Source organism: Ectobacillus sp. JY-23, from assembly GCF_023022965.1.
Lineage (GTDB): Bacteria > Bacillota > Bacilli > Bacillales > Bacillaceae_G > Ectobacillus.
In genome coordinates this window covers 2299058-2356728 of the sequence record NZ_CP095462.1, presented here as the reverse complement: position 1 = coordinate 2356728, position 57671 = coordinate 2299058, and the positions used below count along the sequence as shown (strand labels likewise).

Annotated in this window: 56 protein-coding genes, 1 pseudogene and 1 riboswitch (2 of these 58 running past the window's edge); of the genes and pseudogenes, 32 read left to right on the top strand and 25 right to left on the bottom strand. The window is 42.4% G+C overall.

Annotated elements, in window-relative coordinates:
* On the bottom strand, positions 1-488 hold the start of the coding sequence (locus MUG87_RS12145) for a bifunctional diguanylate cyclase/phosphodiesterase (RefSeq protein ID WP_247082481.1). Its footprint begins 2056 nt before the window's first position; only the first 488 of its 2544 coding nucleotides appear in the window; the start codon lies at positions 486-488; its stop codon lies beyond the left edge, outside the window.
* Positions 489-961: 473 nt separating this feature from the next.
* On the opposite strand from MUG87_RS12145, the gene MUG87_RS12140 reads away from it, so the two are divergent.
* The gene (locus MUG87_RS12140; protein ID WP_247082479.1) at positions 962-2041 is read left to right on the top strand and encodes an alpha/beta fold hydrolase; all 1080 of its coding nucleotides are present in this window, start codon (positions 962-964) and stop codon (positions 2039-2041) included.
* 33 nt (positions 2042-2074) lie between these two features.
* On the opposite strand, the gene pdxK is transcribed toward MUG87_RS12140, so the two are convergent.
* Positions 2075-2896, bottom strand: coding sequence for a pyridoxine/pyridoxal/pyridoxamine kinase (pdxK, locus tag MUG87_RS12135; RefSeq protein ID WP_247082477.1), 822 nt, complete (start codon positions 2894-2896; stop codon positions 2075-2077).
* Between the two features lie 187 nt (positions 2897-3083).
* On the opposite strand from pdxK, the gene MUG87_RS12130 reads away from it, so the two are divergent.
* The gene (locus tag MUG87_RS12130) at positions 3084-3203 is read left to right on the top strand and encodes a YjcZ family sporulation protein (protein WP_247082475.1); all 120 of its coding nucleotides are present in this window, start codon (positions 3084-3086) and stop codon (positions 3201-3203) included.
* Between the two features lie 317 nt (positions 3204-3520).
* Positions 3521-4756: a S8 family peptidase gene (locus MUG87_RS12125; protein WP_247082473.1), complete on the top strand. Its 1236-nt coding sequence runs from the start codon at positions 3521-3523 to the stop codon at positions 4754-4756.
* 32 nt (positions 4757-4788) lie between these two features.
* Here the strand turns inward: MUG87_RS12125 and MUG87_RS12120 are convergent, their stop codons facing one another.
* A complete protein-coding gene (locus MUG87_RS12120; protein WP_247082471.1) occupies positions 4789-5559 on the bottom strand; it encodes a DUF6944 family repetitive protein in 771 nt (256 codons plus the stop codon).
* Between the two features lie 237 nt (positions 5560-5796).
* A riboswitch (SAM riboswitch) is annotated at positions 5797-5899 on the top strand.
* 265 nt (positions 5900-6164) lie between these two features.
* Between MUG87_RS12120 and MUG87_RS12115 the strand changes: the two genes are divergently transcribed.
* The 8 genes from MUG87_RS12115 (at position 6165) to MUG87_RS12080 (ending at position 14672) form a co-directional block, all read left to right on the top strand.
* A complete protein-coding gene (locus tag MUG87_RS12115) occupies positions 6165-7466 on the top strand; it encodes a bifunctional O-acetylhomoserine aminocarboxypropyltransferase/cysteine synthase (RefSeq protein WP_247082469.1) in 1302 nt (433 codons plus the stop codon).
* Positions 7447-8352, top strand: a complete 906-nt coding sequence (gene metA / locus MUG87_RS12110) for a homoserine O-acetyltransferase MetA (protein WP_247082467.1) — start codon at positions 7447-7449, stop codon at positions 8350-8352. The genes MUG87_RS12115 and metA overlap by 20 nt, the downstream gene beginning before the upstream one ends.
* Before the next feature lie 198 nt (positions 8353-8550).
* Positions 8551-9846 carry a homoserine dehydrogenase gene (locus MUG87_RS12105; RefSeq protein WP_247082465.1) on the top strand — a complete coding sequence of 432 codons (1296 nt, stop codon included), beginning with the start codon at positions 8551-8553 and terminating at the stop codon, positions 9844-9846.
* The gene (thrC, locus tag MUG87_RS12100; RefSeq protein WP_247082463.1) at positions 9843-10904 is read left to right on the top strand and encodes a threonine synthase; all 1062 of its coding nucleotides are present in this window, start codon (positions 9843-9845) and stop codon (positions 10902-10904) included. The genes MUG87_RS12105 and thrC overlap by 4 nt, the downstream gene beginning before the upstream one ends.
* Positions 10901-11824, top strand: a complete 924-nt coding sequence (gene thrB, locus MUG87_RS12095; RefSeq protein ID WP_247082461.1) for a homoserine kinase — start codon at positions 10901-10903, stop codon at positions 11822-11824. Before thrC ends, thrB begins: the two co-directional genes overlap by 4 nt.
* Positions 11825-11963: 139 nt before the next feature.
* Positions 11964-12773, top strand: a complete 810-nt coding sequence (locus MUG87_RS12090; RefSeq protein ID WP_247087676.1) for an SGNH/GDSL hydrolase family protein — start codon at positions 11964-11966, stop codon at positions 12771-12773.
* A complete protein-coding gene (locus MUG87_RS12085; RefSeq protein WP_247082459.1) occupies positions 12770-13687 on the top strand; it encodes an ABC transporter ATP-binding protein in 918 nt (305 codons plus the stop codon). The genes MUG87_RS12090 and MUG87_RS12085 overlap by 4 nt, the downstream gene beginning before the upstream one ends.
* Positions 13680-14672: an ABC transporter permease gene (locus MUG87_RS12080; RefSeq protein WP_247082457.1), complete on the top strand. Its 993-nt coding sequence runs from the start codon at positions 13680-13682 to the stop codon at positions 14670-14672. Before MUG87_RS12085 ends, MUG87_RS12080 begins: the two co-directional genes overlap by 8 nt.
* Before the next feature lie 71 nt (positions 14673-14743).
* On the opposite strand, the gene MUG87_RS12075 is transcribed toward MUG87_RS12080, so the two are convergent.
* Complete coding sequence (locus MUG87_RS12075) at positions 14744-15529, bottom strand: hypothetical protein (protein ID WP_247082455.1); 786 nt, start codon at positions 15527-15529, stop codon at positions 14744-14746.
* A 167-nt stretch (positions 15530-15696) separates the two neighbouring features.
* Positions 15697-16929: an NADH:flavin oxidoreductase/NADH oxidase family protein gene (locus MUG87_RS12070; protein WP_281503649.1), complete on the bottom strand. Its 1233-nt coding sequence runs from the start codon at positions 16927-16929 to the stop codon at positions 15697-15699.
* Between the two features lie 103 nt (positions 16930-17032).
* Between MUG87_RS12070 and MUG87_RS12065 the strand changes: the two genes are divergently transcribed.
* On the top strand, positions 17033-17695 hold the full coding sequence (locus MUG87_RS12065; RefSeq protein ID WP_247082453.1) for a uracil-DNA glycosylase: 663 nt from the start codon (positions 17033-17035) through the stop codon (positions 17693-17695).
* Positions 17696-17720: 25 nt separating this feature from the next.
* Here the strand turns inward: MUG87_RS12065 and MUG87_RS12060 are convergent, their stop codons facing one another.
* The gene (locus tag MUG87_RS12060; protein ID WP_247082451.1) at positions 17721-18539 is read right to left on the bottom strand and encodes a Cof-type HAD-IIB family hydrolase; all 819 of its coding nucleotides are present in this window, start codon (positions 18537-18539) and stop codon (positions 17721-17723) included.
* 84 nt (positions 18540-18623) lie between these two features.
* Complete coding sequence (locus tag MUG87_RS12055; protein WP_124564167.1) at positions 18624-19889, bottom strand: purine/pyrimidine permease; 1266 nt, start codon at positions 19887-19889, stop codon at positions 18624-18626.
* Positions 19890-19982: 93 nt separating this feature from the next.
* Between MUG87_RS12055 and MUG87_RS12050 the strand changes: the two genes are divergently transcribed.
* From MUG87_RS12050 to MUG87_RS12040, 3 genes are read left to right on the top strand one after another with little or no spacing between them, the layout of a single operon-like run.
* On the top strand, positions 19983-20966 hold the full coding sequence (locus tag MUG87_RS12050) for a potassium channel family protein (protein WP_247082449.1): 984 nt from the start codon (positions 19983-19985) through the stop codon (positions 20964-20966).
* Positions 20967-20971: 5 nt separating this feature from the next.
* Positions 20972-21229: a YwdI family protein gene (locus tag MUG87_RS12045; RefSeq protein WP_124564165.1), complete on the top strand. Its 258-nt coding sequence runs from the start codon at positions 20972-20974 to the stop codon at positions 21227-21229.
* Positions 21230-21250: 21 nt separating this feature from the next.
* The gene (locus MUG87_RS12040; RefSeq protein ID WP_124564164.1) at positions 21251-21622 is read left to right on the top strand and encodes a DUF423 domain-containing protein; all 372 of its coding nucleotides are present in this window, start codon (positions 21251-21253) and stop codon (positions 21620-21622) included.
* A 176-nt stretch (positions 21623-21798) separates the two neighbouring features.
* Here MUG87_RS12040 and gerQ read toward each other — a convergent pair whose 3' ends face one another.
* The 3 genes from gerQ to hemQ all read right to left on the bottom strand — a co-directional run bounded on the left by gerQ (position 21799) and on the right by hemQ (position 23578).
* Positions 21799-22200, bottom strand: a complete 402-nt coding sequence (gerQ, locus tag MUG87_RS12035; protein ID WP_247082447.1) for a spore coat protein GerQ — start codon at positions 22198-22200, stop codon at positions 21799-21801.
* Positions 22201-22215: 15 nt separating this feature from the next.
* Positions 22216-22644 (bottom strand): cell wall hydrolase, encoded by a 429-nt coding sequence (locus tag MUG87_RS12030; RefSeq protein ID WP_247082445.1) that lies wholly within the window; start codon positions 22642-22644, stop codon positions 22216-22218.
* A 190-nt stretch (positions 22645-22834) separates the two neighbouring features.
* Complete coding sequence (hemQ, locus tag MUG87_RS12025; protein WP_247082443.1) at positions 22835-23578, bottom strand: hydrogen peroxide-dependent heme synthase; 744 nt, start codon at positions 23576-23578, stop codon at positions 22835-22837.
* Between the two features lie 214 nt (positions 23579-23792).
* Between hemQ and pta the strand changes: the two genes are divergently transcribed.
* A complete protein-coding gene (gene pta, locus MUG87_RS12020; RefSeq protein WP_247082441.1) occupies positions 23793-24764 on the top strand; it encodes a phosphate acetyltransferase in 972 nt (323 codons plus the stop codon).
* A gap of 37 nt (positions 24765-24801) precedes the next feature.
* Here the strand turns inward: pta and MUG87_RS12015 are convergent, their stop codons facing one another.
* The 5 genes from MUG87_RS12015 to MUG87_RS11995 form a co-directional block, all read right to left on the bottom strand.
* Positions 24802-25635, bottom strand: a complete 834-nt coding sequence (locus MUG87_RS12015) for an octanoyl-[GcvH]:protein N-octanoyltransferase (RefSeq protein ID WP_247082439.1) — start codon at positions 25633-25635, stop codon at positions 24802-24804.
* A 109-nt stretch (positions 25636-25744) separates the two neighbouring features.
* On the bottom strand, positions 25745-26038 hold the full coding sequence (locus MUG87_RS12010) for a putative quinol monooxygenase (RefSeq protein ID WP_247082437.1): 294 nt from the start codon (positions 26036-26038) through the stop codon (positions 25745-25747).
* A 26-nt stretch (positions 26039-26064) separates the two neighbouring features.
* Positions 26065-26703, bottom strand: coding sequence for a nitroreductase family protein (locus MUG87_RS12005; protein ID WP_247082435.1), 639 nt, complete (start codon positions 26701-26703; stop codon positions 26065-26067).
* Between the two features lie 16 nt (positions 26704-26719).
* Positions 26720-27160: a MarR family winged helix-turn-helix transcriptional regulator gene (locus tag MUG87_RS12000; protein WP_247082433.1), complete on the bottom strand. Its 441-nt coding sequence runs from the start codon at positions 27158-27160 to the stop codon at positions 26720-26722.
* A gap of 249 nt (positions 27161-27409) precedes the next feature.
* On the bottom strand, positions 27410-28078 hold the full coding sequence (locus MUG87_RS11995; protein WP_247082430.1) for an RsfA family transcriptional regulator: 669 nt from the start codon (positions 28076-28078) through the stop codon (positions 27410-27412).
* Between the two features lie 555 nt (positions 28079-28633).
* Here MUG87_RS11995 and MUG87_RS11990 point away from each other — a divergent pair.
* Positions 28634-28858: a YuzB family protein gene (locus MUG87_RS11990; RefSeq protein ID WP_247082428.1), complete on the top strand. Its 225-nt coding sequence runs from the start codon at positions 28634-28636 to the stop codon at positions 28856-28858.
* A gap of 75 nt (positions 28859-28933) precedes the next feature.
* Positions 28934-30241, top strand: coding sequence for an HD domain-containing protein (locus MUG87_RS11985; RefSeq protein WP_247082426.1), 1308 nt, complete (start codon positions 28934-28936; stop codon positions 30239-30241).
* Positions 30242-30265: 24 nt separating this feature from the next.
* Here MUG87_RS11985 and MUG87_RS11980 read toward each other — a convergent pair whose 3' ends face one another.
* Complete coding sequence (locus tag MUG87_RS11980; RefSeq protein WP_247082424.1) at positions 30266-30646, bottom strand: 2-hydroxymuconate tautomerase; 381 nt, start codon at positions 30644-30646, stop codon at positions 30266-30268.
* Between MUG87_RS11980 and MUG87_RS11975 the strand changes: the two genes are divergently transcribed.
* On the top strand, positions 30569-31237 hold the full coding sequence (locus MUG87_RS11975) for a site-2 protease family protein (RefSeq protein WP_247082422.1): 669 nt from the start codon (positions 30569-30571) through the stop codon (positions 31235-31237). The genes MUG87_RS11980 and MUG87_RS11975 overlap by 78 nt on opposite strands.
* 15 nt (positions 31238-31252) lie before the next feature.
* The gene (locus MUG87_RS11970) at positions 31253-31762 is read left to right on the top strand and encodes a YwhD family protein (RefSeq protein ID WP_247082420.1); all 510 of its coding nucleotides are present in this window, start codon (positions 31253-31255) and stop codon (positions 31760-31762) included.
* A gap of 217 nt (positions 31763-31979) precedes the next feature.
* Here the strand turns inward: MUG87_RS11970 and MUG87_RS11965 are convergent.
* Together MUG87_RS11965 and MUG87_RS11960 are read right to left on the bottom strand one after the other, a co-directional pair.
* Positions 31980-33941: pseudogene (locus MUG87_RS11965) on the bottom strand (transglycosylase domain-containing protein); the annotation flags it as partial.
* Between the two features lie 229 nt (positions 33942-34170).
* A complete protein-coding gene (locus MUG87_RS11960; protein ID WP_247082419.1) occupies positions 34171-34902 on the bottom strand; it encodes a glycerophosphodiester phosphodiesterase in 732 nt (243 codons plus the stop codon).
* 415 nt (positions 34903-35317) lie between these two features.
* Between MUG87_RS11960 and MUG87_RS11955 the strand changes: the two genes are divergently transcribed.
* Complete coding sequence (locus MUG87_RS11955; RefSeq protein WP_247082418.1) at positions 35318-35725, top strand: carbohydrate ABC transporter permease; 408 nt, start codon at positions 35318-35320, stop codon at positions 35723-35725.
* On the top strand, positions 35698-36519 hold the full coding sequence (locus MUG87_RS11950; protein WP_247082417.1) for an extracellular solute-binding protein: 822 nt from the start codon (positions 35698-35700) through the stop codon (positions 36517-36519). Before MUG87_RS11955 ends, MUG87_RS11950 begins: the two co-directional genes overlap by 28 nt.
* A gap of 284 nt (positions 36520-36803) precedes the next feature.
* Here the strand turns inward: MUG87_RS11950 and MUG87_RS11945 are convergent, their stop codons facing one another.
* The 3 genes from MUG87_RS11945 to MUG87_RS11935 form a co-directional block, all read right to left on the bottom strand.
* Entirely contained in the window at positions 36804-38003 is a 1200-nt protein-coding gene (locus MUG87_RS11945) for a Ger(x)C family spore germination protein (RefSeq protein ID WP_247082416.1), read from the bottom strand.
* Positions 38000-39100, bottom strand: coding sequence for a GerAB/ArcD/ProY family transporter (locus MUG87_RS11940; RefSeq protein WP_247082415.1), 1101 nt, complete (start codon positions 39098-39100; stop codon positions 38000-38002). Before MUG87_RS11940 ends, MUG87_RS11945 begins: the two co-directional genes overlap by 4 nt.
* A 244-nt stretch (positions 39101-39344) precedes the next feature.
* Positions 39345-40898 carry a spore germination protein gene (locus tag MUG87_RS11935; protein WP_247082414.1) on the bottom strand — a complete coding sequence of 518 codons (1554 nt, stop codon included), beginning with the start codon at positions 40896-40898 and terminating at the stop codon, positions 39345-39347.
* Positions 40899-41132: 234 nt separating this feature from the next.
* Between MUG87_RS11935 and speE the strand changes: the two genes are divergently transcribed.
* The 5 genes from speE to MUG87_RS11910 all read left to right on the top strand — a co-directional run bounded on the left by speE (position 41133) and on the right by MUG87_RS11910 (position 45544).
* Positions 41133-41960, top strand: coding sequence for a spermidine synthase (speE, locus tag MUG87_RS11930; RefSeq protein WP_247087672.1), 828 nt, complete (start codon positions 41133-41135; stop codon positions 41958-41960).
* Positions 41961-42014: 54 nt separating this feature from the next.
* Positions 42015-42896, top strand: coding sequence for an agmatinase (gene speB / locus MUG87_RS11925; RefSeq protein ID WP_247082396.1), 882 nt, complete (start codon positions 42015-42017; stop codon positions 42894-42896).
* A gap of 162 nt (positions 42897-43058) precedes the next feature.
* Positions 43059-43499 carry a YwiB family protein gene (locus MUG87_RS11920; RefSeq protein ID WP_247082394.1) on the top strand — a complete coding sequence of 147 codons (441 nt, stop codon included), beginning with the start codon at positions 43059-43061 and terminating at the stop codon, positions 43497-43499.
* Positions 43496-45166, top strand: coding sequence for an arginine--tRNA ligase (gene argS / locus MUG87_RS11915; protein WP_247082392.1), 1671 nt, complete (start codon positions 43496-43498; stop codon positions 45164-45166). Before MUG87_RS11920 ends, argS begins: the two co-directional genes overlap by 4 nt.
* Positions 45167-45232: 66 nt before the next feature.
* Entirely contained in the window at positions 45233-45544 is a 312-nt protein-coding gene (locus MUG87_RS11910; RefSeq protein WP_247082390.1) for a hypothetical protein, read from the top strand.
* Positions 45545-45636: 92 nt separating this feature from the next.
* On the opposite strand, the gene map is transcribed toward MUG87_RS11910, so the two are convergent.
* From map to cls, 4 genes are all read right to left on the bottom strand, one after another.
* Positions 45637-46380: a type I methionyl aminopeptidase gene (map, locus tag MUG87_RS11905; protein WP_247082388.1), complete on the bottom strand. Its 744-nt coding sequence runs from the start codon at positions 46378-46380 to the stop codon at positions 45637-45639.
* 92 nt (positions 46381-46472) lie between these two features.
* Positions 46473-48422 carry a sensor domain-containing protein gene (locus MUG87_RS11900; RefSeq protein ID WP_247082386.1) on the bottom strand — a complete coding sequence of 650 codons (1950 nt, stop codon included), beginning with the start codon at positions 48420-48422 and terminating at the stop codon, positions 46473-46475.
* 98 nt (positions 48423-48520) lie between these two features.
* Positions 48521-49474 carry a UV DNA damage repair endonuclease UvsE gene (gene uvsE, locus MUG87_RS11895; RefSeq protein WP_247082384.1) on the bottom strand — a complete coding sequence of 318 codons (954 nt, stop codon included), beginning with the start codon at positions 49472-49474 and terminating at the stop codon, positions 48521-48523.
* Positions 49475-49485: 11 nt separating this feature from the next.
* Positions 49486-50679, bottom strand: coding sequence for a cardiolipin synthase (gene cls / locus MUG87_RS11890; RefSeq protein WP_247082382.1), 1194 nt, complete (start codon positions 50677-50679; stop codon positions 49486-49488).
* A gap of 320 nt (positions 50680-50999) precedes the next feature.
* Between cls and MUG87_RS11885 the strand changes: the two genes are divergently transcribed.
* From MUG87_RS11885 to MUG87_RS11865, 5 genes are all read left to right on the top strand, one after another.
* Positions 51000-53081: a heterodisulfide reductase-related iron-sulfur binding cluster gene (locus MUG87_RS11885; protein ID WP_247082380.1), complete on the top strand. Its 2082-nt coding sequence runs from the start codon at positions 51000-51002 to the stop codon at positions 53079-53081.
* Positions 53082-53230: 149 nt separating this feature from the next.
* The gene (locus tag MUG87_RS11880) at positions 53231-54403 is read left to right on the top strand and encodes an acetyl-CoA C-acetyltransferase (protein ID WP_247082378.1); all 1173 of its coding nucleotides are present in this window, start codon (positions 53231-53233) and stop codon (positions 54401-54403) included.
* 170 nt (positions 54404-54573) lie between these two features.
* Positions 54574-55425 carry a 3-hydroxybutyryl-CoA dehydrogenase gene (locus tag MUG87_RS11875; RefSeq protein WP_247082376.1) on the top strand — a complete coding sequence of 284 codons (852 nt, stop codon included), beginning with the start codon at positions 54574-54576 and terminating at the stop codon, positions 55423-55425.
* Between the two features lie 11 nt (positions 55426-55436).
* Positions 55437-56567, top strand: a complete 1131-nt coding sequence (locus MUG87_RS11870; protein WP_247082374.1) for an acyl-CoA dehydrogenase — start codon at positions 55437-55439, stop codon at positions 56565-56567.
* 98 nt (positions 56568-56665) lie between these two features.
* A protein-coding gene (locus tag MUG87_RS11865; RefSeq protein ID WP_247082372.1) for an acyl-CoA dehydrogenase crosses the window boundary here: on the top strand, positions 56666-57671 show its 5' portion. Its footprint extends 134 nt past the window's final position; the window shows 1006 of its 1140 coding nt (coding positions 1-1006); the start codon lies at positions 56666-56668; its stop codon lies beyond the right edge, outside the window.

Here is a 57671-nt window from a genome sequence, read left to right as displayed (position 1 = left end):
AGTAATAAAATAGATCCTATAATATCAGGCTGTATTTGTTCTGCAGTGTAGATAATTTCCTCTAAAATAAGGGTAAGCGGCATTCCTTTTGCAATGAATTCTAAAAGCTTCTGTTGTCCGCTTAATAAATCGTCCGTCTGTCTATGGAATTTGTCGAGGGTCGCGAAAAAGTGCAGGTGTCCCTCGCTATCTTCTATTAATCGAGCGTATTGTTGAATAAGGATGTAATCTTGATGTTTACTTAATATGCGAAATGAAATGTATTCATGAGAGCTACATCTTTGAAAATAGGAAGCAACTGATTCTCTGTCTTCAGAATGTGCAAGAGATAATAAAGAAGATCCTAAAATATCCTGAAGCTCCCAGCCGAGTAGGACAAGACCATCTTCATTTATGTCTAAAATTTCAGTTTTTTTATTCATTGTAAATTGTAATGAAGGTTTAGACGAGTGTCTTTTCAAAGAGGATTGATACTGGTTAGTTCTCATATAATAAACCTCCTATCTTGAAATGATATGAATCCTCTCTTAAAGGTTGCGTGATATAAAAGGTTAATTTCATTTAAAATTCAAAAAACAATATATAACGATTAAGTTTTCGTAATAAATCGAACATATCGATGTTAGTAAAGGTACTTAATTAATAAAATGAAAAAAGAAGGTAGTAGAAATAAAGAAATAATTTCCATGTACTCAAAAAATATACGAAAATAATTATAATATAAAATCTAATTTACTGCCATTTTATTTGATTCGCCTTCTCTTATCAACTTGTATCTCTTGCAGGATACGGCCTCAATTGGGAGGTATGTGTTACGTGAAGGGTGTGTTAAAGCTGAATATGGATTGGACTGGAGACAATTGCTGACTGCCCGAAGAGAGCAAATCCCTGTTGCAGAAATTAAAAAAGAAGGGAATGATGTTTTTTCCTCGTATTGAAATACAAGAGGGGAGATGGGAGCTTGCTAGTAAAGAGGTCAGTTTTTTCGCAAAGTAGCTATCGATTTAATTGTGGAAAAGAAATTCCCATTCAAATCGGTTATGAAACATACGGTACTTTGAATAAACAAAAAGACAATGTAATTCTTGTCTGTCATTATTTTAGTGCGACAAGTCAAGCGATCAGCTGGTGGGGAGACTTAATTGGAGATGATAAAGCAATAGATACGAGCCGTTTTTTTGTAATTTGTACAGAAAATCTATGTAACGTTCAACAAAAAAATCCCAATGTTATTGCAACTGGCCCCGCTTCTATAAATATTGCAACAGGAAAGCCATATGGGATGGATTTTCCAGTATTCACTTTTGCAGACATGGTCAAAATTCAAAAAGAATTGCTTGCTTCTTTAGGTATTCAGAAGCTACATGCGGTGATTGGTCCTTCCGCTGGAGGAATGATTGCACTTCATTGGGCGGTTAAAGAATCGAATATGGTAGAACGCTGTATTGGTGTAATAACAAATGCGCAAAGTCCAATTTTCACATCATGTAATGTGCTACAGCACGCCATTCGTGCAATACAGCTGGATTCGAATTGGAATGGTGGTCAATATTACGGAAAAGCAGAGCCTTTTGAAGGACTTCATCTAGCTGCTCAAATGATGTACACAAATGCGTTTAGTACAAAGTGGTATGAAGATATGTACAAAAGTAGTCGAGAAACGCTACAAGCCCCGCAAGATATGGAGCGAGCGGTGGCGTACGAGATAGAAATCTATGAAAAAGTAAAGGAAAACATCACCTATTGTGATGCAAACCACTGGCTTTATACATCACGTGCTACTATGCTGCAAGATATATCAGCCGGTTTTTCAAATATGCAGGAAGCGCTGGAGCGTATTCAAGCGAAGGTTTTATTAATCTCTTGCTATGAAGATACTCTGCAGCCTGCATATATGAGTGAGGAAACTGTAAAGCAGTTACAGGTGCTTGGAAAGAAAGCTAGCTTTTTTGGATTTCATAGTATATACGGACATATGGGGGGGATTTTGGATACGCATCTTTTTGCAAAGCAAGTGGAGGAATGGCTGGCAGATAGATGAGCCATAGGCAGGAATAAGCAGCCAAATGGCTGCTTACTTTTCTTTTCCGGCGCCAAACTTGCGGTATGCCCCGTGATGTGTTGGTCCAACATATTCATTTAATGTGAAAGAATGGCGGATGGCATCTGTAATAAATGCTTTTGCTGTAGAAATAGCTTCTTTTACAGGAGCACCTTTCGCAATTTCAGCGGCAATTGCTGCTGAGTATGTGCAACCAGCACCATGTGTATTTGATGTCTCTATTTTATCGGATTCTAAAAGATCGAATGTTTCTCCGTCGAATAATAAATCGATGGCCTTTTCTGTTCCTAGCTTACTGCCGCCCTTAATCAGGACATATTTTGCACCTAACGCATGAATCTTTTGCGCCGCTTCCTTCATATCATCTAAGCTATTAATTTTTACGCCGCTCAATTGATATGCTTCAAATAAATTAGGTGTAACAATTAAAGCTTTAGGAACAAGAATATCGCGCAAGGCATCGTTTGTTTCAGGATGAAGCGCCTCATCCGCACCTTTACAAACCATTACCGGGTCAACGACAACGTTGCGAAGATTGTGTTTTTCTAGCTCGTCTGCAACCATTTCAATGATTTCAACAGATCCCAGCATCCCTGTTTTTAATGCATCAACACCGACGCCCTCTATTACAGTCTCTAGTTGTGGTTTTAATGTAGAGGCTGCAATTGGAAATACATTATGTGCCCAACCTTCATGCGGATCCATTGTTACAATTGTCGTTAAAGCTGTCATTCCATATACACCAAGCTCTTGGAATGTTTTCAGATCGGCTTGAATTCCGGCACCACCGCTTGTATCGGAACCAGCAATTGTGAGTGCTTTATGTAATGTCATCTGTTTGTACCCCCATTGATGTTTTTTCTTTATTATAGTCAATGATACACATACTGTAAAACAAAGAGGAACGACATAGGACACATGCTACAACGCCCATTTTATTTCGGACGTGCGCAAAAGCATCGTATAACCATATTATATCTTTGTACACACATCTTAGTAATATATAAGGAGGCACAAAGCTATGTACGGTTACGGTGGTTATGGTGGCTGCGGCTATGGTTATGGCGGCTTTGCTTTAGTGGTTGTATTATTTATCCTTTTGATTATCATTGGTGCAAGTTTCCTTGGTTATGATGGCTAAAAACTATTAGGCCCTTGTGTATACAGGGGTCTTTCTTTATATACGGCTGTGTTAAAGTCCAATGTTGATCATTCGCACTTGTTGATTGGAGTAAAGGATGTGAGACTCCTCCGGGAAAAGCGAGTGAGACCCCGCAGGTGCATAGTGCTGAGGAGACTCCCTGACCGCCCGCGGAAAGCGAACCTACGTAACGGGAATCAACAAAGAAATTTAACAGAACCTTATGTACAAAAAAATCCTCTAGTATCCATGTCAGTTTTCTTTGTTTTACATACCTTGTACTAAAGACATGTTTGATTGAATAAGGGAGGATATTAATGAAAGAGAGCTTTGAATTTGAGGACAAGTTTGATAAGGCACTCCTAAGAGAAATAAGTGAAAATGAAAAAAAAGACGCTACATCGCCTGCAATTATTCCTGTTATTATACAGATTAGCAAGGATTCTTCTGTGAAAAAATTACAAGATTTAATTATGTTAAGGCCTGAAGAAAAAGAAGGGTTAAATATTATTAATCTGAAGTTAATGGCTGCGCAATTATCTATTAAAAGCTTAAGACAATTAGCAAGATTAAAGGATATAGAAAAAATTTACTGCGATTATAAAGTAAGTACGAATTTAAATATAGCCACAGCAGCAGTGGGGGCGAATTTTACTAGAAACACGTTTGGATTGACAGGCTTGAATGTAGGAATTGCAATTGTTGATACGGGTATTTATCCACACCCTGATTTTGTTACGCCTATCAATCGCATTGTCCACTTTAAGGATTTTATTAACGGTGCAACAGCACCATATGATGATAATGGTCATGGTACACATGTCGCGGGCTGTGCCGCTGGAAATGGGTCTATTTCGGGAGGATTATACACGGGGGTTGCTCCAGATGCTTCATTAATTGGAGTAAAGGTATTAGATAGTAGTGGAGGCGGCTCAGCTTCTACCGTTATTGCTGGAATTGATTATGTTATTCAAAATAAAGCACAATTCAATATCAAAATAATGAACCTATCGCTAGGAGGACCACCCACATTAACATACTCCGACGATCCTCTTGCGCGCGCTGCTGCATTGGCTATAGATGCAGGTATTTTTGTTGTAGCTGCTGCAGGAAACAACGGAGCAGCACTTTCAGTTGATACCCCTGGCATTCATCCAAAAGTTGTAACCGTAGGTGCTATTGATGATTTGAATACAGCTAGCATTTCTGATGATGTAAAAGCACCTTACACAAGTAAATCCCCTACAATAGATGGTTTATTAAAACCAGATTTATTTGTGCCAGGCAGTAATATTACGGCTGCTTATTCACCCAATTCTACACTTGGTTTGCAAAATCCAGGGGCTATCGTGGGTGGTACGTATATTACATTATCGGGAACATCCATGGCTACGGGAATTTGCTCTGGAATGGCGGCTTTAATTTTGCAGGCATATCCCCCGTTTTCACCGGAGAAGGTCAAGCTAACGATGCTGCAAAGCTTACAGTCTTTTACTTCTGTACGTGAAGGATATCTATTGATGCAACAAATTTTCAAACTATTGTTATCATGAAAATAGAGAGTATCTCCTATGGAGACACCCTCTTATTCTTCAGACGACTCTTCTTTATCATCTTCCTTTTGTGTATCTTTTATTTCTTTTTTATTCTTTTTATCCACGTCTGATTTCTCACTTACCTCCTGTGTTTCTTCTTGAATTTGACCAACTAGAGATAGGACAGACCCGACGGCTTGCACCCAGCTACCTACGAATATAATTGTTTCATTGCGATCCATTATAAGTAAGCCATTAGGTCCAATCTCTTTTTTTGACTCTTCTTTCGTATCCACCCTCTTCTCCTTGTCAGATGGATCTTCTTTATCAGAAGAAGTTTCTGCTTCTCCCTCTTGATTTTGCTCCTGTTGTTCTTCTCGAAGCTGCCGGATACCCCCAATTGCTTGCAGAGAATTTCCGATTGCTTGCAGTAAGTTTCCTATAATGTTAAAGTTTTGCCCTGCTGCCGTAGGGTCTTCAAATTCATCCCCAAGTGCAGTCAATCCCCCTAGAGCTTGTAGCCAATTTCCAGTTATAATTGCCCTTTGGCCAGCATCTCCGTCCCGATCTAATAGGATACCGGCAACAACAGTTGAATTTCCAGTGGCTTGTATTTCATTGCCTATCTTTTCTAAAGATATGCCATCTTGTCCGTCAGCTTCTAGTGCGTTACCTGTTGCTTGTAGAACATTGCCGTATAGGTCAAGATTACTCTTTAGACCATCGCCTAAAAAAGGAAGCGGTGTACTACCGATAGCCGCGGTGATAGTACCTATGGCAGCTATCGCGGCTCCGAATATTTCTTTAAATTGATTGCTCATAAGCCATGCGTCCATTCTGTTTGTTGTCATCGTATTATATTCAAGATAGGGAATGAGTGATTGTAAAAAATTATTATGTTAAAAAAGTGACCTTAATAAAATAACTTTATGTGATTTACAATATGTGTTTAGAACACGTTGAAAAAGTCTTTGATAATTAAGGTAAATAATTTTAAAAATCAAAAAAATAATTTGACTTTTCTGTGATTTGTATATAAAATCAAGCTAATTTCATACGTCTTATCAAGAATAGGTGGAGGGATCAGGCCCAGTGAAACCTTAGCAACAGCCGGTAACGGAATTGTGCTACATCCTGCAGAATAATGCTGAAAGATAAGAGAAGTATGGTCGAACGTGTAATAGGACTGCTTCTTTTGCCTTTGGGCGAGAGAAGCAGTTTTTTATTTATAGGCTGTGTTAAAGTCTGATGTTTCTAATTGAAACTTGTTGATGAGAGTGAAGGGGTGAGACTAAGAGAGTCAAGGGGAGACATCGCAGGCTCATAGCGCTGAGGAGACTCTTTAACTGTCCGCTGAAAGCGAACCCCTGCGGAAATCAACAACAAACTTGAACAGAGCTATTTTATATCAGAGAGGGTGTTTGAAATGGGAGAGCAATGGAAGCAAGGGACAATTTGTGTGCAGGGCGGATATACACCAAAGAATGGAGAGCCACGTGTACTGCCATTATATCAAAGTACAACTTATAAATATGATACACCAGACGACTTAGCAGCTCTGTTTAATTTACAGGCGGAAGGCTATATCTATACGCGTATTGGTAACCCAACTATCAATGCGTTTGAGCAAAAGTTAAGTCAACTGGAGGGCGGCGTCGGGGCAGTAGCTACCGCGTCCGGTCAGGCTGCCATTATGCTGGCGATTTTAAATATTTGTAACGCAGGAGATCATCTTCTTTGCTCATCCACAGTTTACGGAGGCACCTTTAATTTATTTGGCGTGAGCCTACGTAAGCTCGGCATTGAAGTTACTTTTTTTGATCCAAACCTACCTGCGGAAGAAATTGTGAAGCTAGGCAAGCAAAATACAAAGCTTGTATACGGAGAAACGCTTGGAAACCCGGCGATGAATGTACTTAACTTTGAAGAGTTTACAAAGGCAGCAAAGGAGCTTGATGTACCACTAGTGATTGATAACACACTGGCAACGCCTTACTTATGTCAACCTTTTGCCCACGGTGCTAATATTGTCGTGCATTCCACAACAAAGTACATTGACGGTCATGCCAGCTCTCTTGGAGGAATTGTGATTGATGGCGGTAATTTTAACTGGGATAACGGAAAATATCAGGAACTGGTTGAACCGGATGCCACGTATCATGGTGTACAGTACGTAAAAGACTTTGGTGCCGCAGCTTATATTGTAAAAGCGCGCGTACAACTGCTTCGCGATTACGGAAACTGTATGAGTCCGTTTAATGCATACATCAGCAACATTGGCCTCGAAACGCTCCATTTGCGTATGGACCGCCATAGTCAAAATGCGCTAGAGATTGCAAAGTGGCTTGAGAAGGATGAACGCATCAGCTGGATTCATTATCCAGGTCTCGAAAGCAGTACGCAGTATAGCTTGGCGGAAAAATATTTGAAAAAGGGCGCTAGTGGTGTACTAACATTCGGGGTAAAGGGTGGTGCAAACGCAGCGAGGGAGTTTATTGAACAAGTAAAACTAGCGGCACTTGTTACACATGTTGCAGATGCGCGTACATCGGTCATTCATCCTGCCAGCACAACGCATCGCCAGTTAACAGAGCAGCAGCAGCGCCTCGCAGGTGTGACACCGGATTTAGTCCGCTTATCTGTGGGAATTGAGGATGTGGAGGACTTGATCGCAGACCTCAATCAAGCGTTATCAGGAGGTAAGCAATATGCCCATTATCGTGGATAAGGATTTGCCAGCTCGTCAGGTTCTCGAGAGCGAAAATATTTTCGTGATGACAAAGGAGCGGGCAACGACGCAAGATATTCGGGAGTTAAAAATCGCCATTCTCAATTTAATGCCCACCAAACAAGAAACGGAGGCGCAGCTATTGCGTCTGCTTGGAAATACGCCCCTTCAGGTTGATGTACACTTGCTTCATATGGAATCTCACCATTCCAAAAATGTATCGAAGGAGCATTTAACTAGCTTTTATAAAACATTTCGCGATATCGAAAATGAACGCTTTGATGGCTTGGTCATCACTGGTGCGCCTGTCGAGACACTTCCTTTTGAGGAGGTAGATTACTGGGAAGAGTTAAAACGAATTATGGAATTTTCAGTGACAAATGTCACTTCTACGCTTCATATTTGCTGGGGGGCACAAGCAGGTCTTTATTATCACTATGGGGTGCCGAAATATGACTTACCTCAAAAAATGTTTGGTGTGTTTGAGCATGAAATAAAAGAGCGCAACCTGCCGCTGCTTAGAGGGTTTGATGAACGTTTCTTTGCCCCTCACTCTCGTCACACAGAAGTACGTGCAGTAGATATTGAGAGTGTTGCTGATCTGCATGTGTTGGCGTGTTCAGAAGAAGCTGGCGTCCATCTTGTGGCAGATAACGCCGGTAAGAATATCTTCATTTTGGGGCACAGTGAATATTCGAGAGATACGTTAAAGAAAGAATATGAGCGCGATATCGCGAAAGGTATACCTATTAACGTACCTAAAAATTATTATCCGCACAACGATCCAAATCAAGAGCCGTTTGTGGCTTGGCGGAGTCATGGAAATTTACTTTTTTCAAATTGGCTCAATTATTACGTCTATCAAACAACGCCTTATATCTTGTGATAGGTTGAATATAAGGTTGCAAAAAGGCAGCAATGACTGCCTTTTTATATATACTTTTCTTGAGATTTAAATGAAGTGTATTTGAAAACGATTACTATACGCAAAGTGATTTTTTATATTCTGAATGTTCAAAAAACATTGTTTTTAAAATATACAGCCTATATAATTGCAGATAAATAAACGAAGGGGTGGGGAAAGATGGTTGAAATTAAAGTAGGACTACTAGGTCTTGGAACTGTTGGCAGCGGGGTAGTCAAAATTATTGCATCTCATCAAGATCGCTTGGCTCATCAAATTGGCTGTCCTGTTAAAGTTGCGAAGGTGCTTGTGCAAAATCCGGAAAAAGAAAGAGATGTCGCCATCAATCCTGCCCTGTTAACAACGGATGCAGATGAGGTTATAAATAGTGAGGAAATTGATGTCATCATTGAAGTAATGGGCGGTGTAGAACAAGCAAGACAATGTATACTGCAGGCGCTGCGAAATGGGAAGCATGTTGTGACTGCAAACAAGGATTTGATGGCTCTGTATGGAACAGAGCTGCTTGCGGTTGCCAAAGAGCATAAATGCGACCTTTTTTATGAGGCGAGTGTTGCGGGAGGTATTCCGATTTTAAGAAGCATTGTGGACGGTTTTTCATCCGATCGCATCACAAAGATGATGGGGATTGTAAACGGTACAACAAACTTTATTTTAACGAAAATGTCTAACGAAGGAAAAGCATATGAAGATGTATTAAAAGAAGCGCAGGACCTCGGCTTTGCGGAGGCTGATCCAAGCTCAGATGTGGAAGGTCTAGATGCGGCACGAAAGATGACAATCTTAGCAACACTCGGGTTTTCAACAAATGTGGAGCTGGCGGATGTCAAGGTTAAGGGAATTACATCTATCACGGAAGAGGATTTGGCATATAGCCGTGATCTCGGTTATACGATGAAGCTAATCGGGCTTGCAAAGCGGGATGGCAATAAACTTGAGGTCAGTGTAGAGCCAACTTTATTGCCGAATAAGCACCCGCTTTCTTCCGTTCAAAATGAGTTTAATGCTGTATATGTATATGGAGAAGCTGTGGGGGAAACGATGTTTTATGGCCCGGGTGCGGGAAGCCTGCCAACTGCGACGGCTGTCGTATCCGATCTTGTCGCAGTTATGAAGAATATGAGATTAGGTGTAACAGGAAATAGTGCGGTGTCCCCGCAATATGAAAAAGTTTTAAAAGAAGATCGAGAGGTTCTGGCTAAGTACTTCCTTCGTTTGCATGTGAAGGATGAAGTGGGTGTGTTTGCTAAAATTACCTCTTTGTTTTCTTCCTATGATGCTAGCTTTGAGAAGATTATTCAAATGCCACTTGAAGAAAAAGGCGCGGCTGAAATTGTCATTGTAACACATCGTGCGACGCTGGAAAACTATCAAACTCTTTTACATAAGCTAGAGGAGCTAGATGCGGTAAAGTGTGTGAAGGCAAGCTATCGAATTGAAGGTGACAGCAAATGACATGGAAGGGATTATTAACGCAATATAAACAATATTTACCGATTACAGCCGAAACACCGCTTCTTACACTTCACGAAGGCAACACACCACTTATTCATCTGGAAAAGCTTTCAAAAGAATGGGATATAGAGCTATATGTCAAAGTAGAGGGGGCGAATCCAACCGGATCCTTTAAAGATCGCGGCATGGTCATGGCCGTTGCAAAGGCTAAAGAAGCAGGAAGCAAGACAGTGATTTGCGCCTCTACAGGTAATACCTCTGCTTCTGCCGCTGCTTATGCGGCACGCGCTGGTATGAAATGTATTGTTATGATTCCCAATGGAAAGATTGCGTATGGGAAGCTAGCCCAAGCTGTTATGTACGGAGCGGAAATTATCAGCATTGATGGCAACTTTGATCATGCCCTGCAGATGGTACGCAAGCTGAGTGAAGAGGCACCTGTAGCACTTGTAAACTCAGTTAACCCGTATCGTTTGGAAGGGCAGAAAACGGCTGCCTTTGAAATTTGCGATGCGTTAGGGCAGTCCCCAGATGTATTAGCAATCCCTGTGGGCAATGCCGGTAACATTAGCGCATACTGGAAGGGCTTTACGGAGTACCATGAGGAAAAAGGGACGGGGCTGCCGCAAATGCGCGGCTTTCAGGCATCCGGCGCGGCGCCAATTGTACGCGGCTATAAAATTGAAGAACCAGAAACAATTGCGACTGCCATTCGCATTGGTAACCCAGCAAGCTGGGATAAGGCTGTCAAAGCTGCCATTGATTCACAAGGTAAAATTGATGAAGTAACAGATGAGGAAATCCTTGCTGCGTATGAGTTGCTTGCGCAAGCAGAGGGCGTTTTTGCCGAGCCAGGCTCCTGTGCGTCCATCGCAGGGGTTCGCAAGCAGATTGAGCGCGGCGAAATTCCAAAGGGCTCCCGTGTCGTTGCCGTCTTGACAGGGAATGGCTTGAAGGATGCGAATACCGCAATTGATGTGAAAAACATAAAACCAATTGTACTTCCGAATGATGAAAAGGTTGTGTTTGCACATATTCAGGGGGCGGTGCTTCAATGACGCTTCCCATGTTTACGATACAAGTACCAGGCAGCACCGCTAATCTGGGGCCGGGCTTTGACTCAATCGGCCTCGCGATTAATAAATATCTACAAGTAGATGTATATTCCTCTGACTCCTGGCTTTGCGAGGCAAAGTCAGCGATGCTGGAGGGAATCCCGAAGGATGAAAGTAATTTATTGTTTCAAACGGCGCTTGCCGTCGCTGCCGAATATAGCGTAACCTTGCCATATTGTCGCTTAGAAGTGACGAGTGATATTCCGCTGACGCGCGGCCTTGGAAGCAGTGCTTCTGCTATTATTGCGGGTATTGAATTGGCAAATACACTTTGTAGACTGAATATGACCATGCAAGAAAAACTGGATATCAGTTCGATTATGGAAGGACACATGGATAACGTCGGTGCATCGCTTTACGGTGGTCTTGTTGTTGGAACATACGATGGACAAAAGGCTATGCTTGTTCATCAGCAAATTGATCAACTGGAGCTTGTCGCTATTATTCCTTCCTATGAGCTTAAAACATCAGATGCCCGCAGCGTACTTCCTGCCACGCTCTCCTATGCGGAAGCTGTCCAAGGCAGCGGCGTCAGCAACCTGTTAGTGGCTGCTCTGTTAAAAGAAGATTGGTCTCTGGCAGGAGAAGCGATGAAACGAGATTTATTTCATCAGCCGTATCGTGAGTTGTTCGTCCCGGAGCTCAGAGCACTGCGCGCCATGCCTGAGCATCCTGATATATACGGATACGCATTAAGCGGAGCTGGGCCTGCAGTTCTTTGTTATGTGAGAAAAGGAGCGGCTGCCTCCATACAAGCAGAACTCAGACCCTACTTTTCGGATTGTGTTGTAGAGGTGCTACAAATTGTGAATGAAGGTAGTAAAGTTGTTATACATTATGATGAGACAATTCAAAGCTCATAAACGCATTATTTTGTAAGGTTTATTGTTAAAAAATTCATAACTATAAAAAAGTTAGGGTTCATAAGACCCTAACTTTTTCTTTTGCGAAAGCGTTTTGATATAATGTGTGCAATTACGTAAAGAGAAAGATGGTGTATGCATGAGACCTGGTGTTATTAAAGTACTTCTTGCCATTACAGTGGCATCCTTTATCTTGTTTGCCTACGGATTTGTGACAGGGGTCCAGGATGTACTGCAGCCGCGCGCCTCTAATGTGCCGAAGCAGGCGGAAGTCAAAATCAAGACAAAGAAAAATGATACCCTTCAAATTGTGAGTTTGGGCGACTCTCTTACAAGAGGAGTAGGAGATAAAAACGGAACGGGCTATATCGGGCGTGTGAAGGAAGGTCTACAGGAGGAGTTTGATCAAAAGACAACTTTAACGAACTTAGCTGTAAGCGGTGCGAAGGCTCCGGATTTAATGAAGCAGCTTTCTGACAAGGGTGCCCGTTACACAATTGGGCAGGCGGATGTCATCGTATTAACAATTGGCGGAAATGATCTTTTCCCTGGCTGGGAAACATTAGTTAATACTGATTTTACACAGTACCGTCCAGACACAGAGACATTTCAAGCGAATGCTAAAACAATCTTGACGAAAATTCGTGAAGTAAATCCAGATAGTCCAATCTTTTGGATAGGCTTATATAATCCATTTGAGGATATTCCGGAATTAAAGGGAACATCACGTATCGTCGCGGACTGGAATAGCTCTTTAGAGAAAACGGCATTAGACTATGAACGTGTGTATGTAGTGCCGACGTTTGATTTATTTCAAAGTAGTGGAACAAAGCTACTATACTCCGACCATTTCCATCCAAACGAAGCGGGATATGCATTAATGGCAGAGCGTCTTTTGCACAATATGACAACAAAACTGGATGTAGCTAAGAACGGAGGTGCAGAATGAGTACGGTATTGGCGGTAGATGGGTTAAAGAAGGTAATCGGTAAAAAAACGATTGTGGAACATATCTCTTTTGAAGTAAAATCCGGCGAGGTGTTTGGCTTTTTAGGACCAAATGGCGCCGGCAAAACAACAACCATTCGTATGCTAGTAGGTCTGATTAAGCCAACAGAAGGTCGAATTGCCATTGGCGGTTATGATGTGAGGCTGGATTTTCGCCAGGCGATGAAGCAAATTGGCAGCATTGTAGAGAATCCAGAATTATATACGTACTTAACGGGCTGGGAAAATCTGAAGCAATTTGCGCGCATGCTTGGTGATGTGACAGATGAAAAAATCATGGAGATTGTCAAGCTGGTTCATTTAGATCAGCGCATTCATGATAAAGTAAAAACGTACTCACTTGGAATGAAGCAGCGTCTGGGTATTGCCCAGGCCTTGCTTGGCGATCCCCAGCTATTAATTTTGGATGAGCCGACAAATGGGCTTGATCCAGCTGGTATTCGCGAGCTACGGGAGTTTGTTCACAACCTTGTGAAAGAGCGCAATATCAGTGTATTTATCTCGAGTCATTTGCTAAGTGAGGTACAAATGATGTGCGACCGCGTTGCTATTATCAATCACGGTAAAATGATTACAGTTTCTACTATTGATGAGCTCATTAAAAAAGCAGCTGATAAAGTGGAATGGATTGTTACGCCAGCAGAAACAGCGGAAAGTATGCTGCTTGCGGATCCTGCAATTAGCGAGGTTACTCGTGATGGAAATATCGTTGTATGCCGCATGCCTGTCCATATGATTAGCGCATATAATAAAGCTTTTATTGAGAAAGGTGTAGAAGTACAAGGCGTGCGCGAGGTAGCGGTAACACTGGAAGATTTGTTCATGCAGTTGACTGGAGGTGGAAGCAATGCGTGAATTTTTTAACCTTGTATACAATGAATCAGAAAAAATCTATCGCAAAAAACGTGTTTTTGTAATCGCATTAATTTTAGTTGTGCTCATTCCCATTTTCGTATACGCGCAGTTTAAGCAGGTAGAAACAACAATCAAGCGTCTCGGGACATCAGACTGGAAGGTAGCACTGCAGCAGCAGATTGTGGATACGCAAAACAGGCTCAACAATTCCCGCTTACCAGAAGAGTGGAAACAGTGGCTCCAAGTAAGTGTGCAGCAGCAGCAATACTATCTCGACAATGATATCAACCCGAATGCACCAGGTGCGCCGACGTTTGTTCGTGCATTTATCGAGCAAGGCATCACGCTCTTTATTCCGCTTCTTGTGATGATTGTTGCGATTGATCTTGTATCAGGTGACCGCAGTGATGGCACGATTAAAATGCTGCTGACGCGACCGATACGAAGGTGGAAGATCTTGCTTAGTAAGTATGTGACGATGCTGTTATTCGTTTCCTTCATCGTCCTGCTTGTCGGTATCATTGCTTATGTGTTATCTGGGATTGTATTTGGTTATGGCGGCTGGCATTTACCAATTTTAACAGGGTTTGTGGTAGAAAATGGAAGTCTAAATACAAGTTATGTGCATCTCATTCCGCAGTGGAAGTATATTTTAATGGCATATGGTCTTGCCTGGTTCGTCGCGATTGTTGTCGGCACCATCTCCTTTATGGTTTCGGTCTTGATTCGCAATACACCAGCTGGCATGGGTGTGATGCTGGCTGCACTTATTGCTGGTGGCATTCTAAGCGGATTTGCAACAGCTTGGGAAGGCGCTAAATATATCTTTAGTGTAAACATGCAGCTAACAGATTACCTATCAGGGCAGCTACCAACCTTAAAAGGCTTGTCCATGGGCTTCTCACTGATGAATTTAAGTATTTGGGGTATTGTTTCTCTCATTATTGCGTTTGTGGTGTTCACACGGCAGGATATATCGAATTAAAAATAAAGTAGCTAGAACGCTTGGATTTCTATCCAAGCGTTCTAGCTTTTAGCAAGTCTTCTGTTTTAATTTTAGTGTTCATGTGGTGTGTTGCAAATAGCTGCTAATTTTCTGATTTCCTTACACATACTTTGATTTACAGGATAAACTTCTTCTAAATAACCTAAAATGGTAAGAGCGGATGCTGGTACTTGCTCATATCCTTGTAGCATTTGTTCTATTACTTCTGCGAATGCTGGAAATCTTTTTTCTACACGTCTCTCGTTACCAAAAATATCTGGATAGTATGCTACTTCTTGTTCAATTAGATGGAGTACAGATAGGATGTTATCTAATGCGTGGCTTTGAACAAATTTCATACCAGATAGCTTTTCGCCCCTAGCGTACCTACAAAGCCCCACATATAAGTTTGTCAATGCTTCATTGATAGCGAGGTTTAATGACTGTTGTCGTATCAGCGGTGCCTTTCTTACAGGTGATACAATATCTAGATTCTGAAAGGAAGGATCTTTCCACACAATGCGTCCAGGAGAAAATAAAATGTGTTCCATTTCCTCTTCTTCAAATATGGCAAACTCACCATATATTCCGTCTTCAAACAATATCTTATAACCGTCTTTTGTATTTTTAAACGAATAAGCCAAAGGATGAACAGATTCAAGCCAATCTAATTGATTAATAAACCTTGTTTTCAAGGTAGGCTTTGCAATCACAAAAAAGTCCAAATCGGAATACTCGTCTAAGCGTCCTAGCTCATTTCCAACTGAACCAAGTCCTAGTAAAAGCAAGGCATCCCCTGTTTTTTCTAAACTAGCTCCAATCTCATTGAGTCTTTCTAATAAAAGTTTTTCTCTCATTTTAGTGTCCTTCTCTCAGTTAAAGTTCGTTGCTGTTTTTCGTTACAAATTCCACATTTCACAGGCAGTCAGAGAGAGTGCTATGCGCCTGCAATGTCCATCCTATCCACTTCATGCAACCAACTAATTATTAACGTGTGCATTACTTAGAAAAAAGAAGATGTGCACTATTGGCTTCTTCGTTTCTGAAAGACATTCTTACCTTGCGTGACGATAGTCTGCGCAAGAGATAGCCAAGCATTATACGATGGCTTTGGTTCTTTTCCTTTTCCTATGCGCTCAAGCTGCTGCTCATACCAAATCATCTCAAGCATGGCAGCGTTATCAATGGCCTTAACACCTGTTTGGATAGGCGGTAGCTGCCGCACTTTCATGTCACCGGCCAGTATTTTCTTAGGCAAGTCCGGTTCTACTGCAAGAGGACGAGCTAAACCAATCATATCGGTTGCGCTGCTTGCAATAGCTTCAGCCATACCCTGCGGCGTGCGGAATCCGCCTGTGACAACAAGTGGTGTTTTGACAAGCTCTCGCACCCGTTCCGCATATTCTAAAAAATATGCCTCGCGTTTTTTCGTACTTTCCTTCATATTTCTGCCTGTCATGCTTGGGTTTTCATACGTGCCTCCTGAAATCTCAAGTAAGTCAACTCCAGCCTGTGCCAGTTCTTTTACAACTTGCATAGACTCTGCTTCTGTAAAGCCACCGCGCTGAAAATCAGCTGAGTTGAGCTTTACACCGATTGGAAAGCTCCTTCCAACCTTGTAGCGGATGTTATAGTACACTTCTAGTAAAAACTTCATTCGATTTTGCAGCGATCCTCCCCATTCATCATTCCGTTGGTTATGAAGAGGTGATAAAAATTGGCTGATGAGATAGCCGTGCGCGGCATGAATTTGTACGCCAGTAAACCCGGCGCGTTTTGCAATTGCCGCTGCGTTTCCGAAGCGTTCAATTAAATCGTAAATTTCTTCCGTTGCAAGTGCGCGGGGTGGGGCGAAAAAGCGCCCTATATCACCGGCAAGGGGAATGGCACTCGGTGCAACAGACTCCTTTGTCAATACAGATAAGGCTTGCTTGCCGGGATGATTCAGCTGCATCCAAAGGTGTGTGTTATGCGCTGTACCTGCCTTTGCCCACTGTTTGTACCGATCTAAATCATGCTCATGCTCCAGCACGACGTTGCGGGGCTCTCCTAAGGCGCGGCTGTCTATCATGACATTGCCCGTTACAACCAGACCGGCTCCTCCATCTGCCCATGTCTCGTACAGAGTGGTAAGAAGTGGAGTAGGACGGTGATCTACGGTTGCGAGCCCCTCGCTCATCGCAGATTTAAAAAAGCGGTTTTTGATTATGGTGCCGCAGGGAAGTGTAAGCGGCTTGGCTAATACATCTATGGTCACGTTCATCGCCCCTTTCTTTATTATTGTATCATGCGGTCATTGCTTTTTCATAAGCACAACGTGTACGATGGTGGGAAGAAATACATAGAAGGGATGAGTATAGATGGCACCGATTTTTAAAAACGACTGGCAAAACCTGCTGGAGGAGGAGTTTCAAAAAACGTATTATAAGGAGCTCAGGGAATTCTTAAAAGAAGAATATGCGACACAAACCATATATCCGCCTGCGCAAGATATTTTTAATGCGCTGCATTATACAAGCTACAGCGACACCCTCGTTGTTATTTTAGGGCAAGACCCATACCATGGTCCCAATCAAGCACAGGGACTTAGCTTTTCTGTAAATGAAGGCATAAAACAGCCCCCGTCATTAAAAAATATTTTTAAAGAGCTACATAGTGACATGGGATGCCCTATCCCCAATCACGGTTCCTTAGTAAAATGGGCTAAGCAGGGTGTGCTGCTTTTAAATACGGTATTGACCGTGCGGCAAGGAGAGCCAAATTCTCATAAAGGAAAGGGCTGGGAGGTTTTTACCGATCGTATCATTGAGCTTTTGAATGAACGTGAAAAACCAGTTGTTTTTGTGTTATGGGGCAAGCATGCACAAGCAAAAATACCTTTAATTACAAACCACCCAATTATTGAGTCCGCGCATCCAAGCCCTTTTGCTGCAAATAAAGGCTTCTTTGGAAGCCAACCGTTTTCAAGAATAAATGAACATCTTGTAAGAATTGGAGAAAAGCCAATTGATTGGTGCATATAAAAAGAAGAGGCAATCGCCTCTTCTTTTACACAAGTGCTGGCTGTAGTATGAATGTTTCTACAACCTTCGCAACGCCATCATTCATGTTTGTATCTGTTACGTAATTTGCTCTTTCTTTAATGTCAGCCGGTGCATTGCCCATCGCAACCCCAAGCCCGGCAAACTCAATCATCGCCAAGTCATTGTAGCTATCGCCCACAGCGATAACCTCCTCACGCGTAATGCCCAGTTCTTGAATTAAGTGGTTCAAGCTTGTTCCTTTCGTTACGCCAGCTTCTGTAAATTCAAGGAAAAATGGCTTAGAGCGCATAACGCTTAGCTCGTCCTGTAATTCTTCCTGGAGTTTTTTCTCGGCAATTGCCAAACGCTCCGGATCTTCCATCATCAACACTTTTACAACTGGCTCTGTGACAGCTTCTGGCAAGCTATAAATCTCAGTAATCGGCAAACCTGTGATATCGGCTTCAATTTCCGTATACTGATTGTTTGCCTCTGTTACAATCGCATCGCCTACATACGTATGCATAAATAAGTCCTCGCGGCGACTGATGTTATATAGACGGTTTACCATTTCTGGAGAAAGTGTGCTGCTAAAAAGCTCCTCGTTTGTGTGACAGTTTATAATTTTAGCACCATTAAAAGATAGAATAAAGCTGCCGAACTCTTCTAGACGAAGCTCCTTCGCGATATCAAGCATCGCATAAGTTGGGCGCCCTGAGGCAAGCACAACCTTTACACCAGCTTCTTGTGCCTTCATCAAAGCTTCTTTGGTACGAGGTGAAATCGTATGATCATCACGAAGTAGTGTATCATCTAAATCTAGTACTATCATTTTATAAGTCATATATACAAATCCTTTCTGAGATGGATTTCATAGCTTTATCCTATCAACAAACAAAAAAGAGCGCAATGAGAGAAGTTTTCCAACTCATTTGCGCGGTTGCCAAGCATCTAACACAATTGCCATAACAGCACCTAGAACTAAGCCGTTGCTTAAAAAGGAAGCGAGAAAAGGCGGCAGAGAAGTGTAGGCTTGAGGCGGGATAAACATAACGCCGATGCCTGTAAATAAAGAAAAACCTACAATCCGAAACATTCTTTCTTTGTCTGTTACACTCTCAAACTCTTTAAAGGCGAGCCCTAGCATTCCTGAGAATACAGGAAATAGAGCGGCGTAGCCGACTGCTGGTGGAATGCCAGCGAACAAAGCGGTTACCCCTGGGAATACGCTCATGATTACAATTAACGCCGAGCCGAGAATGAAGGGCAGGCGCGTATTGATTTTGGAGGAAGAAATAAAGCCTGCGGATCCCGAGATTGCTACAGGCCCTATAGCTGAGAACAAACCGCCAAGGAGCTGACCAACTCCTGAGAAAATACCAGCTTGCTTAAAGCGATTTTCTGCAAAAGAAACATCTTGTCCTGCAAGTACTTGTTGGACAACGCGAATGCTCGCTAGCATATTTGTAAGCAGTAGTAATGTAACAAACACCACCGTCACAATCATATTAGTCTCCATGCGAGGAAGTCCAAACACAAATATACGGGGCAACGATATTATTTGTGTTATGGACGGGAGAGGCTCAGCGAAGCCGAACCATGCAAATAAGCCCCATCCAAGCAGCATACTGAACAAGACAGAATATTGACCAATTACAGGTATTTTTTTAAAGAGTAACGAAGCAAGAATAATACATAGAGAAAGCGCAAGGATTCCACCTTGTACCGTGTCATGATTTTGCCCAAGGCCTGCCATGCCCTTTAAGAAGGAACCGCTTAGCTGCGCCACAAGCAAAAATAAATAGGTACCGATAACTGTAGGTGTAAAAAATCGTACCAGCTTATCAATTAAGCCAAATACACTTAGTAATATGCAAAGTATACCGCTTAGCATAAACGCATACTGCATGACGCGCAGCGTTTCTGTTTGTGAGCCGAATAAAACGATGCCAAGTCCGGCATACAGGGACATCACGCCCCACCATAACCCTGCCGGTCCCTCTTGAATGGGCAAGCGATGCCCGAGCCATGCCTGCAAGATCCCGGCGATTCCAAGTACAAATAGCGTACGCTGGACGAAAGCGAGCGCCTCCGCTCCTTCCAAATCGTATCCAGCGGCGATGCTGATGGGGACAACAAGGCTACCTGCTAAAATAAAGAAAGCCCATTGCAGAGCGACCAGTATCAATTTCATTTGTATCAACCTCTTTCTGTAGTAAAGGAGAGTTCCAAATTGTACCTATTCTAGTATATAGGGATTTACAGGAAAGAAAAAGGGAGAATGTTTATGTACGCTTACAAACAGTTGGTTATCGCAGCAATTTGTATGGCTGCAGTAATCGTAGTTGGAACAATTGGCTTTATGGTTCTGGAGCCTCTCAATTTTTTTGATTCACTTTGGATGACAATGATTACCGTTTTAACAGTAGGATATGGTGATGCGATTCCGCAAACAACGGCAGGTAAAGCCTTTGCCCTCACCATTATTCCACTTGGGATTGGAATTGTCACGTACGCGATTGGTGCGGCTACTGCGTTAATTATTGAAGGGGAAATTTTTCATATGTTTGGGAGGAGAAGGATGGAAAAGAAAATAACAGCATTAGAGAAGCATGTCATTATTTGTGGATATGGCAGGGTTGGAGCGCAAATTACAGAGGAGTTACAAAGCAAAGGTATTCCTTTTATCGTCATTGATAAAAAAATGGAGTTCGGATCCGAATTGGTTTATATTGAGGGAGATGCGACCGAAGATGAGGTTCTTCACAAGGCCGGCATTACGAAAGCGGCTGGCTTAGTTGCAGCCCTTCCTAACGATGCGGAAAATGTCTTCATTACGTTAACGGCGCGCGGTCTCAATCATGATGTACAAATCGTCGCTCGTGCGGAAAGAATAGAATCAGAGGAAAAATTACGTCGGGCAGGTGCGAATAAAGTAATCAATCCTTCGAGTATTGCAGGAAGGCGCATGGCAATGGATATCATGAAGCCATTGAGCGTGAACTATGTCGATACTATTTTAACGACGGGAGAAATGTTTGGCATTGAGGAAGTACGGATTGGCGTAAACTCTCCTTTAGCGAGGAATACACTGCGAGCAAATGCTATGCGCGGTCGGTTTGATGTGACTGTATTGGCAATATTACGAGGCGAATCTGTTATTCATAACCCTGCCGATGATGAAATTTTGCAAGAACATGATATGATAATAGTGTTTGGACCGTCGAAAAGGCTAAAGAGTTTAGAAGCAGCATGTCAAAATAAGAGGTGAATAGGATGCAAATTGCAATTGATGCAATTGTAAACAAGTTGATGAAAGAAATGACGTTAACTGAGCAACACAAGCATAACCCACAAAAAGTAAGAGAGCATTTAACGGCTGTTCGCGCGTTATGCGATTTAGTATTAGAAGAGAATATGCAGGAGGTGCGTTCTGCTCCGTTAACGGAGTCCAACCCTGTAGTAACGCAGACAATGACGCCGAAGTACCTGCAGGAAAACGATGCAAACGGCGGTTCTCTTTTGGATTTCTAATGAGTAAAAGGGGTGTAGGAGATGAAGCTTTTTTTCGTATTAGGTAGTGTATTTGCATTTTTAGCAGTAGCGCTTGGTGCGTTCGGCGCACACGGACTAGAGGGAAAAGTAACGGAGCGTATGCTGCAAAACTGGAAGACAGGTGTTACATATCAAATGTTTCATGTTGGCGGGTTGTTTGTCATCGCTTTTCTAATCGGTAAGCTTGGCCAAACATCCATGCTGACGGCGGCCGGCTGGCTGATGGTTGCAGGTATCCTTATTTTCTCTGGCAGTCTGTATGTTATGGCATTGACAGGTATAAAGGTATTAGGGGCAATCACACCAATTGGAGGCTTGGCGTTCCTAGCTGGATGGGTGTTAGTAGCAATTGCGGTTATGAAAGGGATGTAAAAAGATTGGCGAGTGCTCGCCAATCTTTTTTATGTGGGCTGTATTCGGCCGATAGAAGAGTGGAATTGGCCGATAGAAGAGCAGTTCAGCCGATAGAAGAGCGGAACGGAATACTAGGAAGGAGTTAGTTTAAAGCGTCAGCGTTCTAAATAAGAAAAAGCACGGGAATCCCGTGCTTATCTTGGGGCGTATGTGGCAGCTCCTTGTGGGAAATAGATAATCTCTTCAGGAAACTCAACGTAGTCTAGGTAAATCATTAATAGTAAGTAACGCTTGCCGCTTTCTGGCTCACTGATAATGAGGTGATCGCGGCCTGCTGCTTCAATGATGCCTTTATAGGCCTGCGTACCAAGGGAGCTGCCTCGCTCATATGTCATATAAACAGTTGCTTGTTTGCCTTTGTTTAAACGTAGGATGTTTTCGATGTAAGATTGCTCAAGTGGCAACATACCTTGTGACATTGCGTATTGTGCCTGTGCGGCCTGTACTTGCTGAGGACTCGGCTGGGCTGGTGGCAGCTGAGAACCTGCTGCTTGATAAAAACCGCCTCCGTTTCCGTAATATGGACCTTGATTCATACGTAAACCCCCTTATTAAATAGAGAATACTTTTGGACAATCGCTTCCTGATGGTTGGAAGAAGCAGTGCTTCTTGTAGCGCCCAGAATTTTTTTGATTGTACCAAGTCGGCGGACATGCACCAGTTGGTCTGAAGAACCATAAACCGAAGGACGCTGGCCAGAAGCGATCGCCTCTGACAACTCGGCGTGCCAATTCAATATCGCTATCTCGCGCTCGCTGATAAAAGTAACCTTTTTGTGTAGCCTCAAAACCACCAGGATTTTGAAAGACCATTTGCTGCAAGTTACGAATCTTTTTAAAGTCCAAGCAATCTCCCAAAACACGGTTCACGCCGACATTGCCGACCATCAGCATGCCAAGCTGCCCTTCACCTTCTGCTTCTGCCCGTATCAAACGTGCTAAAAGCTTAACGTGTTCTTCGTTGTAAGCGATAACCCCCATACCTTCACCCCGTTTTTCATACGTGCGCAAATCGTTCTCAGGTGTTTATGAGAAAAAACCAGAGTGAATCCATGCGTTGAAAAGCAAGCTAAAAAATGAACTCACATAGTTCATACCTATGAGATGGCAAGTCAACTTATGACTAAGAAGTGGACAAATAAAAAAGGTGCCCATTTGGACACCTTGTGGATTATACTTCTAGAAACTTCCCGATCTTCTCTACTGAAAGAATATTGCCGACAAAGAAAGAGCCGAATTCGCCAAAGCGTGCACTTACTTCATCAAAGCGCATTTCGTATACAAGCTTTTTAAATTGAAGCACATCATCAGCAAATAAAGTTACGCCCCACTCATAGTCATCAAACCCAACAGATCCTGTGATAATTTGACGTACTTTTCCAGCATATTGTCTGCCAATTTTACCGTGGCTGTACATCATTGCTTTGCGATCTTCCATTGAAAGCATGTACCAGTTGTCTTCACCGTTGCGACGTTTATCCATTGGATAGAAACAAACATGATTCATTTTTGGAAGAATTGGCTTTAAGCGCGCCATAATTTGTGGATTTTCATACGGGTTCTCGCCTGCAGGAAGATAGTTGCTTAGCTCGACTACAGATACATAGGAGTATGCAGGAACCATATATTCTGCAAGCTTTGTTTTATTGAATTCAGTTTCAATTTCATTTAATTCTTCCATCGTTGGACGCAAGATCATGAACATGATGTCTGCCTTTTGCCCCACGATAGAATAAATCGCATGACTACCTGCGCCAGCTGCTTCCGTATCATTCCACTTGCTTACGATATTTAAAAATTCCGCGATCGCCGTTTCACGCTCATCGCTCGGAAGTTGCTTCCACGAAACCCAGTCCATTGTACGGAAATCATGTAAACTGTACCAACCATCTAGTGTTTGTGCTGCTTCACTCATTAGGGTCACCTCATTATGTAGATTGTCATATCCTTACTATAGCACAAAAGCGGAGCAAAACTAAAATCGTACATAAAGCTGACACAATTATTCCTGAAAATTTTTAATATATAATCATTTTGTGTTTCCTCATTTTTTAAGCCGATAAAGTTTAAATTATATACAAAAAGCTTTATCCTAATGGATGGAGTACATTTTTGAGGAGGCTTTACGAATGAGTGATTTATTTGCAGTGTTAAAAGATAAGCTACACGGAAAAGGCACGACGATCGTCTTCCCGGAAGGAACGGATGAGCGCATTTTAGGTGCAGCTGAAAGATTAGCAAAGGATGAGCTTGTGACACCGATTTTAATCGGCGCTAAAGGCGATATCGAAGCGAAGGCACAAAGCATGAATCTAACATTAAGCGGCGTTACCATTTATGATCCGTCTACATACGAAGCAATGGATGAAATGGTTGCTTCTTTTGTGGAGCGCCGTAAAGGAAAAGCATCTGAGGAAGATGCACGTAAAATTTTACAGGACGAAAACTATTTTGGCACAATGCTTGTTTACATGGGCAAAGCGCAAGGCCTTGTGAGCGGTGCGGCGCATTCTACAGCTGATACAGTACGTCCTGCTCTGCAGATTATTAAAACAAAGCCAGGTGTAACAAAAACTTCCGGTGTTTTCATCATGGTACGTGAAGATGAAAAGTATGTGTTTGCAGATTGCGCAATTAACATCTCACCTAATGCACAGGACTTGGCTGAAATTGCAATTGAAAGTGCAAAAACTGCAGACTTGTTTGGCGTTGAGCCACGCGTAGCGATGCTGAGCTTCTCGACGAAGGGCTCTGCGAAGTCTCCAGAAACAGACAAGGTAGTAGAAGCAACGCGCATCGCAAAAGAAATGGCGCCTGAGTTAACTTTAGATGGCGAATTCCAATTCGACGCGGCTTTCGTACCGTCTGTAGCAGAAAAGAAAGCGCCAGGCTCTGTTATTAAAGGTGACGCGAATGTATTCGTATTCCCAAGCCTTGAAGCTGGTAACATTGGCTACAAAATTGCACAGCGCTTAGGTAACTTTGAAGCAATCGGACCAATCCTACAAGGCTTGAATATGCCTGTTAATGATTTGTCTCGCGGTTGCAACGAGGAAGATGTATATAAGCTTGCTTTAATTACAGCGGCGCAGGCTTTATAAGTGTAATAAAAAAGAGGCTGCGTCGCAGTCTCTTTTTCTATACAAGCACCTTATTATTCCGTTCCATCACGCGCAGCAAATGATGCTCATATAATTCTGCCTCCTGTGGAGAGAGCGCCTGTGCGCGCAAGCCACTTCCCATGCTTTGCAGGGACTGAAACAGACGAAGCATTAAATCCTGCACCGTAATGTGCTGCCCAAGCAGTTCGGATAGGGATGCCATCGTTTCTGGTACAATGGTTGGGAATGTAAATTTAGTTTCTTCATTTTGCAAGGCAATATCATAAAAGTCGCGAATGGTCTGTGCACGCTCTGAGCCGCTGCCATCCGCGCATAGGTAGATTTGTACGGCAATGCCGCCGCGGATGCGGCGCTGGGAGATACCTGCGAACTTTTGATTGTTAATACTTAAGTCATAGCTGCCAGGGCAGTAAGAGCCCACTATTTCTTTAGCCTCAATCATAGCCGGAAAATCGCGAAGCATATGCTGAATCAAGCTATACATGGCATCGTAGCCTAAATTAATATCAATACCTTTCTCAGACTCGCGCAGAATTAATGAAACATTCAGCACGCCCTCATCCAATACAACCGCTAATCCGCCGGAGTTGCGTACAATCACGTGATAGCCGCGTTCCTTAAGCAGGGAGATGCCTTCTTGTAGGTGAGGCAGTCGCGTATCTTGAATGCCCAGTACAATTGTATCGTGATGCACCCAAGAGCGCATCGTAGCGGGTGAATCTCCGCTGCCGACCACCGTACACAGCGTGTCGTCCATCGCGAAGGACTGAAGCGCATGAAATTGCGGTCCCATACTCGACTGGTCGATAATGCGCCACTCGGGTTGTTTTAAAATATCTATATGACTCATAAGACAAACTCCTTACGTTCTACAAATTAACATGACTGATATGTATATTATAGCATTCATTGCATATATAAAAACAGCTTGCAGGTTATCCCTGCAAGCTGTTTTTATATTACTTTAATGTACTTGCTTCATACATTTTTAGTTCAATTGGTGCAATGACAAAGTCCTTGGCACTCTCGGAGAAAGTAGTAAAGTGAGCGCTTGTGTTATGTGCAGAAACAGCACGTAGATCCTTCCATGCTTCTACCATGATAAACTCATTTTCTTTTTGTGCATTTTTCGTTAATGTGTAGGAAATGTTTCCTTCTTCAGCACGAGATGCTTCTAATAACGGAGTGATTTCTTGTAAAAATAGAGCTTCTTTTGTTGCATCAATAGTTAAGGTTGCATGAATAATAATCATGGTAGCCACTTCCTTCATAAGTTTTATTATTTCCACTCTGCTACGCGGTCAACAGGAAGGCGTACAGATTGATAACCTGCTTCTTCTGCTTTACCGATGGAGATAAGCATAACCGGAACGTAACGGTCTTTTTCCATACCAAAAGCTTCTGCAATTTGATCTTTTTCAAAGCCACCAATTGGGCAAGTATCATAACCGTGTGCACGTGCAGCTAGCATAAATTGCATAGCTACTAAGCCACCATCGATTAGTACGATATCCTTCATTTGCTCTGGTGTTACATTAGCATATAAGCCGCCAATCGCTTCTAGCTGACGCTCTTTTACCTCAGCCGGCATGTAACCAAGCTCAACAGCGCGGCCGTAGATTTCTTCTGCGTAGTCGAAGTTATTTAGATCGCCGAATAGCGCAATCATTGCAGAAGACGTTTCTACTTGTAATTGATTAAAGCGTGCTAAAGGGGCAAGTGTTGCTTTTGCTTCCGGACTCTCGATTACAACAAAACGCCAAGGCTGCATGTTAACAGAAGAAGGCGCTAGCGTTGCAGTTTCAATAATTTGTGTCATTTCTTCTTTTGAAATTTTTACGTTTGTATCGTATTTACGAACGGAACGTCGACCTTTTACAATTGTATTAAAATCATTAAGCAAAGTTGTGTTTGTCATGGTTGTTCTCCCCTTTTTATAAACTGCGTTCTGCTTTTATTTTGGCAATGTTAGTTCCAATGCGCTGTAACAGCTGAAGGGTTATATCAATCTCTTCAGGAGAAAAACCTTCCAGCATATTAGTTACAAAATCAACCTTCTCGTCCCATAACGAAGCCATTTCCTGTCTTGCTTGAGGTGTTAACTTTACAAGAGTAATGCGATTATCCGCATCGCTTTTTCGGCGTGTAATTCTTCCGCTCGCTTCGAGTTGTTTAAGGTGACGAGTGATCGCTGCATTGTCAATCTGCAGTGTTTTTTGCAGCTGAGATTGACTGAGTTCTTCTGATTGAAACAACTGATTTAAGATCTCTAAGCGCGATTGACTGACGCCTGTGCATTTTTCAAACGTGGTTTCCAGCTGAACCTTTAATGCTTTTAGCTCGTTTAAAATATCTATTTCTTTTGAATGCGGCACGCGTTACCTCCAAACCTTTGGTTAAATAATTGACATGTCAATGTTTGATACGTCAATTAATATACACCTATAAATATATAAAAGCAAGTAGTATAGTTTAAATTATTAAATTCTAACATTTCAGCAAAATAGATAAATAAAAAACCGCGCATAATGCGCGGTTTGTAAAACGTTTTCTGTATATCTAGAAATAATTGTTATTTTGAACTAGAAATACACAATGTTTGTTCTTCTTTTTGGGATAAATTCTTACTCAGCAATCTTCTCGAGATTGCCGTTACGATCCATTCGGAAGCTTGTCGTAGATCGTTCTTCGTCTTCAATCAATGCAATCTGACGCGCACGATTCATAATCTTTAAGATGGTTTCGTAGTCTTCTTGAATCGTTGTAGATTGCTGTTCCATTTGATTGATTTTATGTGCAAGCTCTTGATTTTGGCGAGCAAGTTCGGCTGCTTCACGTTTAAGTCTCTCATTCTCTCTCTGCAATGCCTCGGCTTTGGCTCCGCTACCACCGACTGTTTGCAAAAACTGAATCACATCCGCCATTGTAAGCTGTCCACCAGAATAGCGCGGCATTGCAGATACAGTTTCCTCAAAGCTTTCCATATCTTCATCAATTGGTGCGGTAAAGGCCGATACGGGAGGCTTATATAGCAGTCGTTTTTTCGCTTGTTCGCCGCCTGCCGCTCTCATTCTCTCTTTTCGGTGCTTTTTAGCCATTTGTAAGGCCTGATCGTATGTGTAGCGAACAACAGCATTCCAGCGAAATCCGCACGCAGCAGAGGTACGATTCAGTTTATCTCCTACTTCTTCAAATGCGTTTAGCTGTGTACTACCCTCACGAACATGGCGCAAAACAGTCTCCGCAAGCAATAAATCGTCTTCTTCAGTCCAAGCATCTTGTCTTACTTTCATAGATTCATCTCCCTAGTTCATCGAATTTATAATTTACTATTTTTAGAATGGACAAAATCCATATGATTTATACAAACCTTTCATAAAAATGGTAGATTACTCTGCGCTACTTGCATGACATCTAAAAGAAAGGTACAATACCTTTTGTATTATCTCCAAGATGCGAAAATAAACACCTGCAATTTTGTTGATACAAACCAGATAAGATATAAAGTACATGTGGTTCTTCCGACATATGGATGATTAAGAAACGAAAACGCCATCCATTTTCTTTTTTATCTAGGCTCTGTTAAAGTTTATTGTTGATTTCCGTTACGGGGGTTCGCTTTCCGCGGGTGGTCAGGGAGCCTCCTCAGCGCTATGCGCCTGCGGGGTCTCCCTTTGACTAGCTTTTCCCGCAGGAGTCTCACCTTCACTCCCATCAACAAGTGCAAATGATCAACATTAGGCTTTAACACAGCCCTTATCTAAAAAGAATGTTGGTTTTCTACTTGTACCGCTATAAATGGTAAATACTATGTAGTAAAAGTTTGTGATAGAGAAGGGATGTACAATATGGGAAATGAATTTCGTGTATGCGATGATTGTCAAGCAACGAACTTGAAAACATTGCTACCGCGCCTTAAAAAGGTAGATGCAGATGCTGATATTAAAATTGGCTGTCAGTCATATTGCGGACCAGGACGTAAAAAATCCTTTGCGTTTGTTAATAATCGTCCGGTAGCAGCACCAAACGAGGACGAGCTCATTAAGAAAATTGAAGACAAGCTAGGTAAATAAAGCTAAGCACTTCTTATACAAAAGAAGTGCTTTTTGTATATAATATAGATATCACAGCCTAAAGGAGGAGCTTCCTTGGTATATACAAACGGCAAACTGGATGAAAAAAAGGTGTTCAAAGACCCTGTACATAAGTATGTCCAAGTTCGTGATAAAGTCATCTGGGATTTAATTGGAACATCGGAATTTCAAAGACTGCGCCGCATCAAACAGCTCGGTACAACCTTTTATACATTTCACGGTGCTGAACAAAGCCGTTTTAATCATTCTTTAGGTGTGTATGAGATTGTGCGCCGTATGATTGACGATGTATTTGACGGCAAACCACATTGGAATGCGGAGGATCGCTTGCTTTGCTTATGTGCCGCACTTTTACATGATTTGGGACACGGACCGTTTTCGCATTCGTTTGAGAAGGTATTTCACTTAAATCATGAAAAGTTTACACAGCGAATTATTTTAGGGGATACCGAAGTCAATCGCGTGTTGCGCCGCGTCGGTTCGGATTTTCCGCAGCGCGTGTCGGATGTGATTGCGAAGACCTCTGATAATAAACTGGCTATCAGTATGATTTCTAGTCAAATTGATGCCGATCGAATGGATTATTTGCTTCGTGACGCATACTTTACAGGGGTTAGCTATGGTAATTTTGATATGGAGCGTATCCTGCGTGTGATGCGACCGCAAGGTGATCAGGTTGTTATTAAGGCGAGTGGTATGCATGCGGTAGAGCATTACATTATGAGCCGTTATCAAATGTATTGGCAAGTGTATTTCCATCCTGTCACAAGAAGTGCAGAAGTGATTTTAACGAAAATTTTGCATCGTGCGAAGGCTTTACACAGTCAGTACTATACTTTTAAATATGAACCTGTTCACTTTTACTCGCTATTTAAGGAAGAAGTGACACTTGAAGATTACCTGAAATTAGATGAAAATATTATGTATTACTATTTTCAAGTGTGGCAGGAGGAGGAAGACGGTATTTTGCGCGATTTATGTCGCCGCTTTATGAACCGTAATCTGTTTAAATACGTCGACTTCATCGAAAAGCAACATGGCTTGAATAACTGGGTGGAATTAAGTAGCTTATTCAAAAAAGCAGGGATTGATCCGGAATACTATCTTGTGGTGGACTCAACGTCGGATTTGCCCTATGATTTCTACCGCGCAGGTGAAGAAGAGGAACGACTTCCAATTTTACTGCTTATGCCAAATGGTGAGCTTCGCGAGCTATCAAGGGAGTCTGATATTGTCGAAGCGATAACAGGCAAAAAACGCACAGATCAAAAACTGTTTTACCCGCATGATTTAATTTATGAGGATGGTAAAAAGGGAAAAGTGAAGGAGAAGATTATTTCTTTGCTGGAAGGAAAAGCATAAGGCGCGCATAGCGCGCCTGTGCTTCTACTCGTCGCTTAGACGCTTGCCGCCTACTGCGTAGTGGTTTTTAGACATTTCTTCAATAAACACAACAATCTTATCAGCTGGTGCACCAGTTGTTTCACTTACTGCTGCAGTGACCTTCTCTGCCAGAGCTTTCTTTTGTTCTTCAGTGCGACCTTCCAGCATTTTAACCGTTACGTATGGCATATGTATCGCTCCTTTGTATGAAATTACAATCTTATTATAACGAATTTGGAGCGCTTCCACCCAAGAAAATGTATGATATAGATAAAAATAAATATATTGGAATAGAGGAGATGAAGAATGGAACACTTTTTCGCATATCCGCTTCAAGATATCCCGTTGGTTTTGCTGGCGCTTGCGGCCGCTTTGTCCGTCCATGAGTTTGCCCATGCATATGTAGCATATAAGTTTGGGGATCCGACAGCTCAAAAGCAAGGGCGTCTCACGTTATCACCGCTTGCACATTTAGATATTGTCGGAACGCTGGCTATTTTACTGCTTGGCTTCGGTTGGGCAAGGCCTGTTCCGGTGAATCCGTATTTCTTTAAAAAACCGCGCCTTGCTGGTATTTTAGTTTCTGTTGCCGGTCCTGTCAGCAACTTAATACTCGGGACAATTGGTTTAGCAATTTGGTATGCGTTAATTAGCTTTGGCGTGGTAGATATGGTACCGGAATCTGTGACAGAAACTTTATCGCGCTTTTTTAACATCTTCATTGTATTAAATATTGTGTTGTTCGTGTTCAACCTGTTGCCACTTCCTCCGTTGGATGGCTATCGCATTGTGGAGGACCTCATGCCGACAAACATCCGCGCTAAAATGACACAGTTTGAAAACTACGGTATTATTATTTTCTTGATCTTGGTTGTAACGCCACTTGATCAATATACAATTCAGCCAATCTTTAATGTTGTTGTACCAAATATCTTGGATACATTACAAAGATTACTGGCACCTATATTCGGATAATAGGAGGTTTTATATATGGAAGAACAACCAAAGAAGAAAGCAATTGGCTTCAATATTATTAAGGATGATTCTACAAGCGGCCACGGTGGTTTTGGCGTTGGAGCGCTTAGCCTTGAAAATATGTCACCTGTCTTTGTAGATGTGGAAGAGGGCACTGCCTTCGTTGATATGGGGGCAATGCATGCGCGCAGTGTGGTGGAAAAAGGCATTAAGTTTTTGCCAACGAAAGGTGAAGTGCCGAATGGAAAGCCATATTGGCTTGTATGGGTAACAATTGAACGTTTACCAGAGGGTCCTTATTATGCGGGCGTAACAGCCTGTGAAATGACGGTTGACCGCGAAATCCGCCGCGGTTACAAATCATTGCCAGAACATGTGAACAAAATGGATAAATCCTTAAAGCGACACATTATGGTCGATTATATGGATGAAAAGTCCAAAAAGGTGCTGAGAGAATTTCTACAGCAGCACGATGCAGGCATGTGGGAGAGATCAAAGGAAGAACTGAAACAAGCACTTGCATAAGTAGATGTGCGGAGAAGAAATACGAGAGCAACTGATTTGATAATTTGGTTTTATCCGCCGGGATTACGTCGTAGGTTTTCGTTCTTCTCTCTATCTAAAAAAGCTTGTTTTCTTACCTTGTGAAAAGGTAAGATTTCCAGTAAACTAAAAACGAACCTATCTACAGGAAAAACTAGGACAACAAAAGGTCTCCGCAGTTTTGCGGAGACCTTTTGTATTACCATGGCATATAGCGTTTCCACCAGCCGTTTTTCGCATCTTCCTTCGCTTTAATCTTCATGCTGTTAAAATCTTCTGTACCATCGAGATGCTCCATGCAGTGATCTGTCGGCTCTGTTCCTTTTACAAAATACATCTTTACTTTGATTGGGCAGCCTTTGGTTGCGATTTTTCCATTTTGCGGGTTAATATCAAGGGCAACAGTTCCCGATGTTTTCTCAAAGGTTTCTTCAGGCTCCTCTGCCAGACCTTCCTCCATAATTTTAGCCCATATTTCCTTTGCGTAGCGCTGTTCAGCGGCATCTGTTAGCTCTTTCTCTCGATCGTAGCCAGTCCAAACCCCTGCAACAAGCTGAGGTGTAAAGCCAATCATCCAGCTGTCTGTTTTTGTTGAGCCGGATTTGCCCGCATATGACCGCGATAGCTTGCCGGCAATTGCCTGACCAGTAACAGTCGCATAGCCGCTCAGCTTTTTATTAAACATGCCTGTCATCATTTCAGTTACAACAAAGGCGTTATCTTTATTTAAAACTTGCTTATTTTTCACATGTGCATCGTATAAAACAGTACCATCTTTATCGAGAATGCGTCGGATGAAGATTGGCTTAATTTGCTTACCGCCATTGGCAAGCATACCGTAGGCATTAATGATTTCAAGCGGTTTTACAGGCTCACTGCCTAGCGCTAACGACGGAATTTCTTTCATCTCACTCGTAATTCCAAATTCCTTGGCGGTTTTTACGAGCTTATCCATTCCTAAAAACATGTGCGTTTTGACGGCATATACATTATCTGAGACTGCCAGAGCCTGCGCCATCGTGACAAAATCCTCAGCATAATAGTTCTTATAATTGGTTGGTTGATAGGTTGATACGCCATCCGACAAGGAAAAGGTTGTATATTCGCTCTTTAAGCGTGTCGCCGGTGTAAAGCCTTGTTCTAGGGCTGCATAATATAGAAGCGGCTTTATGGTTGAACCCGGTTGTCTATATGCTTGTGTGGCGCGGTTGAATTGACTTCTTTTATAGTCGCGTCCACCGATAAGAGCCTGCACTTCACCTGTTTTAGGGTGCATGGCAACAATCGCTGTCTCAAGCTCTGTAGAACTTGGAATCATAGAGGCAGCTTGTTCCGCAATTTCTTGTAGCTTTACGTTTAGTGTGGTATAAATTCGAAGCCCGCCGCGTTCTAATGTTTGCTCGTCCATATGCAAATCGTTGGCGAGAGCCTGCTGGACGGCGTCTTGAAAGTAAGGGGCTATTTCTAATGCTTCCTGCGGCTTCAATGGTTGCAGCTTTAGTTTTTCAGCTCCTGCCGCATCTTCTTGCTGCTGTGTGATGAAGCCCTGCTCATGCATTTGTGCTAGAATGAGCTTTTGTCTTTGCTTCGCACGATTTTCGTTCAAATAAGGGGAGTAGTAGCTCGGGCCTTTTGGAATTCCGGCAAGCATGCTGGCTTCTGCTAAGGTTAGGTCTTTTGCATGCTTATTAAAATATAAGCGCGAGGCTGCCTCGATACCGTAAGCGCCGTGCCCGTAATAGATAGTATTTAAATAGCCTTCTAATATTTCAGCTTTATCGTAGTTTACTTCTAGACGAATCGTATAAAGCGCCTCCATCAGCTTGCGCTTCCACGTTTTATCATGACTTAAATATAAGTTACGAGCATACTGCTGCGTAATGGTACTTGCACCCTGTACCATCGCCATTGCTTTTAAATCGGCAATAGCTGCGCCTGCAATTCTCTTCATATCGAACCCGTAATGGTCATAAAAGCGCTGATCTTCAATTGCTAGTGAAGCTTCCCTTAGAAAAGGAGAAATATCATCAAGCGAAACCCAATGTCGATTCTGTCCTGTATGACTTTGTCCAATAACAGAGTCGTCATTTGCATAAAATACTGTCGTTTGTGGGACGGAAACGGGCGGAGGGCCAGCAATTTTCGCACCGATAATAAATAAGGAAATCCCTGTGGCGATGATAATTGAAGCAGTTACGCTTATAATAACAAACGCACGAATATACTTGGCCTTATTTGCAATTAGTTCCATAGGAGACCCCCAAAGTACTTTTTTAGAAGAAAATATAGAGTCACAGCACGTGAATCTGCCACTTTTCTTACTATTATTGGGAGTTTAGGGTATTTTTAAACGAACTTTATTAACTAGAAAAAACAAACGGAAGCCCGAGTCAGGACTTCCGTTTGTTTAGTAAAGAAAATGCTCGCTCGGGCCAGTCTGTAATAATAACATCCACGCCAAGGTCAATCATAGACTGTAAATCCTGTGGCTGATTAATTGTGTAAGGCCGTAGTGGATAGCCTTGTTGCCTTGCCTCTAAGACAAATTCGGGAGTTAGTAATCTGAAATTTGGGTGAAGCCCGTGCGCCTGGTAGTTGCGGGCTTCCTGAAGCGGATTCTGCAGCGGGTGATGGTACAAAATAGCGCGCTCAATATCAGGTGCCAAATCTCCTAGCACAGCGACAGATTCATGATTAAACGATGATAAAATAACACGCTTTTCCATATTGTATTCCCGCACCAGATGGATAACCTTTTGCTCCAAATTTGTATAGCGAATCATATCATTTTTCAGCTCAATATTTAAAAGCAGGGTATTGCCTTGCATCCATGTTAATACTTCTTTTAAAGAAGGAACATGTTCTCCTCCAAAACCGAAGTAGCTTCCAGCGTCGAGCTGCTGTAATTCGTCCAGCGTTTTTTCACAAACAAGCCCGCTTCCATTCGTTGTTCGATCTAATGTTTCGTCATGAATGATTACAACCTCGCCATCTTTGGATAAGTGAACATCTAGTTCAATACCATGGGCGCCCACGCGTTCAGCTTCACGGAAGGCAATCATGGTATTTTCCGGATGTGTTCCTTTCACGCCGCGATGCGCAAAAATAAGGGGTAGGTTCATATAAAAAGCTCCTTTCTACCTGTATGTTAATTTTGGGGATCTTTTAAAGTTCGTTGTTGCTTTCCGTTACGGGGGTTACGCTTTCCGGGGTCTCCTTTTGACTCGCTTTTCCCGCAGTAGCCTCATCTCCTTTACTCCAATCAACAAGTGCAAATGATCAACCTTAGGTTTTAGCAAAGCCAATCTTTAAAACCTAAGGTTGCGTTAAGCCACACACATCGTCCGTATACCTCTCCTATCGAAAAAGAATGTCAGTTTCATAATTATGAAGAACTTTATATAGAAACACAATGAAGTTTACAAAAATTTACATAAAATAAGGAAAATTCATCAATCTTTAGGATAATCATACAAATTTTTAATGATGAATTGCTATACTCGTGTTTGTTGAGAAAATAAGCAAGGGGGTTTACGGATGCAAGGAAGTACGGTGACGGATAAACGAGCCGTCAAAGCAAAATCACATAAACAAACAGTAAATATAAAGCGGCTGTTTAAGCACTTAGAACCTTATATTTATTTGCTGCCTGCATTTTTAATTTTCTTCTTATTTGTTTACTATCCTTTTTTTAAGACGATTGTAACTAGTTTTCAGCTGACAAATATTGCGGGAAAAGCGGTGGGATTTGTAGGATTGAAAAACTATAAAGAGCTGTTTCTTTCACCGGAATTCCATAACAGCTTGCTTGTAACAGTAACATTTGTTGTATTGATGTGTGTGCCTGCGATGATTTGGACGATGATGTATCACCCGAGTATTGGAGTTGTCAATTACATATTGGGCAAGGAAATTCCATGCCATTTAACTCTTCTACTCCGTTAGTTTATTACAACAAAACAGCCTTTAAAGAAGCTGGTTTAGATCCAGAAAAAGGCCCGAAAAACTTTGATGAGCTCATGGAATACTCTCAAAAGCTTACAAAGAAAAACGGTGATAAAACAGAGCGTCACGGCTTTGCATTGGCAACATATGGATGGTTTTTTGAACAGCTCCTTGTAAAACAACAGGCCAATTATGCAAACAGCCAAAATGGCCGCGCAGATAAAGCAACAAAGGTTGATTTTGATACAAACGGAGCGGGTTTGAAGGTCTTTGAATCTTGGAAAAAGCTATATGATACAGGAGCAGTTGTAAATTTAGGACGTAAAACAGATGAGACAAAGAGTGCTTTTATTGCCGACAAAATTGCGATGACAATGGATTCTACGGCTGCACTAAAAGATATTATGAACGGTGTGGGCGCCCGTTTTGAAATTGGAACAGCTTACCTGCGGGCAGTTGACGGTTCTAAAAACGGTGGTGTTTCTATTGGCGGTGCATCACTGTGGGCCATGGATAAAAAGGATAAAGAGAAGCAAAAGGCTGCTTTTGAGTTTATTAAGTTTATGGTATCTCCTGAGCAACAAGCATTTTGGAGCAAAAATACAGGCTACTTCGCTGTAACAAAAAAAGCGTACGATTTACCTGAGTTAAAAGAACACCTACAAAAGTTTCCCCAATTCCAAACAGCTATCAATCAACTTCATGATTCACCCAAAACAGCTACAGGAGCATTGCTTGGTGTGTTCCCTGAAGCACGTCAAACGATTGAGCTGAATCTAGAAAAAATGATTTAAGGTCAGTCCACACCTGAAGGAGCTATGAAGGATGCTTCAAAAACGATTAATGATGCAATTGCAAATTACAATAAAATCAATGTGAAATAGAATTCATGTCAACCTAGGTATCCCTAAACTAAACGGGATACCTAGGTTAATTGTGAACCACTATACTAGCTATATTGTAAGGTGCGGTTCCTCTGATGCTGCTAATTGATACTTGTTGATTAGAGCCAACACATATAAAGGGAAACGAAACAACAATAAAATTTAACAGAGACATACGAACAAAGCCCGGATGCTTATTTTGCATCTTTTAAGGGGCTTTGGATGGTAATGCCTGTATGCTGAATATGCGTTTTAGGGTGCAAATATACCTTTATTTCTCGAAATCCTTTTGCATTCCAGTTGTTTTTGAGTTTTTCCCACTCAGTAGGGTGTGTGCGATAAATTAAATCGCCAAACCCAAAAATATCTGTTCCATAATGGTGAGCTTTTGTAATAGCTGCATGTGAGACATATTTTACACGATGATTAAACTTATCCTCTAATCGTGCAATGGTTGCCCTCTTGCTTATGTCTATTTTACATCCAACCTCCGCTACGTTTCCTTCGATATCAAAGTAAATGTGAATAGATGGCTTCCCTTTCTCCATACGAACCTTAATATGTGATTTGGCACGAATGACCTCGATGTTAACCCATTCCTTTTTATTGCACGCTACAGCGCCCACAGTGGAATGGACTTTATTCGTAATATAATTATAGCCCTTGCTTTCACTTTCATTTAACCAGCCGACTAAGCGATCTTTTCGAAAGATGGCTACGCTATCCAAATGTAATATGGCATTTGGTAACACTCGATTTGCATTTTCATTGCTTGCTCCATGTTTAGTAGAGCCTTCTACTTCTATACCTGTGAGAACAGGTTCTTTTCCAGCTCTTGTAATATCGCGAACTAACTCATCCATCTTTATCGCTGTCGTAGGTGCCCAGTATCTTTCTGACATCTCCAAAGAACGAAAAATCTTATTGGCAGGAATCTTTTCAATAGGACTCATAATGCTTAGTATCGTTCGTGCTGATTGTTCTCTGGAAATTAACACGTAAAAATCCTTCCGCAATTCTGGATCACGCATGAGAAATTCTAAAATATTGCTGATGCCCTGCTCGCGCGCTAAAGCTTCTGAAATGACCATTAAACGAAGGTGGGCAAAATAAATTTTTCGTGGCGTTTCTTTTGTTAATCTTCTAATCGCTTCAAAAATAGTCTTTCCAGATGTGGAGTAAGTTGTGACAGGGGAGCGATTACTACTGCCCCCTTGTGCAGAAATGGCGCTTGGGTTGACAATTTGGATAGAGATATTATAAATATCACCTTTCTTATCGATTGCCAAAGCAAGTGCAATTCCCATGTCATTTAGTTCTTTTTTACTGCTACATCCCGTTAAGCTGCATGAGAGAAACAAGAGGCAAGTTATACATAGTACGACACGGTTCATTCTGTATCCCTCACAGTTTTATCACTAGATGACGAGGGCTTGCGCAGTAACAGTAGAACGGGAAGTATAAATCCTGTTACAAATGCATAGAATGGCCAAACCTTGGCACTAAACCAGATGAACATCACATTTGGGCTCATCGTAATGGAATAAATCAGTATAATAACTGCCAGTGGAATGATAAGGTAGCTGTATAACTGTAGCTTAAGTATGTCACCGAGCAGTGTAACACTAGCCCAAAATGTGATAGCAATTTTCAAAAATAAAGAGATAAACCATAAAACAGCCATAATAGCTTCAATTCGCTCCAAAAAATAAGCCAGTTTAATATGCTTTGCCAGCTCGTAGCTTGGATAGAGAAAGGTGCTGGTTAATTCTGTGCTCATTACCAGAATGCTTTGCAGTGTGACTGAAACTAAGATGAGACCACCAAATAAGGAACCTAATATAAAAGGTTTTTTGAGACTCGCTTGTGTTTGCACGAACGGCTGCAAAACCAAAAAGACAGAGAGTTCAAGAAAAGGGAAACCAGTAAACGAAATGACGCCCTTTGTAATATCTTTGTATGCGAGTGGAAATAGAGGGAGCATATTTCGGTATTCTATCTCCGGTGCAACCAGAAAAAATAGTAATATAAATAAAATGAAAAAAACGGGAAATAAGAGTTCGCCAAATCTACTTAAGGAAGTTAAGCCAAGTTTAGTGGCGTACACGATGAGTGACATGAGAACAATGTGAATTTGCATAATCGGTGTTTCTGTCAAAATTTGTGTAGTCATAAAGTCGCCCATATCACGCAAAACAAGAGCGGTCAAAATCATGAAGAAGACAAGGTAATACACACCAAATAGAGCTCCAAGCCAATTTCCATATAAATTGCGTGCATATGTCACTAAAGAGGTTGTACCTTGCCTTGCACCTAACGTGGTATATAGCAACGATAATAAAACACCTACTCCTAAAGTAATGATACCGGCAATCCAGCCCTGTTGCTGAGCGGTAGAAACCAATGTAGAAGGGGTAAGTAAAATAGAGCTACCTATAGTGAAAAAGAATACTAAGATGAAAAATTGATAGCGGTTTATTCGTGCGTGCAATGCAAATCACCTCCTTAGTTAAGTAACCCATAAATCCAATTTGCAACAGGCATGAACATGTAATTAATGAGCACCAATGGGTTAGGTATAGGGATTTTTAATATATATAAGATACTTAATCCGAAAGCGAGAAACATAAGGAAGCTAAATATATATAAATCAGAAAACCTTTTCTGTTTTCGTAAAGAAGAGCCTTCTAGTAGGAATGCAATGATGAAAAAAACAATTACGATGATAAATTTGGTCATGTTTCATCTCCTTGTTTTGTAGCCGTTCTAATTTCATTTTGTGAATGAAACATTTTAGGCCGCTTGTGCATCGCCCATCTTGGTAATCGTAAAAACGTATCTTGCTGATCATTTCTATTAAACGGGCCAAGCGGTGACATATAAGGGACACCGAAGGATTGTAAATGACAAAGATGCAGCAAGACGGCAAATAAACCTACTACTATGCCGAACAAACCAAATGATGCACCGAGCAGCATCAGGATGATACGCAGAATTCGCTGCGGAAACGACATAGCAAAGTCCGGAGAAATAAAGGTTGTTAGGGCTGTAATGGAAATCACAATGACCATAGCAGGTGACACAAAACCTGCCTGTACGGCAGCTTCTCCGAGAACAAGCGCACCTACGATAGAAACGGCGTTACCAATCGCGCGAGGCATACGGATGCCAGCTTCACGTAAAATCTCAAACGTAAATTGCATTAATAAAGCTTCTATGAAAGCAGGAAATGGAATGGCATCTCGCTGCGCTGCAATGCTGATGAGCAGGGTGGTAGGAAGCATTTCTTGGTGATATGTGGTTAGCGCAATATAAAGTGCTGGTGCCAAAAGTGTAATGAAAAAGCAAGCAAACCTAAGCATACGCAGCATGCCATAATCGCCCCGGTTATAATAATCTTCGGCAGCTTGGAAGAATTGAATAAATACAGCAGGTGCCGACAATACGTATGGCGTACCGTCTACAAAGATTGCGACCTTTCCTTCAAGAAGATCAGCCGCAATCACATCTGGGCGCTCTGTATTGAACATGGTAGGAAAAATCCCTCTCTGTTGATCCGCAATAAACTCTTCAATATAACCGCTTTCTAGAATCGAATCGGTCTTGATTTGCTTCAATCGTCTTCTAACCTCGTTGACAATGTCCTCATTGGCTAAATTTTTGACATACATTATACAAATAGCCGTCTTGGTGACATCACCAATTTCCATTCGCTCCGTCCATAAGTTTGGATGTCTAATTCTTTTTCGAACAAGAGCAATGTTTGTCACTAATGTTTCATTGAATGCTTCCTGTGGACCTTTAATAACGGTTTGATTCTGGGGCTCACTCACCGTTCTGTGCTCTATTCCATTCGTATCAATCGCAATTCCTTTAGGGATACCTGCTATAATAAGAACGGAATGACCAACCAAAAGGGAGGATAGTGCCTCTTGTGCGGTCAGCAATTCTTTTGTGGAGCCGATGGGAATGCGGCTTTCTACTAATAATTGCTCCAAATCCTCTGCTGAAACGCTCATCAAGTATTCCAGGAGATTTCTAATAGTTTGTTGATTAGCAAGACCTTCCGTATAAATGAACAAGAAAGATTGGGAACTTATATGGAAGGTTTTATAGATAATATCAGCGCTATTGCCGGTTGCTTTTTGAAGCAGACTGGCATCATGGCTTATATGACCGGTCAGCAATTGCGTTTCGGACAGCTCTTCTTTGAGAGGCAGCGGTATCTCAAACGTTTTGCTTTGTTGTTTTTTCATTTGGGAAAAGTGCTGTTTTTTTTGTTCAGACATGTTTATCTCCACATTTTGTACAAATATATTTTCCTTAATTTCCCCTTTTCAGTAGAGAATATGTGAGGGGGATTTGTATATAATGTGAGAAGTATATAAGGGAAAATGTCGAACTTTGTAAAAACTTTATCTTTTTTTCGCATTTTAACTATACATTTTTTATGATTTGTTTTATTTTGTATAGGGAACATTAAGTTTCGTACACATTACGAAGAGAAAGGCGTGATTAAACAAATGGGATTATGGTTTACTGAAAAGCAAACTGAGAACTTTGGTATCACAATTAAAATCAACCGCACTTTACATACAGAGCAAACTGATTTTCAAAAGCTTGATATGGTGGAGACAGAGGAGTTCGGCAACATGCTTCTATTAGATGGCATGGTTATGACTTCTCAAAAGGACGAGTTCGTATATCACGAGATGGTAGCGCACGTACCTTTGTTTACGCATCCAAACCCTGAAAACGTACTTGTAGTAGGCGGCGGCGACGGCGGTGTAATTCGTGAAGTATTGAAGCACCCAAGCGTGAAAAAAGCAACGCTTGTTGAGATCGATGGCAAGGTAATTGAGTACTCTAAAAAGTACTTACCTGAAATCGCTGGCGAGCTTGAGAATCCACGTGTTGATGTGAAAGTTGACGACGGCTTTATGCACATTGCACAAAGCGAGAACGTATACGATGTAATCATGGTTGACTCCACTGAGCCAGTAGGTCCTGCGGTGAACTTGTTTACAAAAGGCTTTTACTCAGGTATCTCCAAAGCGCTTAAAGAAGACGGTATCTTTGTAGCGCAAACGGACAACCCTTGGTTCACACCTGAATTAATTACAAGCGTATTTAAAGATGTAAGCGAGATCTTCCCAATCACGCGTCTTTACACTGCAAACATCCCAACATACCCAAGTGGTCTTTGGACGTTTACAATCGGCTCTAAAAAGCACGATCCACTTGAAGTGAGTGAAGAGCGTTTCCATGAAATCGAAACAAAGTACTACACGAAAGAGCTTCACAAAGCAGCATTCGTGTTGCCTAAATTTGTTGGCGATTTGATTAAATAATGACGAAAGAACGCCTTGTAAAAGGCGTTCTTCATACATAAGGAGGAATGTACCATGCGTTTTGATGAAGCGTATTCCGGTAATGTATTTATTAAAAGTCATCCTAATTATGAAGAGTCCGAAGCAGTCATCTATGGTATGCCAATGGACTGGACAGTAAGCTTCCGTCCGGGCTCCCGTTTCGGTCCTGGCCGCATCCGCGAGGTATCCATTGGTCTTGAGGAATATAGCCCGTACATGGATCGTGAGCTAGAAGAAGTGAAATACTTTGATGCAGGCGATATCCCGCTACCATTCGGCAATGCACAGCGCAGCCTTGACATGATTGAGGAATACATTGATGGCCTATTGGCTGACGGTAAATTCCCAATTGGTCTTGGCGGTGAGCATTTAGTATCTTGGCCGGTTATTAAAGCCATGTACAAAAAGTATCCAGACCTTGCGATTATCCATATGGATGCACATACAGATCTTCGCGATAACTACGAAGGCGAGCCATTATCTCACTCCACGCCAATTAAAAAAGCGTGTGATTTAATCGGTCCGAAAAACGTATACTCCTTTGGTATCCGTTCCGGTATGAAGGAAGAATTCCAATGGGCAAAAGAAGTGGGTATGAACTTATTTAAGTTTGATGTACATCAGCCGCTGAAGGAAGTATTGCCAAAGCTGGCGGGCCGTCCGGTATACGTAACAATCGACATCGATGTACTTGACCCTGCGCATGCACCTGGTACAGGTACGCTAGAAGCAGGCGGTATTACATCTAAAGAGCTTCTTGCTTCTTTAGTTGAAATTGCAAACTCTGATGTGAAGGTTGTTGGGGCTGACCTGGTAGAGGTTGCACCTGTGTATGACCACAGCGAGCAAACACCGGTAGTCGCAAGCAAAATCATTCGCGAGATTATTCTTGGTTTGGTTCAAAAGAATAAATAATACTTGTTTGTTATAACCCCTCTCTTTTTTTATAAGAAGAGAGGGGTACTTCTTTTTTTACAAGACGACAGGGCTTTTTTTTGGTATGATGAAAAAAGTGTGTTTTAAAATAAAGTACTTATGCTGAAGATGAACGTATATGCAAAAAGGATGTGCAAACACGTGGACAAGCAAACGAACGGTGTGCCGGTGCATGTGAAATTTGTAACGCAAATTCGCGACGGTGCGCGCAAGGAAACTATTGCATTTGACACAAATGGTCTATACTATGAAAAAGGTCAAAGTACGTACCTGACATTTGAAGAGCCAAATGAGCAGGGACAGGTAAAAACCATCGTAAAAATACAAGACGAGACAGTGCGCATTATGCGCTCCGGTGCTCTTTCCATGCGGCAAATGCATGTAAAAGGAGAGAAAACAGAAGGTGTGTACGAAAGTGTCCTTGGTACATTTCAGCTGGAAACGAAAACAGACAATGTTCTGCTCGAATGGTCGGAGAAAACGAGAAAAGGACAGTTGTTTTTAACATATACCCTGCTTCTAAACGGAAGCGATGCGGGTCGCTATAACATTACAATTCAATTTAAGGAGGAGACGAAATGAACTCTTTGGAGCAAATCAAAGACTTATTAAAAGAAGAAATAAAAGCAGCGGTTATAAAAGCAGGCTTGGCGATAGAAGAGCAAATGCCAAACGTAGTGCTTGAAGTACCGAAGGATAAAGTGAACGGCGATTTTTCTACAAATATGGCAATGCAGCTTGCACGCGTAGCGAAAAAAGCTCCTCGCATGATTGCGGAAGAGCTAGTACAAAACATTGACCAAACAAAAGCATCTGTAGAAAAAATTGATATTGCCGGACCAGGCTTTATCAATTTCTACATGGATAACAGTTATTTAACAGATTTGATTCCTGCCATTTTACAAGCAGGAGAAGCATATGGCGAAACAAATACGGGTCAAGGTCAGAAGGTACAGGTCGAGTTTGTATCCGCCAATCCGACAGGCGATCTTCACCTTGGTCATGCGCGCGGCGCGGCAGTAGGTGATACACTTTGCAACGTACTTGCGAAAGCGGGTTATGATGTATCACGCGAGTATTACATTAATGATGCAGGTAACCAAATTCATAACTTGGCACTGTCTGTGGAAGCACGCTATATGCAGGCTTTGGGTATGGATAAAGAAATGCCGGAGGACGGCTACTATGGAGAAGATGTTATTAATATTGGTAAAACGTTGGCAGCTGAATTTGGCGACCAATACGTGAACGCAGATGAAGAAGAGCGTTACAACTTCTTCCGTGAGTATGGCCTGAAATATGAATTAGAAAAGTTGAAAAAAGACTTGGAAAGCTTCCGCGTCGGTTTTGACGTATGGTATTCGGAAACGTCTCTATACAAAAACGGTAAAATTGATGAAGCTCTTGCAGATTTGAAAAAGAGTGGTGAAATCTATGAGCTTGATGGTGCAACCTGGTTCCGTTCCACAACATACGGTGATGACAAGGACCGCGTATTAATTAAGCAAGATGGATCTTACACATACTTAACGCCAGATATCGCATATCATCGCGATAAAATTGAGCGCGGCTTTACAAAGCTGATTAACATTTGGGGTGCGGATCACCATGGTTACATCCCGCGTATGAAGGCGGCAATTCAAGCGCTTGGTCATGATCGTGATACGCTTGAAGTTGAAATCATCCAAATGGTGCAGCTGTATCAAAACGGCGAAAAGATGAAAATGAGTAAGCGTACAGGTAAAGCCGTTACGCTTCGTGAATTGATGGAAGAGGTTGGCGTGGACGCAATGCGTTACTTCTTCGCAATGCGCAGCGCGGATTCTCATCTTGATTTCGATATGGATTTGGCTGTGTCTAAATCCAATGAAAACCCAGTGTACTATGCACAATATGCGCACGCACGCGTATGCAGCATTCTACGCCAGGGCGAGGAATTAGGTTTACCGGGAGAAGGAGAAATCAACTATAAGCTAATTAACTCTGAAAAAGAATTTGACTTGCTTAAGAAAATGGGTGATTTCCCCGCTATCGTGGCAGACGCAGCGCAAAAACGCATTCCGCATCGCATGACAAACTATGTGTTTGAATTAGCATCTGCGCTTCACAGCTTCTACAATGCGGAGAAGGTGCTGGACCGCGACAATATGGAGAAGAGTCAAGCGCGCTACGAGCTAATGAAGGCTGTACAAATTACACTGCAAAATGCATTAAAACTAATTGGTGTTTCTGCGCCGGAGAAAATGTAAATATACTAGTAAAAAAACGCTTCGTTTCTGCAAACGAAGCGTTTTTCTTACAAGGGGGCGCTGTGCATGTATTTAGATGTCCAGAGACTTCACAAACAATCGTATGAAGATGGATATCAAATGGGAAACGCTATTCCATCACAAACCGCATTGCACGACTATACGGTAAAGCTTCGTTTTCTACGCCGCAAGTCATTTGAGGAAGGATGGTCTTGGCAAGTCAAAGAAGATATATACGTAGATATTTTACGGATGTGTTACCGAAGAAAATGTTCACCACCGCTTTTCCTACTAGAGCGCGACTCAGGTTATTTACATCATTATTTTCTGCGTTACTTAGAGGGGCTTGAACAAGTCGTAAAAGAAAGAGAACTGTAAAATGGCCGATAGAAGATATAAAATAAGTCTAAAGCCTGTGAAGTGAGCAGAAATTCATGAAAAAAGTAAAGGAAGAGCAGCTGCTCTTCCTTTTATAATTGCGTTAAAATAATAGGTTCGCCTTTTGTCACCACGACAGTATGTTCGCATTGTGCCACTAGACTTTTGTCTGGTGTTACAAATGTCCAGCCGTCGCCTGATTCGATAATATGGTTGGCACCTGCGGAAACGAATGGCTCTATGGCTAGAACCATGCCCTCTTTTAGGAGCATACTATCCATTGGATCAAAGTAATTTAAGATGTGCTCAGGTGCTTCGTGCAGGCTTAACCCTATGCCGTGCCCAGTTAAATTTTCAATCACATTAAAGTTATTTTTTCTAGCTTCATTCATTACAGCGCGGCCGATTTGATTTTTACGTGCGCCCGCTTTGGTTTTTTTCATCGCCGCCCAAAATGCATCTACAGCTGCTTGACATAGACGCTCCTTTTCTGGGTCATTGCCAAGCACAAATGAAATACCTGTATCTGCATAGTAACCGCCAAGAGCAGCTGAAATATCAACATTTATGAGGTCGCCCTCTTGAAGTACGCGGTCACCAGGGATACCGTGCGCCACCTCTTCATTCACGCTGATGCATGTGACACCAGGGAAATCATATTCTTTTTGCGGCGCGGAGTCAGCACCATGCTCATCTAGCACACGCTTGCCGATTAGATCGAGCTCTTTCGTTGTCATGCCCGGCTTTGCGGATGCTTTCATTTCTTCGCGTGCCAGCGCAACAATGCGACCGATTTTGCGAAGGCCCTCTAAATCTTGCTCATTACGAATAATCATTATGACACTTCCTTCTTCTAAGTCCTGACATGATAGTATCATTTTTCCCGAATTCCTTCAAAGTTTTCATGGTAACAAAAAGGGAAGCTCATTTATCTATAGTGAGCTTCCGACTTTTGTAAAAGAGCTATAATTTCTGTTTCAGGAAGAGGCTTGCTGATATAAAACCCTTGAATATGGTCACAATCTTGCCGCTTTAAAAACTGCCACTGGGCATTTGTTTCGACGCCCTCTGCAATTACAGTCAGCCCTAGATTCTTAGCCATCATCACAATTGAAGAAATAATAGCTTCCTCTTGTCTACTCGTTCCAATTTCTCGAATAAATTCACGGGCAATTTTCAGCGTATGAATCGGATACTTTGTTAAGTAAGATAAAGAAGAGTAGCCAGTACCAAAGTCATCAATGGAAATTTGTACGCCGAGCTCTTTTAATTGATGTAATTTTTTAATAACCTGCTCTTCTTTCTTCATCGCAATGCCTTCTGTAATCTCAAGATCCAACAGGTGCGGCGGCAACTTTGTTTCCTTTAAAATATGGGCAATTAAACCTACTAAATTTGATTGATTAAATTGTAAGGGAGAAAGGTTTACGCCAACCTTTAACTCGTATCCTCCATCTCTCCAGGTAGCTGCTTGTTTACAGGCAGTTCGAATAATCCACTCACCCATTGGTATAATCAATCCTGTTTCTTCAGCAAGTGGAATAAAAGAAGCCGGAGAAACGAGCCCAAGCTTTGGATGGTGCCAACGAAGCAGTGCTTCAAATCCAACAATGCGTTTTGTCGCGAGATCGACCTGGGGTTGATAATGCAGCACAAGCTCTTCATTTTGAAGCGCTCTGCTTAGCTCCCCCTCCAGGAAATGCTTTTCATCCTCTACATCACTCATTTTGGCCGCATAAAACATATATTTATTTTTACCACTTGCTTTTGCGCGGTACATGGCGATATCTGCATGCTTCATCAATTTTGTTACGTTTGTACCGTGAGAAGGATACATGGCAATACCAATACTTGGTGTAATTTTTAGCTCGTGGCTGCCTATGTATACGGGTTCGTTCAACAACTCCATAAGCCGCTCAGCGACAAGTGCAGCACTTTTTTTAGAGAACACATCTGTAAGAAATACGGTGAACTCATCACCTCCCTGCCGTGCAACGACGTCCTTAGAGCGCAGTGCACTGGCCAATCGTTGACCAATCTCAATTAGCAGCAAATCGCCTACATCGTGTCCGAGACGATCATTAATTTTTTTAAAGCGATCTAAGTCGATAAATAAGACAGCGACCATCGTTTCTCTTTTTGTTGCCAGCTTCATCGCCTCTTCTAAGCGCATTTCAAATTGCCGCCTGTTTGCGAGCCCTGTCAGTGCATCATGAAATGCCATATGCTCAACTTGCTGCTGTTTTTCTTTTAGCTCCGTCATGTCTTTCGCAATACCATACATACCAATGCACTTTGTACCAAGCATGGTAGGTATGAAAGTAACTTGCAGATGTGTTTCATTAAATAAAATATCAAAGGTTTGTGGCTTGCCGCTTTTGGCATGGCGAATGGCATCTCTTACCACGTGTCTGTATGGATCTGTCACGTAATTTAAGAGTGGTCGCCCTGCCAGCTCTTTATGAGAGTAGTGAAAGATGTTGGTACAAGAAACATTCATCGCTTGGAAGTTTCCGCTTGTATCCAGAGAAAACACAGCATCTGGATGATTTTCAAATAATGTTTTATAATGAAGTTCATTTTTGGCAAGCGCTTGTATACCTTCATTTATCTTATCTTCAAGCCGCTCCTGTAAGGATTGATAAGTTAAAACGAGTGTCCGATTTTCTCGCCACATATAAAATTGGCGAAAGCAAAGTACAATACACAGAGCAAGTAGCACAAATTGTGGATATTGATGCGACGCTGCATTTGTAACAATATCGTGTAACAAAATAATAATGACTATATACGGAAGAAAAAAGCGAAGGTAGTGGCGATTGGTAATATATTTATGCGAAGGGATATCATCTGCCATTTGTGATTGAAATTGTTCCATGTAATCGCCTCCTTGAAAAATCATAGCTGTATTCAAATTTTATTACAAAAATGTAAATATAACGTTAATTGAATATTATAATTTCATTGAAAGAGGCGCTATACCTCAAGGGTAGCGCCCCCTACTCGTTTAAATCCTCTTATTTTCGCCATTTCATCCATCAGCTTCAGCAATGCTTTATCCTTTGCTTTGCTTTCAATCATCACATCAAAATCTTTACCGTATGCTTTAGTGACTTGAAGAAATGGCTTAATGAATTCCAAATCTACATAATCCGCATGCGCACGAAATTCTTTTTCTGATTTAGGGGAAGAAAGATGAACCTTAGGCGGCAAATCGACATGATTCCACGTAGCAAACACGTGCGGCCATAATTCTTCCGCTGTTTGTTCTCCTGGATTGGCCAGGTGATGATGGTAGTCAAACACAAGAGGAATCTGTTGCGCTTGGCATACGGCTAATGTTTCTTGGGTTGTATATGTTTTGTCATCATTTTCAAGTGTCATATGCTGCTTCACATGTATCGGCAATTTTTTAATATTATGATGAAAACGCTCGATTGCTTTTGGTTTATCACCGTAAGCACCACCTACGTGAATGTTTAGAAAACTATTCTCCTCCACACCCATGGCTTCAAGAAGTTCATAATGATAGACCATATCTAGTACTGCATTATCTGTAATATGAGGCTTATCACTTGTGAATAGTGTAAATTGATTGGGATGAAAGCTAACACGCAGGCTATGCTTGTTAATCAGAGCGCCGAGCTCCTCCCACATATCCCGGAATAAGTCGAGATAGGGGAAATCAACCTCCGGGTGCGTAGCGAGCGGCACGATAGAGGACGACATGCGATATAGCGGGATATCGTGGGCAATATTATAATGTATGGTTCGCATGGTATGTGTAATATTTTTCCTGATGATATCATATAATCGCTCCTCACGCTCTTGTTTTTCAAGCTGCTTCCAGCGTGTAAAGGTCATTGTCTTGGCGGGAGAGCAATCCCATAGTGATAGGGCATGGGATACATAGCCGAATCTGATTCTCATAGTCGTCTCCTTTACAGAAAAAATGCGATAATGCTGGCAAACCATTCCTTGCATCGCTGCGAAAATGTCGGATTTGAAATATCGGTTAAGGAAAGTATCCGAGAGTTCTCTAGGTCTTGATCTACTTCCTTTTTAACGGTTTCTAAAAAAGGTGAATCATACATAATACAGTTGATTTCATGATTCATATATAAGCTTCGTAAGTCAAAATTTGCAGTTCCGATATCACAAATACGACCGTCAACAGTTACGATTTTTGCGTGAAAAAAACCATCTGTAAATTCATAGATGACACATCCGGCGCGAAGCAGCTTTCTGAAATAAGGAAGCTTAGCTTCTTTCACCAGTGGATGATCTGCGCGCTCCGGTACTAAAATTGCTACGCGAACACCGCGCTTGGCAGCGGCAATCAACTCGCGAAGTAGCTTGCGGCCCGGGATGAAGTAGGGTGTTCCAATATATAGGTCTTGCTGAGCCTCTTGGATAAGTTCTAAAAAGGTGTGCTGAAGGTATGTACCGTCTGTTGGTATAAACTGATGTTTTGTCTTTCCTTTTTGAAGAGGCGGAAAGTATTTGTCTTCCTTTGTTAAGTTTTCTCGTGTTTCATCACGCCAATCATGCAAAAACTGCATTTGCAAATCCTGCACACCTTCTCCAACTACGCGTAAATGATAGTCACGCCATTTGCCGAGTTTAGGATCATGTCCCAAATATTCTTCTCCGATATTAAAGCCACCAATATATCCGATGCTGCCGTCGATAATGGTAATCTTACGATGATTGCGCTGGTTAATAGAGTACAACAAGTAAGGAAAGCGCGGGTTATGACAAAAAGAGAAATGAACACCACTTGCACGTAGCGCCTGAATGCTCTCCTTAGAAAGGTGATGGCTTCCAATTCGGTCCAGCAGCAAGCGCACCTCTACGCCTTCTTCTGCCTTTTCCTTGAGCATACGTAAAAATTTCTGACTAACGTCATCATTATTCACAATGAAAAATAAAATATGTACATGCTGTTGCGCTTGTCTTATATCTAGAAATAACTGATCATATAAGGTCTGACCATATGTATACAGTTCAAAGTCGCTATAACGATAAGGAAACGACCGACTCTTGGCGCGCCGCACCTGCGCGCGCCGCCCTAATTTTAAATCTAGCATAATCCATGCAATCACAAGAACGAGGAAGAGAATGATATAACGCATAATAAGCTCCTCCTTTAATGGGGAAAGAGATAGAATAACAGCTATTATTTTGTGCAATTGTCCTGTTTATATCCATAAGAATATAAAGATGACAACTGTTTATATATGCTTGTATAAACTTATTGAAGCGGACCTGCCAGCTAGACTATTGCAAAAAATTCTTTTGTTATATAACAAAAACAGTTGACTGAATGTTCATTCATAATATAATAAAGATAGGTAAAATTCAGAAGATTTATTAGTTTCAAAATGTTTAAAAAGGAGTTACAATTATAGTAATTCCTCAAATCATTTTTATGTGTACAGAGAGGGGATAAAGCATGAATATCTGGCTTCTTGTGAATTGGCTGGCTTTTCTCGCAATTACGGGTTATGGGGTATACCTGTTTGTGTACTTAGTTTTAACGAGAACCGCCTACATCAAGTTGGGAAAAAAGATTGAATTTGATAACAAGGTTAAAGAACGTTTAGAGCTTGTGAAGGTCAATGTATTTGGGCAGAAAAAGCTTTTGAAGGACAAAAAGAGTGGCATTATGCACGTAATGTTCTTTTATGGTTTTATTCTGGTGCAGTTCGGGGCAATTGATTTTATCTGGAAAGGTCTTGTGCCGGGCTCTCATTTGCCGCTTGGTCCTTTATATCCAGGCTTTACGTTCTTTCAAGAAATCATCACTTTACTCATTTTAGCTGCAGTATTGTGGGCTTTTCACCGTCGCTATATTGAGAAATTGGTACGCTTAAAACGCAATTTTAAAGCAGGCCTTGTTCTTATTTTTATCGGCGGTCTTATGCTTTCGGTATTGGTCGGAAACGGTGCAGGCATCATCTGGCACGGACATGAGTTATCGTGGAGCGAGCCGATTGCATCCGGTATTGCGTTTTTGCTTTCTGGCATTGGTGAGACGGGCGTCATTGTTATTTTTTACATTGCTTGGTGGATTCACCTTGTTATTTTATTAACGTTTTTAGTATACGTGCCTCAATCGAAGCACGCTCATTTAATAGCTGGTCCTGTAAACGTTTTCTTTGGTCGCCTTGGCAATCCAGGCAAGCTTGAGAAAATCGATTTTGAAGACGAATCACAAGAATCCTTCGGGGTAGGTAAAATTCAAGACTTTAAGCAAAATCAGCTCATCGATTTGTACGCTTGCGTAGAGTGCGGTCGATGTACAAATATGTGTCCGGCAACAGGTACAGGAAAGATGCTGTCGCCAATGGATTTAATTCTAAAGCTGCGCGACCATCTGACGGATACAGGTGCCGCGGTTACATCACGTACACCATGGGTACCGGCGTTCGCATTTGCCAGCACACAAGGTAATCAGCTGGCGATGGCAGCGGGACAGCAGGAATCAGCGGCTGCATTGGCGTACAGTCCAAGCTTGATTGGCGAGGTTATTACTGAAGAAGAAATCTGGGCTTGTACAACGTGCCGCAACTGTGAAGATCAATGTCCAGTTATGAATGAACATGTTGATAAAATCATTGACCTGCGCCGTTATCTTGTACTAACAGAAGGCAAGATGGATGCGGATGCACAGCGCGCGATGACTAATATCGAGCGTCAAGGCAATCCTTGGGGTCTAAATAGAAAGCAGCGCGAAACATGGCGTGAGGCGCGCGAGGACGTTCATATTCCAACGGTGAAGGAAATGTCCAAAGCAGGCGAGGAGTTTGAGTATTTATTCTGGGTAGGTTCTATGGGTTCTTATGATAACCGAAGCCAAAAAATTGCACTTTCCTTCGCGAAGCTGATGAATGAAGCAGGCATTAAGTTTGCGATTCTGGGCAACAAGGAAAAGAACTCTGGTGATACACCGCGCCGCCTTGGCAATGAATTTTTGTTCCAGGATCTCGCTGTGAAAAACATTGAAGAGTTTGAAAAAGCGGGCGTTACAAAAATCGTTACGATTGACCCGCATGCTTATAACATCTTTAAAAATGAGTACCCAGACTTTGGTTTACAGGCCGAAGTTTATCATCATACAGAACTGTTGGCACAGTGGGTACAAGAAGGAAAGCTGAAGCCAACACATGAAGTAAATGAAATAGTCACATATCACGACTCTTGCTACCTTGGCCGCTATAACGAGGTATATGAAGCGCCGCGTACTGTATTAAAAGCGATTCCAGGCGTACGCATCGTAGAGATGGAACGCAATCGCGAAAAAGGAATGTGCTGCGGAGCGGGCGGTGGCTTGATGTGGATGGAAGAACATGCCGGTACGCGTATCAATGTCGCGAGAACTGAACAGGCATTAACGGTGAATCCGTCTGTTATTAGTACAGGGTGTCCATATTGCTTGACGATGATTAGCGACGGAACAAAGGCGAAGGAAGTAGAAGAATCTGTTCAAACGCTTGATGTGACCGAAATTCTGGAAAAATCAGTAGTTGGGTAAAGAATCCACACAACTTAAGAAGAAAAGAGGTGCAGACTGCACCTCTTTTCGTCGCAGCGAAGCTGAGCGTGCGTTCATCTTATGATGAGCCTTGCGTGTTGTCTATTCTAGGGGTATGCAAGAACAAATGGAAAAAGGGGGATTTTTTCATGGGAAAAACAGTCATTGTAGGAGCTGCCAGAACACCAATTGGCAAATTTGGAGGCACACTCAAGCATGTGAAGGCTGCGGAGCTTGGGGGAGCTGCGATTCAGGCTGCACTTGAGCGCGCGGACGTAACACCAGATATGGTGGAAGAGGTTATTTTCGGTACGGTTGTACAGGGCGGTCAAGGCCAAATCCCATCCCGTCAAGCAGCACGTCATGCGGGTATCCCGTGGGAGACGCAAACAGAGACGATTAACAAAGTTTGTGCCTCTGGATTGAGAGCGGTTACATTGGCGGATCAAATTATTCGTACCGGCGATCAATCTATAATCGTTGCAGGTGGCATGGAGTCTATGAGCAATACACCATATATTTTAAAAAGCGCACGCTGGGGTACGCGTATGGGTCACGGAGAGATGCTGGATTTAAATATCTCTGACGGTTTATCTTGTTCATTTACAGGCGTTCATATGGGGACGTACGGCAATGCGGTTGCTGAAGAAGATGGAATCTCTCGTGAAGAACAGGACCAATGGGCGTATGAAAGTCATCAAAAAGCGGTAGCTGCGCGCGCGCGATTTGCGGAAGAGATTGTTCCGGTTACAATACCACAGCGTAAAGGCGAACCCATCATTGTGGCACAGGACGAAGCTCCTCGTGAGGATACAACAACGGAAAAGTTGGCGAAGCTAAAGCCTGTTTTTGGCGGCGGTACAATTACGGCAGGGAATGCACCAGGACTCAATGATGGCGCAGCTGCGCTTGTGCTGATGAGCGAGGAGCGCGCTCAAGCAGAAGGAAAAACGCCGATTGCGACGGTTATTGGTCAGGCGGCGATTGCTGTAGAAGCGAAGGACTTCCCGCGCACACCGGGCTATGTCATCAATGCGCTGTTAAAGAAGACGGGCAAAACAGCGGCAGATGTAGATTTATTTGAAATTAATGAGGCGTTTGCAGCGGTGGCGATTGCAAGTAGCCGTATCGCAGGACTTGATATGAATAAAGTAAACGTAAACGGAGGAGCAGTAGCGCTGGGTCACCCAATTGGAGCAAGCGGTGCGCGCATTATTGTTTCTTTGATTCATGAGCTAAAGCGCCGCGGCGGTGGCATCGGTGTTGCGGCTATCTGCAGCGGTGGCGGTCAAGGTGACGCCATTATGATTGAGGTACATTAAGAAACGGGTGCCCCGGGCATGCCCGGGGTATTTTTTTAGTTAATATAAGAAGTTGGCTGATACAGCTGAAAAATGGATCGATAGCTTAAGAGATTCAGGGGATGAGGTGAATTCTACATCTCTCTTCTGTACCTAAGTAAGTTTACATAAAAAACAAAGGGGATGGAGCAATGAACGTAGGACGAATTGTCGTCATAGGAGCAGGTCAAATGGGATCAGGGATCGCACAGGTTTGTGCCGCAGCTGGATATACAGTAAGCATGCAGGACCTGAAGCAGGAGCAGCTTGATAAAGGAATGGCAATCATTGCGAAAAATTTGTCTCGCCAGGTAGAGAAGGGGCGTTTAACGGAAGAAGACAAACAAGCGACTTTAAGCCGCATTACGCCAACAGTAGATGTATCCTGTGCAAAGGAAGCGGATTTAATCATTGAGGCAGCGGTAGAGCGCATGGATATTAAGAAGCAAATTTTCAAGCAGCTGGATGAAATCGCACCGCAGCATGCCATTTTGGCGACGAATACATCCTCCTTGCCGATTACAGAGATTGCGGCGGTAACAAAACGACCGGAACAAGTCATAGGTATGCATTTTATGAATCCGGTACCCGTAATGAAACTAGTAGAAATCATTCGCGGCTTGGCAACAACGGATGCGGTGTATGAAACAATTGAAGGCATTACAAAGCAAATCGGTAAAGTACCGGTGGAAGTAAATGATTTTCCAGGGTTTGTTTCCAATCGTATTTTATTGCCAATGATTAACGAAGCAATTTACGCCTTATACGAAGGTGTTGCGACAAAGGAAGCAATTGATGATGTCATGAAACTGGGCATGAACCATCCAATGGGACCGCTTACGCTTGCTGATTTTATCGGCTTAGATACTTGCCTTTATATCATGGAGGTTCTACACGAAGGGCTTGGTGACAGCAAATATCGTCCGTGCCCGTTGCTTCGTAAATATGTAAGCGCCGGTTGGCTTGGTAAGAAAACAGGACGCGGCTTCTATATCTATGAATAGGCGGTGACTATATGAAGCTACTATTTACAGAAGAACAAGAAATGATGAGGAAAATGGTCAGAGATTTTGCGGAGAAGGAAATCGTTCCGTTTATTCCTATGATGGAACAAGGCGAGTTTCCGCGCGAGGTTATTCGTAAAATGGGAGAGCTCGGTCTTATGGGAATCCCTATTCCTGAGAAATACGGCGGCGCAGGTATGGACTTTATTTCTTATATTTTAGCGATTAACGAGCTGTCACGCGTGAGTGCCACAATCGGTGTTATTTTGGCGGTTCATACTTCTGTAGGAACGAACCCAATCTTGTACTTCGGTACAGAGGAACAGAAAAGCAAGTATGTCCCGAAGCTTGCTAGCGGCGAGTATTTGGGGGCTTTTGCTTTAACAGAACCGAGCGCTGGCTCAGATGCCGGTAGTCTGAAAACGAGAGCTGTTAAGGAAGGCGATGTATACCGCTTGAACGGCTCCAAAGTATTTATTACAAACGGCGGGGAGGCAGATACGTATATTGTGTTTGCATCTACAAATCCAGCGGTCGGCAAGCGCGGTATCTCGGCATTCATTGTAGAAAAGGGAACCCCAGGACTTATCGTAGGAAAAGATGAACATAAAATGGGTCTGCATGGATCCCGCACGGTACAGCTTACGTTTGAAGATATGAGAATTCCGGTAGAGAATTTGCTTGGCAAAGAAGGAGATGGCTTTAAGGTTGCGATGGCAAACCTGGATGTCGGCCGTATTGGGATTGGAGCACAGGCGCTGGGAATCGCTGAGGCGGCGCTGCAGTGCGCGACCTCTTATGCAAGGGAAAGGGAGCAGTTCGGTAAGCCTATTTCTGCCCAGCAAGGTATTGGCTTTAAGCTAGCTGATATGGCAACGAGTGTCGAGGCGGCAAAATTGCTTGTATATCGCGCGGCATCCCTGCAGGCACAAGGAATGAATTGTGGCAAGGAAGCGGCTATGGCTAAGCTTTTTGCTTCACGTACTGCGGTTGACGTAGCAATTGAGGCGGTGCAGGTATACGGGGGATACGGTTATACGACCGACTATCCGGTAGAGCGCTATTTCCGTGATGCGAAGGTATGTGAAATCTATGAAGGCACGAGTGAAATTCAAAGAATGGTTATTAGCAAGAGTTTGTAAAACAGCTCTCTTTTAGGAATAGAGAAGAACCGGCGGGCAATGCGGAGCCCACAACTCATATGTAGGAAACATGAAAACAATATAAGGGGGATTATACGATGCAATTCAAATTAACAGAAGAACATGAAATGATTCGCAAAATGGTTCGAGATTTTGCTAGAAATGAAGTGGCGCCGACTGCGGCAGAACGTGACGAAGAAGAACGTTTTGACAGAGAAATTTTTGACAAAATGGCTGAGCTTGGTTTAACGGGTATTCCTTGGCCGGAAGAGTACGGCGGTATCGGTAGCGATTACCTAGCGTATGTGATTGCGGTAGAAGAGCTTTCTCGCGTATGCGCCTCTACAGGTGTTACACTGTCTGCTCACACATCTCTTGCCGGTTGGCCTATTTATAAATTTGGTTCAGAAGAACAAAAGCAAAAATACTTACGTCCGATGGCAGAAGGAACAAAGATCGGCGCGTACGGCTTAACGGAGCCAGGCTCAGGCTCGGATGCGGGCGGTATGAGAACAACAGCGAAGCGCGATGGTGATCATTATGTATTGAATGGTTCAAAGATCTTCATCACAAACGGCGGCATAGCTGACATCTACGTTGTGTTTGCTTTAACAGATCCAACCTCTAAGCAGCGCGGCACAACTGCTTTTATTGTAGAAAGCAATACACCAGGATTTTCTGTTGGTAAGAAAGAAAGCAAGCTTGGCATTCGCTCTTCACCTACAACGGAAATCATGTTTGAAGATTGCCGCATTCCTGTTGAGAATCGTCTTGGTGAAGAAGGGCAGGGCTTTAAAATTGCAATGCAAACACTCGATGGAGGCCGCAACGGCATTGCTGCACAAGCGGTGGGAATCGCACAGGGAGCGTTGGATGCTTCCGTGGAATATGCAAAAGAGCGTGAACAATTCGGCAAGCCAATCGCTGCCCAGCAAGGCATTGGGTTTAAATTAGCGGATATGGCAACGAGCATCGAGGCAGCTCGTTTATTAACATACCAAGCGGCATGGCTTGAATCAGAAGGCTTACCTTATGGAAAAGAGTCAGCGATGTCCAAGCTATTTGCAGGTGACACTGCGATGAAAGTAACAACAGAAGCTGTGC

Excerpts from the sequence above, each read along its gene's own strand:
- pdxK (WP_247082477.1), bottom strand. The coding sequence starts at position 2,896 with ATGACATTACATAAAGCACTCACAATTGCTGGTTCCGATACAAGCGGT.
- MUG87_RS12130 (WP_247082475.1), top strand. The coding sequence starts at position 3,084 with ATGTACGGTTACGGTGGTTATGGTGGCTGCGGCTATGGTTATGGCGGC.
- MUG87_RS12125 (WP_247082473.1), top strand. The coding sequence starts at position 3,521 with ATGAAAGAGAGCTTTGAATTTGAGGACAAGTTTGATAAGGCACTCCTA.
- MUG87_RS12120 (WP_247082471.1), bottom strand. The coding sequence starts at position 5,559 with ATGAGCAATCAATTTAAAGAAATATTCGGAGCCGCGATAGCTGCCATA.
- MUG87_RS12115 (WP_247082469.1), top strand. The coding sequence starts at position 6,165 with ATGGGAGAGCAATGGAAGCAAGGGACAATTTGTGTGCAGGGCGGATAT.
- metA (WP_247082467.1), top strand. The coding sequence starts at position 7,447 with ATGCCCATTATCGTGGATAAGGATTTGCCAGCTCGTCAGGTTCTCGAG.
- MUG87_RS12105 (WP_247082465.1), top strand. The coding sequence starts at position 8,551 with ATGGTTGAAATTAAAGTAGGACTACTAGGTCTTGGAACTGTTGGCAGC.
- thrC (WP_247082463.1), top strand. The coding sequence starts at position 9,843 with ATGACATGGAAGGGATTATTAACGCAATATAAACAATATTTACCGATT.
- thrB (WP_247082461.1), top strand. The coding sequence starts at position 10,901 with ATGACGCTTCCCATGTTTACGATACAAGTACCAGGCAGCACCGCTAAT.
- MUG87_RS12090 (WP_247087676.1), top strand. The coding sequence starts at position 11,964 with ATGAGACCTGGTGTTATTAAAGTACTTCTTGCCATTACAGTGGCATCC.
- MUG87_RS12085 (WP_247082459.1), top strand. The coding sequence starts at position 12,770 with ATGAGTACGGTATTGGCGGTAGATGGGTTAAAGAAGGTAATCGGTAAA.
- MUG87_RS12080 (WP_247082457.1), top strand. The coding sequence starts at position 13,680 with ATGCGTGAATTTTTTAACCTTGTATACAATGAATCAGAAAAAATCTAT.
- MUG87_RS12075 (WP_247082455.1), bottom strand. The coding sequence starts at position 15,529 with ATGAGAGAAAAACTTTTATTAGAAAGACTCAATGAGATTGGAGCTAGT.
- MUG87_RS12065 (WP_247082453.1), top strand. The coding sequence starts at position 17,033 with ATGGCACCGATTTTTAAAAACGACTGGCAAAACCTGCTGGAGGAGGAG.
- MUG87_RS12060 (WP_247082451.1), bottom strand. The coding sequence starts at position 18,539 with ATGACTTATAAAATGATAGTACTAGATTTAGATGATACACTACTTCGT.
- MUG87_RS12055 (WP_124564167.1), bottom strand. The coding sequence starts at position 19,889 with ATGAAATTGATACTGGTCGCTCTGCAATGGGCTTTCTTTATTTTAGCA.
- MUG87_RS12050 (WP_247082449.1), top strand. The coding sequence starts at position 19,983 with ATGTACGCTTACAAACAGTTGGTTATCGCAGCAATTTGTATGGCTGCA.
- MUG87_RS12045 (WP_124564165.1), top strand. The coding sequence starts at position 20,972 with ATGCAAATTGCAATTGATGCAATTGTAAACAAGTTGATGAAAGAAATG.
- MUG87_RS12040 (WP_124564164.1), top strand. The coding sequence starts at position 21,251 with ATGAAGCTTTTTTTCGTATTAGGTAGTGTATTTGCATTTTTAGCAGTA.
- gerQ (WP_247082447.1), bottom strand. The coding sequence starts at position 22,200 with ATGAATCAAGGTCCATATTACGGAAACGGAGGCGGTTTTTATCAAGCA.
- MUG87_RS12030 (WP_247082445.1), bottom strand. The coding sequence starts at position 22,644 with ATGGGGGTTATCGCTTACAACGAAGAACACGTTAAGCTTTTAGCACGT.
- hemQ (WP_247082443.1), bottom strand. The coding sequence starts at position 23,578 with ATGAGTGAAGCAGCACAAACACTAGATGGTTGGTACAGTTTACATGAT.
- pta (WP_247082441.1), top strand. The coding sequence starts at position 23,793 with ATGAGTGATTTATTTGCAGTGTTAAAAGATAAGCTACACGGAAAAGGC.
- MUG87_RS12015 (WP_247082439.1), bottom strand. The coding sequence starts at position 25,635 with ATGAGTCATATAGATATTTTAAAACAACCCGAGTGGCGCATTATCGAC.
- MUG87_RS12010 (WP_247082437.1), bottom strand. The coding sequence starts at position 26,038 with ATGATTATTATTCATGCAACCTTAACTATTGATGCAACAAAAGAAGCT.
- MUG87_RS12005 (WP_247082435.1), bottom strand. The coding sequence starts at position 26,703 with ATGACAAACACAACTTTGCTTAATGATTTTAATACAATTGTAAAAGGT.
- MUG87_RS11995 (WP_247082430.1), bottom strand. The coding sequence starts at position 28,078 with ATGAAAGTAAGACAAGATGCTTGGACTGAAGAAGACGATTTATTGCTT.
- MUG87_RS11990 (WP_247082428.1), top strand. The coding sequence starts at position 28,634 with ATGGGAAATGAATTTCGTGTATGCGATGATTGTCAAGCAACGAACTTG.
- MUG87_RS11975 (WP_247082422.1), top strand. The coding sequence starts at position 30,569 with ATGGAACACTTTTTCGCATATCCGCTTCAAGATATCCCGTTGGTTTTG.
- MUG87_RS11980 (WP_247082424.1), bottom strand. The coding sequence starts at position 30,646 with ATGGACGGACAAAGCGGCCGCAAGCGCCAGCAAAACCAACGGGATATC.
- MUG87_RS11970 (WP_247082420.1), top strand. The coding sequence starts at position 31,253 with ATGGAAGAACAACCAAAGAAGAAAGCAATTGGCTTCAATATTATTAAG.
- MUG87_RS11960 (WP_247082419.1), bottom strand. The coding sequence starts at position 34,902 with ATGAACCTACCCCTTATTTTTGCGCATCGCGGCGTGAAAGGAACACAT.
- MUG87_RS11955 (WP_247082418.1), top strand. The coding sequence starts at position 35,318 with ATGCAAGGAAGTACGGTGACGGATAAACGAGCCGTCAAAGCAAAATCA.
- MUG87_RS11950 (WP_247082417.1), top strand. The coding sequence starts at position 35,698 with ATGCCATTTAACTCTTCTACTCCGTTAGTTTATTACAACAAAACAGCC.
- MUG87_RS11945 (WP_247082416.1), bottom strand. The coding sequence starts at position 38,003 with ATGAACCGTGTCGTACTATGTATAACTTGCCTCTTGTTTCTCTCATGC.
- MUG87_RS11935 (WP_247082414.1), bottom strand. The coding sequence starts at position 40,898 with ATGTCTGAACAAAAAAAACAGCACTTTTCCCAAATGAAAAAACAACAA.
- speE (WP_247087672.1), top strand. The coding sequence starts at position 41,133 with ATGGGATTATGGTTTACTGAAAAGCAAACTGAGAACTTTGGTATCACA.
- speB (WP_247082396.1), top strand. The coding sequence starts at position 42,015 with ATGCGTTTTGATGAAGCGTATTCCGGTAATGTATTTATTAAAAGTCAT.
- argS (WP_247082392.1), top strand. The coding sequence starts at position 43,496 with ATGAACTCTTTGGAGCAAATCAAAGACTTATTAAAAGAAGAAATAAAA.
- MUG87_RS11910 (WP_247082390.1), top strand. The coding sequence starts at position 45,233 with ATGTATTTAGATGTCCAGAGACTTCACAAACAATCGTATGAAGATGGA.
- map (WP_247082388.1), bottom strand. The coding sequence starts at position 46,380 with ATGATTATTCGTAATGAGCAAGATTTAGAGGGCCTTCGCAAAATCGGT.
- MUG87_RS11900 (WP_247082386.1), bottom strand. The coding sequence starts at position 48,422 with ATGGAACAATTTCAATCACAAATGGCAGATGATATCCCTTCGCATAAA.
- uvsE (WP_247082384.1), bottom strand. The coding sequence starts at position 49,474 with ATGAGAATCAGATTCGGCTATGTATCCCATGCCCTATCACTATGGGAT.
- cls (WP_247082382.1), bottom strand. The coding sequence starts at position 50,679 with ATGCGTTATATCATTCTCTTCCTCGTTCTTGTGATTGCATGGATTATG.
- MUG87_RS11885 (WP_247082380.1), top strand. The coding sequence starts at position 51,000 with ATGAATATCTGGCTTCTTGTGAATTGGCTGGCTTTTCTCGCAATTACG.
- MUG87_RS11880 (WP_247082378.1), top strand. The coding sequence starts at position 53,231 with ATGGGAAAAACAGTCATTGTAGGAGCTGCCAGAACACCAATTGGCAAA.
- MUG87_RS11875 (WP_247082376.1), top strand. The coding sequence starts at position 54,574 with ATGAACGTAGGACGAATTGTCGTCATAGGAGCAGGTCAAATGGGATCA.
- MUG87_RS11870 (WP_247082374.1), top strand. The coding sequence starts at position 55,437 with ATGAAGCTACTATTTACAGAAGAACAAGAAATGATGAGGAAAATGGTC.